The 57,671-nt window shown below is 38.7% G+C and carries 56 protein-coding genes and 6 pseudogenes (2 of these 62 running past the window's edge); 9 read left to right on the top strand and 53 right to left on the bottom strand.

Going from position 1 to position 57,671, the window contains the following annotated elements; genetic code table 11:
* Both DSM106972_RS34115 and DSM106972_RS34110 read right to left on the bottom strand, forming a co-directional pair.
* A protein-coding gene (locus tag DSM106972_RS34115) for an Alr2735 family protein (RefSeq protein WP_127084856.1) crosses the window boundary here: on the bottom strand, nt 1–410 show its 5' portion. It extends 775 nt beyond the left edge of the window; 410 of the gene's 1,185 nt are visible here — the first part of the coding sequence; its start codon is at nt 408–410; the stop codon falls past the left edge of the window.
* Nucleotides 411–514: 104 nt separating this feature from the next.
* Nucleotides 515–1,111 (bottom strand): hypothetical protein, encoded by a 597-nt coding sequence (locus DSM106972_RS34110; protein WP_201800826.1) that lies wholly within the window; start codon nt 1,109–1,111, stop codon nt 515–517.
* A 238-nt stretch (nt 1,112–1,349) separates the two neighbouring features.
* On the opposite strand from DSM106972_RS34110, the gene DSM106972_RS34105 reads away from it, so the two are divergent.
* Both DSM106972_RS34105 and DSM106972_RS34100 read left to right on the top strand, forming a co-directional pair.
* Entirely contained in the window at nt 1,350–1,526 is a 177-nt protein-coding gene (locus tag DSM106972_RS34105) for a plasmid partition protein ParG (protein ID WP_127084854.1), read from the top strand.
* A gap of 404 nt (nt 1,527–1,930) precedes the next feature.
* Nucleotides 1,931–2,758, top strand: coding sequence for a hypothetical protein (locus DSM106972_RS34100; RefSeq protein WP_127084853.1), 828 nt, complete (start codon nt 1,931–1,933; stop codon nt 2,756–2,758).
* 160 nt (nt 2,759–2,918) lie between these two features.
* Here DSM106972_RS34100 and DSM106972_RS34095 read toward each other — a convergent pair whose 3' ends face one another.
* The 27 genes and pseudogenes from DSM106972_RS34095 to DSM106972_RS33970 all read right to left on the bottom strand — a co-directional run bounded on the left by DSM106972_RS34095 (nt 2,919) and on the right by DSM106972_RS33970 (nt 23,724).
* Nucleotides 2,919–3,125, bottom strand: coding sequence for a type II toxin-antitoxin system RelE/ParE family toxin (locus DSM106972_RS34095; protein WP_233787943.1), 207 nt, complete (start codon nt 3,123–3,125; stop codon nt 2,919–2,921).
* A 121-nt stretch (nt 3,126–3,246) separates the two neighbouring features.
* Complete coding sequence (locus tag DSM106972_RS34090) at nt 3,247–3,744, bottom strand: hypothetical protein (RefSeq protein ID WP_127084852.1); 498 nt, start codon at nt 3,742–3,744, stop codon at nt 3,247–3,249.
* A gap of 256 nt (nt 3,745–4,000) precedes the next feature.
* Nucleotides 4,001–4,243 carry a hypothetical protein gene (locus DSM106972_RS54100; RefSeq protein ID WP_233787942.1) on the bottom strand — a complete coding sequence of 81 codons (243 nt, stop codon included), beginning with the start codon at nt 4,241–4,243 and terminating at the stop codon, nt 4,001–4,003.
* Nucleotides 4,203–5,291 (bottom strand): hypothetical protein, encoded by a 1,089-nt coding sequence (locus DSM106972_RS34085; protein ID WP_233787941.1) that lies wholly within the window; start codon nt 5,289–5,291, stop codon nt 4,203–4,205. The genes DSM106972_RS54100 and DSM106972_RS34085 overlap by 41 nt, the downstream gene beginning before the upstream one ends.
* Before the next feature lie 265 nt (nt 5,292–5,556).
* Nucleotides 5,557–7,569 (bottom strand): DNA translocase FtsK, encoded by a 2,013-nt coding sequence (locus DSM106972_RS34080; RefSeq protein WP_127084851.1) that lies wholly within the window; start codon nt 7,567–7,569, stop codon nt 5,557–5,559.
* 1 nt (nt 7,570) lies between these two features.
* On the bottom strand, nt 7,571–8,641 hold the full coding sequence (locus tag DSM106972_RS34075) for a peptidoglycan DD-metalloendopeptidase family protein (protein WP_127084850.1): 1,071 nt from the start codon (nt 8,639–8,641) through the stop codon (nt 7,571–7,573).
* 29 nt (nt 8,642–8,670) lie between these two features.
* Entirely contained in the window at nt 8,671–9,498 is an 828-nt protein-coding gene (locus DSM106972_RS34070; protein WP_127084849.1) for a hypothetical protein, read from the bottom strand.
* A gap of 5 nt (nt 9,499–9,503) precedes the next feature.
* Nucleotides 9,504–9,773, bottom strand: a complete 270-nt coding sequence (locus DSM106972_RS34065) for a hypothetical protein (protein ID WP_127084848.1) — start codon at nt 9,771–9,773, stop codon at nt 9,504–9,506.
* A gap of 2 nt (nt 9,774–9,775) precedes the next feature.
* Entirely contained in the window at nt 9,776–10,243 is a 468-nt protein-coding gene (locus DSM106972_RS34060) for a hypothetical protein (protein ID WP_233787940.1), read from the bottom strand.
* A gap of 41 nt (nt 10,244–10,284) precedes the next feature.
* Nucleotides 10,285–10,737 carry a hypothetical protein gene (locus DSM106972_RS34055; protein ID WP_127084847.1) on the bottom strand — a complete coding sequence of 151 codons (453 nt, stop codon included), beginning with the start codon at nt 10,735–10,737 and terminating at the stop codon, nt 10,285–10,287.
* A gap of 11 nt (nt 10,738–10,748) precedes the next feature.
* Nucleotides 10,749–11,576, bottom strand: coding sequence for a phage terminase large subunit family protein (locus DSM106972_RS34050; protein ID WP_127084846.1), 828 nt, complete (start codon nt 11,574–11,576; stop codon nt 10,749–10,751).
* Between the two features lie 8 nt (nt 11,577–11,584).
* Nucleotides 11,585–11,803, bottom strand: coding sequence for a hypothetical protein (locus DSM106972_RS34045; RefSeq protein WP_127084845.1), 219 nt, complete (start codon nt 11,801–11,803; stop codon nt 11,585–11,587).
* Nucleotides 11,787–12,050: a hypothetical protein gene (locus DSM106972_RS34040; protein WP_127084844.1), complete on the bottom strand. Its 264-nt coding sequence runs from the start codon at nt 12,048–12,050 to the stop codon at nt 11,787–11,789. The genes DSM106972_RS34045 and DSM106972_RS34040 overlap by 17 nt, the downstream gene beginning before the upstream one ends.
* 8 nt (nt 12,051–12,058) lie before the next feature.
* Nucleotides 12,059–12,676 (bottom strand): hypothetical protein, encoded by a 618-nt coding sequence (locus DSM106972_RS34035; RefSeq protein ID WP_233787939.1) that lies wholly within the window; start codon nt 12,674–12,676, stop codon nt 12,059–12,061.
* The gene (locus DSM106972_RS34030) at nt 12,630–13,028 is read right to left on the bottom strand and encodes a hypothetical protein (RefSeq protein WP_127084843.1); all 399 of its coding nucleotides are present in this window, start codon (nt 13,026–13,028) and stop codon (nt 12,630–12,632) included. The genes DSM106972_RS34035 and DSM106972_RS34030 overlap by 47 nt, the downstream gene beginning before the upstream one ends.
* Nucleotides 13,029–13,398: 370 nt before the next feature.
* Nucleotides 13,399–13,686: pseudogene (locus tag DSM106972_RS34025) on the bottom strand (methyltransferase domain-containing protein); the annotation flags it as partial.
* A gap of 20 nt (nt 13,687–13,706) precedes the next feature.
* A complete protein-coding gene (gene rppB / locus DSM106972_RS34020) occupies nt 13,707–15,119 on the bottom strand; it encodes a two-component system sensor histidine kinase RppB (RefSeq protein WP_127084841.1) in 1,413 nt (470 codons plus the stop codon).
* Nucleotides 15,106–15,858: a two-component system response regulator RppA gene (gene rppA, locus DSM106972_RS34015; RefSeq protein WP_127084840.1), complete on the bottom strand. Its 753-nt coding sequence runs from the start codon at nt 15,856–15,858 to the stop codon at nt 15,106–15,108. The genes rppB and rppA overlap by 14 nt, the downstream gene beginning before the upstream one ends.
* A gap of 435 nt (nt 15,859–16,293) precedes the next feature.
* A complete protein-coding gene (locus DSM106972_RS34010; protein ID WP_127084839.1) occupies nt 16,294–17,202 on the bottom strand; it encodes a DMT family transporter in 909 nt (302 codons plus the stop codon).
* 115 nt (nt 17,203–17,317) lie between these two features.
* Nucleotides 17,318–18,307 (bottom strand): 2,3-diaminopropionate biosynthesis protein SbnA, encoded by a 990-nt coding sequence (gene sbnA / locus DSM106972_RS34005; RefSeq protein WP_127084838.1) that lies wholly within the window; start codon nt 18,305–18,307, stop codon nt 17,318–17,320.
* Between the two features lie 436 nt (nt 18,308–18,743).
* The gene (locus DSM106972_RS34000) at nt 18,744–19,112 is read right to left on the bottom strand and encodes a hypothetical protein (protein WP_127084837.1); all 369 of its coding nucleotides are present in this window, start codon (nt 19,110–19,112) and stop codon (nt 18,744–18,746) included.
* A gap of 125 nt (nt 19,113–19,237) precedes the next feature.
* Complete coding sequence (locus DSM106972_RS33995) at nt 19,238–19,717, bottom strand: DUF2808 domain-containing protein (protein ID WP_127084836.1); 480 nt, start codon at nt 19,715–19,717, stop codon at nt 19,238–19,240.
* A 231-nt stretch (nt 19,718–19,948) separates the two neighbouring features.
* Nucleotides 19,949–20,434: a DUF2808 domain-containing protein gene (locus DSM106972_RS33990; RefSeq protein WP_127084835.1), complete on the bottom strand. Its 486-nt coding sequence runs from the start codon at nt 20,432–20,434 to the stop codon at nt 19,949–19,951.
* A 266-nt stretch (nt 20,435–20,700) separates the two neighbouring features.
* Nucleotides 20,701–21,180 (bottom strand): hypothetical protein, encoded by a 480-nt coding sequence (locus DSM106972_RS33985; RefSeq protein ID WP_233787938.1) that lies wholly within the window; start codon nt 21,178–21,180, stop codon nt 20,701–20,703.
* A gap of 417 nt (nt 21,181–21,597) precedes the next feature.
* Nucleotides 21,598–21,981, bottom strand: a complete 384-nt coding sequence (locus tag DSM106972_RS33980; RefSeq protein WP_127084834.1) for a hypothetical protein — start codon at nt 21,979–21,981, stop codon at nt 21,598–21,600.
* Nucleotides 21,982–22,321: 340 nt separating this feature from the next.
* A pseudogene (locus DSM106972_RS33975) lies at nt 22,322–22,567 on the bottom strand (CemA family protein); the annotation flags it as partial.
* 236 nt (nt 22,568–22,803) lie between these two features.
* A complete protein-coding gene (locus DSM106972_RS33970; RefSeq protein WP_127084833.1) occupies nt 22,804–23,724 on the bottom strand; it encodes a DUF8832 domain-containing protein in 921 nt (306 codons plus the stop codon).
* A gap of 419 nt (nt 23,725–24,143) precedes the next feature.
* Between DSM106972_RS33970 and DSM106972_RS33965 the strand changes: the two genes are divergently transcribed.
* On the top strand, nt 24,144–24,338 hold the full coding sequence (locus DSM106972_RS33965; RefSeq protein ID WP_127084832.1) for a heavy-metal-associated domain-containing protein: 195 nt from the start codon (nt 24,144–24,146) through the stop codon (nt 24,336–24,338).
* Between the two features lie 160 nt (nt 24,339–24,498).
* Nucleotides 24,499–24,912: a heavy metal-responsive transcriptional regulator gene (locus DSM106972_RS33960; protein ID WP_127084831.1), complete on the top strand. Its 414-nt coding sequence runs from the start codon at nt 24,499–24,501 to the stop codon at nt 24,910–24,912.
* 401 nt (nt 24,913–25,313) lie between these two features.
* Here DSM106972_RS33960 and DSM106972_RS33955 read toward each other — a convergent pair whose 3' ends face one another.
* The 8 genes and pseudogenes from DSM106972_RS33955 to DSM106972_RS54095 form a co-directional block, all read right to left on the bottom strand.
* A complete protein-coding gene (locus tag DSM106972_RS33955) occupies nt 25,314–25,952 on the bottom strand; it encodes a glutathione S-transferase family protein (protein ID WP_127084830.1) in 639 nt (212 codons plus the stop codon).
* Between the two features lie 244 nt (nt 25,953–26,196).
* Complete coding sequence (locus DSM106972_RS33950) at nt 26,197–26,778, bottom strand: DUF924 family protein (RefSeq protein WP_127084829.1); 582 nt, start codon at nt 26,776–26,778, stop codon at nt 26,197–26,199.
* 306 nt (nt 26,779–27,084) lie between these two features.
* Entirely contained in the window at nt 27,085–27,867 is a 783-nt protein-coding gene (locus tag DSM106972_RS33945) for a class I SAM-dependent methyltransferase (protein WP_127084828.1), read from the bottom strand.
* A 137-nt stretch (nt 27,868–28,004) separates the two neighbouring features.
* Nucleotides 28,005–28,862: a heme oxygenase-like domain-containing protein gene (locus tag DSM106972_RS33940; RefSeq protein WP_127084827.1), complete on the bottom strand. Its 858-nt coding sequence runs from the start codon at nt 28,860–28,862 to the stop codon at nt 28,005–28,007.
* A gap of 174 nt (nt 28,863–29,036) precedes the next feature.
* Nucleotides 29,037–32,189 carry an efflux RND transporter permease subunit gene (locus DSM106972_RS33935; RefSeq protein ID WP_127084826.1) on the bottom strand — a complete coding sequence of 1,051 codons (3,153 nt, stop codon included), beginning with the start codon at nt 32,187–32,189 and terminating at the stop codon, nt 29,037–29,039.
* A 29-nt stretch (nt 32,190–32,218) separates the two neighbouring features.
* On the bottom strand, nt 32,219–33,610 hold the full coding sequence (locus DSM106972_RS33930) for an efflux RND transporter periplasmic adaptor subunit (protein ID WP_127084825.1): 1,392 nt from the start codon (nt 33,608–33,610) through the stop codon (nt 32,219–32,221).
* Nucleotides 33,611–33,665: 55 nt separating this feature from the next.
* Nucleotides 33,666–34,544 carry a DUF8832 domain-containing protein gene (locus DSM106972_RS33925; protein ID WP_170213622.1) on the bottom strand — a complete coding sequence of 293 codons (879 nt, stop codon included), beginning with the start codon at nt 34,542–34,544 and terminating at the stop codon, nt 33,666–33,668.
* A gap of 11 nt (nt 34,545–34,555) precedes the next feature.
* A pseudogene (locus tag DSM106972_RS54095) lies at nt 34,556–34,651 on the bottom strand (flavodoxin FldA); the annotation flags it as partial.
* A gap of 545 nt (nt 34,652–35,196) precedes the next feature.
* On the opposite strand from DSM106972_RS54095, the gene DSM106972_RS33915 reads away from it, so the two are divergent.
* The 5 genes from DSM106972_RS33915 to DSM106972_RS33895 all read left to right on the top strand — a co-directional run bounded on the left by DSM106972_RS33915 (nt 35,197) and on the right by DSM106972_RS33895 (nt 39,615).
* Nucleotides 35,197–35,391 (top strand): heavy-metal-associated domain-containing protein, encoded by a 195-nt coding sequence (locus DSM106972_RS33915; protein ID WP_127084824.1) that lies wholly within the window; start codon nt 35,197–35,199, stop codon nt 35,389–35,391.
* 65 nt (nt 35,392–35,456) lie between these two features.
* A complete protein-coding gene (locus tag DSM106972_RS33910; protein WP_127084823.1) occupies nt 35,457–37,718 on the top strand; it encodes a heavy metal translocating P-type ATPase in 2,262 nt (753 codons plus the stop codon).
* A 15-nt stretch (nt 37,719–37,733) separates the two neighbouring features.
* Nucleotides 37,734–38,252, top strand: coding sequence for a cupredoxin domain-containing protein (locus DSM106972_RS33905; RefSeq protein WP_127084903.1), 519 nt, complete (start codon nt 37,734–37,736; stop codon nt 38,250–38,252).
* A gap of 103 nt (nt 38,253–38,355) precedes the next feature.
* Nucleotides 38,356–38,769 carry a heavy metal-responsive transcriptional regulator gene (locus tag DSM106972_RS33900; RefSeq protein ID WP_127084822.1) on the top strand — a complete coding sequence of 138 codons (414 nt, stop codon included), beginning with the start codon at nt 38,356–38,358 and terminating at the stop codon, nt 38,767–38,769.
* A gap of 564 nt (nt 38,770–39,333) precedes the next feature.
* Nucleotides 39,334–39,615 (top strand): hypothetical protein, encoded by a 282-nt coding sequence (locus DSM106972_RS33895; RefSeq protein ID WP_127084821.1) that lies wholly within the window; start codon nt 39,334–39,336, stop codon nt 39,613–39,615.
* 346 nt (nt 39,616–39,961) lie between these two features.
* Here DSM106972_RS33895 and DSM106972_RS33885 read toward each other — a convergent pair whose 3' ends face one another.
* From DSM106972_RS33885 to DSM106972_RS33820, 16 genes and pseudogenes are all read right to left on the bottom strand, one after another.
* Nucleotides 39,962–40,438, bottom strand: coding sequence for a hypothetical protein (locus DSM106972_RS33885; protein WP_127084820.1), 477 nt, complete (start codon nt 40,436–40,438; stop codon nt 39,962–39,964).
* A 75-nt stretch (nt 40,439–40,513) separates the two neighbouring features.
* Nucleotides 40,514–40,906 (bottom strand): heavy metal-responsive transcriptional regulator, encoded by a 393-nt coding sequence (locus tag DSM106972_RS33880; RefSeq protein WP_127084819.1) that lies wholly within the window; start codon nt 40,904–40,906, stop codon nt 40,514–40,516.
* Between the two features lie 280 nt (nt 40,907–41,186).
* On the bottom strand, nt 41,187–41,435 hold the full coding sequence (locus tag DSM106972_RS33875) for a thioredoxin family protein (protein ID WP_127084818.1): 249 nt from the start codon (nt 41,433–41,435) through the stop codon (nt 41,187–41,189).
* Nucleotides 41,436–42,342: 907 nt separating this feature from the next.
* Entirely contained in the window at nt 42,343–44,055 is a 1,713-nt protein-coding gene (locus tag DSM106972_RS33870) for an iron uptake porin (RefSeq protein ID WP_127084817.1), read from the bottom strand.
* 330 nt (nt 44,056–44,385) lie between these two features.
* Nucleotides 44,386–44,646, bottom strand: a pseudogene (locus DSM106972_RS33865) (DUF305 domain-containing protein); the annotation flags it as partial.
* 274 nt (nt 44,647–44,920) lie between these two features.
* Nucleotides 44,921–45,400 (bottom strand): DUF2808 domain-containing protein, encoded by a 480-nt coding sequence (locus DSM106972_RS33860; RefSeq protein WP_127084816.1) that lies wholly within the window; start codon nt 45,398–45,400, stop codon nt 44,921–44,923.
* Nucleotides 45,401–45,797: 397 nt separating this feature from the next.
* Nucleotides 45,798–47,120 (bottom strand): annotated as a pseudogene (locus DSM106972_RS33855) (TolC family protein); the annotation flags it as partial.
* A gap of 400 nt (nt 47,121–47,520) precedes the next feature.
* A complete protein-coding gene (locus DSM106972_RS33850; RefSeq protein WP_411675362.1) occupies nt 47,521–48,114 on the bottom strand; it encodes a SanA/YdcF family protein in 594 nt (197 codons plus the stop codon).
* Between the two features lie 81 nt (nt 48,115–48,195).
* Nucleotides 48,196–48,596: pseudogene (locus tag DSM106972_RS54090) on the bottom strand (L-histidine N(alpha)-methyltransferase); the annotation flags it as partial.
* 168 nt (nt 48,597–48,764) lie between these two features.
* Nucleotides 48,765–49,268 (bottom strand): hypothetical protein, encoded by a 504-nt coding sequence (locus DSM106972_RS33845; protein WP_127084814.1) that lies wholly within the window; start codon nt 49,266–49,268, stop codon nt 48,765–48,767.
* A gap of 113 nt (nt 49,269–49,381) precedes the next feature.
* A complete protein-coding gene (locus DSM106972_RS33840) occupies nt 49,382–52,501 on the bottom strand; it encodes an efflux RND transporter permease subunit (RefSeq protein ID WP_127084813.1) in 3,120 nt (1,039 codons plus the stop codon).
* Between the two features lie 450 nt (nt 52,502–52,951).
* Nucleotides 52,952–53,119, bottom strand: a complete 168-nt coding sequence (locus DSM106972_RS51700) for a hypothetical protein (protein ID WP_158632927.1) — start codon at nt 53,117–53,119, stop codon at nt 52,952–52,954.
* Nucleotides 53,120–53,478: 359 nt separating this feature from the next.
* Entirely contained in the window at nt 53,479–54,228 is a 750-nt protein-coding gene (locus tag DSM106972_RS55950; RefSeq protein WP_127084812.1) for an acyltransferase family protein, read from the bottom strand.
* Between the two features lie 61 nt (nt 54,229–54,289).
* A complete protein-coding gene (locus tag DSM106972_RS55945) occupies nt 54,290–54,751 on the bottom strand; it encodes an acyltransferase family protein (protein WP_127084811.1) in 462 nt (153 codons plus the stop codon).
* An 82-nt stretch (nt 54,752–54,833) separates the two neighbouring features.
* On the bottom strand, nt 54,834–55,799 hold the full coding sequence (locus tag DSM106972_RS33825; protein WP_127084810.1) for an RpoD/SigA family RNA polymerase sigma factor: 966 nt from the start codon (nt 55,797–55,799) through the stop codon (nt 54,834–54,836).
* Between the two features lie 300 nt (nt 55,800–56,099).
* On the bottom strand, nt 56,100–57,671 hold the final stretch of the coding sequence (locus DSM106972_RS33820; protein WP_127084809.1) for an efflux RND transporter permease subunit. Its footprint extends 1,593 nt past the window's final position; only the last 1,572 of its 3,165 coding nucleotides appear in the window; the start codon falls outside the window, past its right edge — the gene reads right to left on this strand; its stop codon occupies nt 56,100–56,102.

The raw sequence follows: 57,671 nt of genomic DNA, 5'->3' as shown, positions 1-57,671 counted from the left end.
TTTTGTGCTTTGATTAGTGCTTTTCTCTCTTCAATCAAATTAAGCACTATTTCACAGGTTAATCCACCTGGAGGATAATTTGTGATCAAATCGAGAATGGGTCTGTATTCCTTAGAACACAGCTTTAGCAGGATTGTTACTGGTATAGGCGCCAGTTGTTGTGGGCAGCTGACGAAATCTTGAAAGTATTGACCAATTTTGAGCGCACGCTTCTCTTCAAAGCTGCCTTTATTCCAGCCACAAATCTCTAACTGAATTTTATAATCACGCTTACTGTAGTTGGTCTTATACTCGTATAACAAGAAAGCCGTGTGAAGGTACTCAAGAGTACTGGTTTCTATGTGCGCGGTAGGATTTGGGTTTAATTGATGCTGCTGCGCGTAAGTGGCGGATGCAAGAGTAATAGTCATGTTAAGATACCTCTGGTTTTTATTGTTTGGTCTTTGTAGACCTCGTTTCTTGGTCTACTAAAGACTCTTTCTTTATTGGCGCCCTTATTGAATACAGCTATGAGTCAAGCTGCTCTTTGATTCCAATTGTTCGATTGGTGCTGGGATTTTGAAATGGCAGCCAGCGCGTAACCCAACGTGTGTTTGTGGATGCGGGGCATTTTGCTGAAAGTGATGTCTTGACCCCACTTTTGGACAGACCTGGCGCCGACGTGCAAGACTTGTGTAAGGGTTCTGATACAGCTTGCGTGAAATCCAGTATGAGATATGGTTTGTACTCTTTGCTGCTCGCTTAAGCCATCAAGCAAAATCTTCTCTAAAAAAATTTGAGGTTCTATTATTGGTGGTACATATTCACCATTAAGAATTGTTTCAACAATTTTTGAATTAATTTGTGCCGACTGTATGTAAGCAAGTCCAATCTTGCAGTAGTTAGGCATTCCATCAAAATTAAGGTCAGTCCCCCATTTACGAACCGTCGCTTTCTCAATGTTAAAGACGTGACTCAGCACAGTGATGCACTTTTTGCGGTACTGGGAGTCAGTTTCTTCTTCTAGGAGACTTTCGGCGCCGAGAGTCGCTATACCAAAGCAATAGCGTAGAAACTGCCGAGGCTCTAAACCTTGTGTTGGGAGGATTTTGAGTGTGTTGTAGTTGTTCATGATTATTCCTACGTGTCAAGGGTGGCTTAATTTTTACCTGACGGAAAATCCTTTTATGGCGGGTCTTTGATAACTAGACAAATTTTTCATTTTTACTTGCATATGGAATTTGCGGAAGTTTTTGACCAACAATGTTATTGTAGAACACATGGGTCACATATATCAATAAGGTCACATGGGTTATTTGCAAACTGAGTTGCCTAGCGGAAAATGAGCGTGTGGTATATGTGACCCATTTATGTCAGATGAAAATAAAAAGGACGACCCTACTGTTAGCTTTAGAGTTTTTCTACCTGAATCTAAAAGAACAGAGTTTAAAGTCTGGTGTGCTAAAGAAGGTACAAATATGAGTGAAAAATCTAGAGAGCTTATAGAGGAATGGCTTAAAAGTAAAACTAATCAAGGCGGCAAATGAATATAGCAACCATAGACCCATTTGAGTTACCAACAATCTCATTATCACAACGCTACGGATTATCCATTCGATTACTGCCATCGTTTACTAGCCTCACAAATAAAATCAGCTTTGCCGTTAGTTTTCCATGCCTAAATGACCATAATGGTATATATGCATCAAAAAACTATTGATTTTCCCATCTAATGAATGAGACTGAAAAAAGTAATCTTCTTCAATCTCGAATTTCTGTACATTTGGTTCAACATTACCAAACCCAACAATTTTATATTCACTTTCTTTACATTTCTTTATTTTTTGGCAGTGTTTAAATTTTGAGACACTGCCACATCATTACGTTTTTTAACAATTTTGATGATAAAAGCTTCAAATATGCTTTGTGGTTTCGGTAAACTAAAGTAACGATGAGCAAACACCAACAACAGTCCGAGCCAAACCCAAAGCTACCTTCAAAACGCGGTCGCCCAGTCAATCAGGAAAAAGACCGTGTGACGTTTCATATAAATATTGAGATACGTAATCAAATTGAAAATTTGATACCAGACATGGGTAAGAGCTTGTCGATGGTAGTCAGGAACCTAGTAAATCTGGGTTTAGAGGTTGTTGGTTTATCTAAAAAAGGGCTTACAACTCCTAGAGTGGGTAATGTAAAGGAATGGCTTGCAAATTACACATCTTTGGGAACCGAGTTGGCTATTGCATGTGAAACTCTAAATTTGTCTGCTCCAAAACCAGGACAAGTAGCCATTTGGCTTTTGGATAAAATGGCTTTCGGGTCAAATAACCCCCAAGTTATTCATGAAGATGAAGATAACGCTGTAAGCCTTTTAGAAGGAATTCGCCTGGGTAAAAAACTACAAGCGTTTAGCTTGAAGCAAGCAATAAAATTACCGACTAATGAAGAATTTGATACTTGGTTGGGGCAATTACACGGTAATGCGGTTATTGGGCAAGAACTTGTAGCAACTTGCAAAACTCTTGGTTTACAAAGACCAGAGAAAGGAAAGCTACAGGATTGGCTAGAGGATATGGTAGCCCAGAAAGAAGCATCAAATTATACAGAATTAGATTCAGCTTCAGGGAATTTGCAGCCGTTTTTAGATTATTTATTTACTCTTAAGGCGCTACCTACAGAAGATGAGGAACAGAAAATAGCCCATCAGTTTGGTGTAGAACCAGTCTATGTTAAACGATTAATATCTCGCATGAGGTTTGATGAACATTTAAATTAGCTTTGACTAGCAATTTTAGTATTAAAGTTTACACGATTACCAAGATGGCGCCTGCATAGGCATCTTTAATTTCTCGTTTAGACACGTCCGTGGCACTCTTCGCTGTTTTAGCTAACTTTCTTCTCCCAAATCTTCGTCTAAAAGAGGTTCGATGTCTCTCCTACCATGCAGAACTCTCAAAATTTCCACATCCGCAATCTATTGTTCGGTAAAAGACTAAGTAATTTTTAAATCCTTTAACTGCCTGTTGACGTACATCCACTAAATTCGGATTATTAAATTCCCGCACCCTGCCCATATTTGGTGTTTGAGCTAACTGCTTAAAAGTCTGATCAGCAGCGGTCAAAAATTTATCTGAAACATCCATATTATCCTGAGCAATATAAGTTGCCAAGCCGCAAAATTGGAAACCGTAAAGGTAGATTTTCCTACTAAGTAGTTAACCCAATGGAGGCGCCAGGGCTTTTCATCAATGTCCGCGTGCCAATTTACTCTACATGCTTAAACTGTTGCTCAATTTGATAAGCGTGAATTTGTTTTGCGAACAAAAACTCCACTAAACCATCAAGTCCACGTTGGCGATATGCAGCCGCGTATCCTTTGATTTCGCGATTTCGGCAGAAATCTCGAAGTTTACGGATGCCCAACGCTTTCAAGTTTTGGCGCCCATTATCAACATCAGATAACTCGGTTTTCGTTTTATACTCATCAATGGTTGTTGCCATATCGGCAAGTAAGTTTTCGAGAGTATGGTCATTTTCAGCTTTTTGGGAAATATTATCTTTATCAATTTGAGCTTGGACAATACTATGGGTAAACTCTTCATTCACCACAGGTAAATTGTCTTCAACAGCAATATCGATTAAGAAAACCTGACACATTAGCCAAAAAATAACTACAAACAGAACAACCGGAAATAAAATATCGTTGATAGCTTGGACTGAAGCAGAAGTTTCAAACGCAGAAAAATCAAACAGGTTAAACATAATAGTTCCTCCGTTATTGTTGATGGGTGAGTGTAAATAATCCACCCAGTAGTGGGGGAAATTCCCCCGTGCTGAATGAATTATTTACAAACCACTAACAAGCAGAAGAAATATTGGTGCTACTACGATGAAGCAGGAGATAAACCAAATTGGATTATTTGAGGTTGTTTCAAAGGAATATGTAGGTTAAGATAACTCTTTACATCTGATATTCAACTCTGAGTATTTTTAGTAGAAATGCGCGAGAAAAACTAATTCATTTTCCGACCTTAGCCTTATTAACTTTCAACCACCCAATAAAGGTAACTAAATTGTAATTATGCTTTAATTCCACAGGAACAATTGATTCATAAGGATACAGCGGAACACCATCGAAACGAAAACGGTAGGTACGAGTAATTTTAGTATTTAAACGCGGACAGTAATTAGTCCGAATGCCAATACCCTCGTCTCCAATCTCAATAGTAGCAATATCCTTTAACTGTTTTGCTTTCGTCATCAATTTTAGCAGAGTAATCAAACTCAATTACCGCGCGTGCCGCAAAATATTGGATGTAAGAAAGTAAGCGAGCATGTTCGCCTAACTCTAAAAGCTTGTCTGAATCGTTTGAGTCTTCAAGAAGAATTCCCGCCCACGAAAAATGAAATCTACGTAAGGTGTGATTGTCCCATAAAGTTAGAGTACCATCATCGTTTTTACTCAAATATGCCCTATTTGGCTCAATATCTTGATTCAAACGCTGTAGTATTTCTGACCGCTCGTATGGAAAATAAGCTCGTTGATTGTTTTTATCAGGCTGCCAATCAGGACAGATACAACTAGAATCCCAGCCATAGGGATGGTAGCCGCAGACCACTTTGTCGGCGCCGTGAAAATTACGACATCCAAGGCATTTTTCAATGTCAGTCCCAAAATCAGCTTTAAACTGTAATTGTGGACGATGAAAATCAATAAAATCACGAGCAGCATCACGAGGTCTTGAAAGGGTTGAAGAAAAAGCTTTACCTATCAGCTTATCTTCATCACAATCAGTGTCAAATATTTCCATGAGCATGTTAGTATCGAACGAATCCAACTTATCGTAGATAATAACTTTTCTGTTTAGTTCATCTTCTATTCTCCCGACAATCAACTTACCATCAAGCGTGCGACAACCATTAAGGTTCATCAACTGATATAAATAAAGAGAATCAGTTGGTTCTTGTTGCACGCTATCACTTGGCTTAAATACCACACAATTATTATTACCAGAAGTTCGAGATTCCTCCTCATCCTTATCAACAGCATCTAAGAAGTTTGCAGCACTAGCTGCAGCTACAACGGCGCCAGCAAATCCAACTCCACCGCATAAGCAAAAACCCATACCAAAAGTAGTTAGGCTTTCTATACGTTCTTCTGGAATGGTTTTAACTCCTGCTTTTGTAATTAAGTGGAGTCCCAAACCAGTAAAAGTTGAAAAGGCGCCGATAGCAATCGCAGTTAGAGAAATAAATCCCAGTGCCACATTAACAGTCTCAAACACTTGACCATAAACTTTTCTCAACATGGTTTATCCCTCTTTAAATACAGGTTTACAAGAACAAAAATTACTCTTGCCCCGGCATCTTCTTAATTGGGATTTGGAGAGAAACAATTAGCCTACACCTTACTCTGTTAAATCTTCCAGAACCGTAAAATTGTCCTGTACTACTTAATTTTCAGTATCGGTCAACTGTTTCATCCCCAATTGTGATAGTAAGAATCGAAACTTACTTTATTGCCTAAAACAATAATCCACCAACTGGAATATCACTTCAATCAAGCATAGTAGCTTAATTCTCATCGCTATCATCTGCCTCTACAGTCGCGATAAAGTTATATACCACATCACGCACTCGTTTATATTTCCTCCCATCCGCGCGCGACAACTTAAATATTTCTTGAACTATTTGATGCAACTCGTAACCTCTACTATATAAAGACAGAATTTGAGACTTGCTTAAATCATCAAGGTCAATATTCAAAGAATCTACTTCTGTTTCTTGATGAAGCAACGATTTAGTGATAGCTTTATTTAAGCGATTACGTATTTGCCTATTACTGGCGCCGCTATTACTATTGACTGGAACTCCAAAACTAGAAAAATTTAACCCTGAATTCCAGCAAGGCATATCAGTGTGGACATTCATACAGGTGTCGAGGAATGCCTGGAAGTCAGCTTTGGCGCCTAAATACAGACCTTGAAGACGCACAACTCCTTTTGGAGATTTGTAAAGCATATCCCCACCTCCTAATAAACTAGCCGCGCGGTCATCATCAGGATTGCCCAAAATAATGCCGCTATCTTCAGGACGGGACACCACAAAAGCAATCTTACCCGAACAGTTTGACCGAATTAGGGGTTTGATTACATCCTTATCGGGACGCTGGGTAAAAAGGAAAATATTAATTCCTGCTGCACCCGCTTTTGCTAGCAATTTCATTAATGCCATCTCCATAGAGTCTTTGTAAGTAGTATCCGAGAGCAAGTCAAAACATTCGTCAGTCACAGAAACAATTCGAGGTATGGGGCAATTAGAAAATAGTTGGTTATACTCGTTGATATTTTCAACCCCTACCCGTTTAAACTCTTGGTAGCGGAGTTCCTGTTCTGCCACCAGGTAATTGAAAATTTGCAACGTGCTAGCTGCATCTTCGGCAACAGGCGCCACTAAATGAGGAAGTCCGTTAAAGCAAGTAAGCGAAACTAGCTTTACATCACTAAGCGCTAATTTGACCAAACTGGGAGGATAACGCAGGGCAAGATATAAAACCATTGCTTTTTCGTACTGACTTTTACCGCCACCTGTCATACCACCACCTAGGGTGTGGTAAACATTTGAGTCACACAAAGAGATTTCAATGTACTTCCCGTTAACATCCACCCCACCAGGGATAACTATCCGGTTAATATCAATCTCGCTTGTTAGGTCAACATAGTCTGCAAAACAAGCTGTCTGCCTGTCAAGTCTGGGAATATCAAATACAACTGCCCCTGGCACAACAGATATCATAGGCGGGTTTTCTAAACCTAGTTCTTCGCCAAGCTGCTGCACCAAGTCATTACCTAAACCCTGGACTTTTTTAAAACTAACTCCCTTTCCTAACTTAATTTTTACTCGTTTAAAGGTCGGACCAGTCTTGGTATCAATATAATTACAGGTAATGCCAAAATCATTTAAGGCGCCGACCAATACATCACCAACTTTATTTTCAAAATTTTCTTGAATAATCGCGATATCTTGATTATCATCTCCTGTTAAAGAATTTGTATTAACATTTTTTTGTGATAACGATAGAGTTTCCCCTGTTCGAGTAGCAACTAACTCTACCGTTTTATATACCAAATGTTTTAAATAAATATTTTTAGTTGAATCAGCTACCTTAATTAACTCTTTGTGAGATGTAACTTCTTGATAAAGTTTGTACAGGTCAAGTATAAAAGCATTACGCTCGTACTTGCTAATGTATCTATTAGTTAAAATGTATTCCAAGGCTAGTTTAGAAAAAGCCAAATCTTCTAGGCTTAATTCTGACTCACAAACTTCAAGTATCTGATGAACACAAGTACCGCTAATTACTGCTTGGTAAAGCATCTCAAATAAATAGTCATAGTCATAGCTTTTAATAGGGCGAATAATTTTACTACCAAAGTCAGACTCTTGCAGAATATTCAAAACATATAGCTGCTGGCTAAAATCAAATAAATTTTCAGCTTCGGTCAAAATATCTTGATTTGATAATCCTGCTTGTTTGAGACACATAATTGCTTGATATATCTCCTCATTTGAGTAGTTTACCTGCATATCATTGACCTCTATAAGCTAATAATTGCTGCTGATAATAACTTCTCCATTGTTCTAAAGTTTTTGCATTTTGATTATAGTTGTTGTAAGGCATACTCGCCCAAACTCTTCCTAATTTTTGAAGAGCAGCATCTAAATTACCTGCTTCAACATCAGCTATAGCTTGATTGCGACGAATATATTCAACTGCCATTTTGTCTTGAGAAGTAGGAGAAAAATTAGTCAACTTTAGTTTTGGTTGAAGGTCATACCAAGATTTGTCTAGCATCTGATAAGCACCAGCAGCAGTAGAACAAACGCTCTTTCCATTAATTGGGGCACATTGTTTAATTAACGGATGGGTTGAAAAATCGTTAAAAGTGCCATTAAAAACTAACTTACGATAACTCAGAGAACCCGAAGTACCAGTTTCAGCCCAACGAATTGTTGCTAAAAAAGCACGCATTCTTTGGGAGTAAGAATTTGCGAACTGAGAAAGCAAATAAGGGCGTGGATTTTGAGGTTTACCATTAACCCGAACTTCAAAATGTAGATGTGGACCTGTGGACATTCCTGTACTACCAACTGCTGCAATCATTTGCCCGCGCGCTACTTTCTGACCAGTCGCAACATAAAGCTTACTAGCATGACCGTAGAGAGTAGATACCGAGGTGTGCTTAACAATAACTGTATTTCCGTAACCCCCCTTCTCTCCAGCAAATTCAACGATTCCAGCATCAGTTGCATAAATCGGCGCCCCCAAAGAAACAGCAAAATCAATACCAGTATGAAACTTCCGCTCTCCTGTAATGGGATGCTGGCGCCAACCAAACCCACTTGTGACAGGAGCATTTGCAACAGTAGGAAAAGCAATTCGACTAATTGAGGCGCCTGTAGTAGGTAAGCTACCAACTCTTGTTTGGAGAGATTTGACGAACTGTTGAGATTCAACCCATTCAGAAAATTGGGGAACTATCATCGCTGCAACTAAAATTCCTGTTGCAATAGCATATTTCCAATCAGGGTTAGAAGCTTTATTAAGTACATTTTTACTCTGATGCTTGCTACCCTGAAAATCAATAACAAGTCTCACGTACTAATTCCTTGAATTACCTGAGCTATCTACAAATCATCCGCATCCAAAATGGTTGTGGTAAAAACAAAAGCTCGATTTCGACGGTAGCGAGGGTCAGCTTTCACCAATTGCATAAACTTATACAAATGACCACTTTGTGATTGAGCAGCAAGACAAGCGTATGAAGCACGGTCAACCTTAAGTTGGTCACTTCCCGAATGTTGATTAAGCCCAATCATTCCTGACTGAATGGGTTCACTGTCAACTTTGCCATTACGGTTAACATCGCGACGAAAGTTAACTGGCGCCACTTGAACCAAACCTTCTTCTGAACGCCCAAATATACCGTTGTGAATACCTACTCGCCAAGCTTTATATTGTCCTGACTCAATAAATGCGGCGCCTGCTTTACCTAAAGGATTACGGATAGCAGGCAAACCAGGTTTTACTGTCGCAGCCCAATTACCAGCAATAGTTGGCTGACCATTACGAAACATTAAAACCAAGCGACGGTCATACCATTCATTAATGGCGTTACTGTTGGGTTTACCATTTTTATCGGCGCCGCGCAGATAAACAATATTAATCTCTCCTTCGTTGGTAAATACTTGGTAGCCTTTACGACGCATCGCTTGGTATACACGGCTAGCTAAACTATTACTAACAGGCTGCCCAAACTGAGGATAGACGACGGAACGAACTTGCTGAATTACAACTAAAGAATCTAGCCAATTGGAAATAGGAGCAACTACAATCGACCCAACTAAAACAGTAGTTGCAAGCACATACTTCCAACTTCCTCCCTGCTCATCAACAACATCCGTACTTGTAACATCTGTTTGGGAATCATTATCAGTCTCGAATGTGATTCGCATAGCTATTAGTTTTTTGAATCATTGTTCGCCCAGCAACCAATCGAAGCTGAACTTAATACCTTCTCAAAATCATTATTTGGCTCGCGACATTCTTGAATACTGGATGTGTCAGTTCGTGTAGTGAGACTAGAAGTAGGAACAGCCGCAGAAGAAGATTGCAATTTTTGAGCTAGAGTTACAACATGGCGCCAACCGTAAAACTGTAAATAACCTGGTTGCAGAATCTTTAATATCCACAGTGCCAACACTAACCAGAAAGTAAGTTTTACTGACATGGCTATTCCAACTGTCGAACCACTGGCATAGAAATAGTAGGAACTTTCTCTGGTACTACTTCAATCTTTTTACCGTTAACATAACCAGGTCCTTGATATGACCCGTTCAGTAAAAAATTGACCAACAAAAACAATAACCACGAACCTACGGCGCCTACTCCTACTGGGGATTTTATACAGTCTCCAAGGAAGTAAGCAGGATACCAAATGAACCTCCAGGGATTCTGAGGATGCAAGCGATGAGCTTTCCAGATTTCAACGTAAGGTATCTCGATTCGTGGAACTACTGCTTTGTTTGCTCCAGGTGAGGTAATATGTTTTACCTCAATTGGTTGAACTACCTGGGTATCAATTACATTAGGATAACCAGATTGTGATGTAATACCACCCTGTTGCTGTACTTGCCAACCGCATATTCTGCAACCTGTTTGTAGGCATAATTGCTCCCCCTTCAGAATAATCCACATCAAAAGTACGACGGTTCTTAGTCATATCAACGTGTCCTCAAAATTTAATGAGAATGGTTATCTTTAGGCTGGTTGTCATCAGCCCAATAGTCTTCAGTATCTTGAAGTTGAGCAAAAAACTCTTCAGGAGAAAGCACTCCTGGTTGATTCTCCTTTTGTGGAGAAATCACGCGCGGTGAAAACTGCACTACATTTTTGGGAAGGTTTGTTGCAGACGGTATATTTGTATCGGGTTGCTGCTTAGAAGATTCATGTTCACCGAAATCTAAAGATTTGTTGTAATCAGATAAACCCCAACCTAAAAAACAAGCAAATCCTGCCGCAAATATTACTGCACTACTCCAATGCACACCAACTCCAGGTGATTGCATTTGAACCACAGTCGTTCGTGATGACTCGGACAACACAGTACGCACGGGTGTACGACGCACGGCTGCTACAACATTAAATGTAGAAAGCACTATACAAATAGCTGCAGCAGCGAATTTAGCGTACATAACATCACCCCCTATTCAGGTTTTTTATCAGGGTAAACAGGCTTAACCGTTTCTTTCATACCTTGTAAATACAGGCGCCGTTCTTCCGATAGTTGTTTTATCTTGGCTCGAATATCTCCCAACTGTGCCATCTGCTTTACTGGGTCAGAATATCCGCGCGCTCGTAGTAACTGAGCTTGAGCAAGAGAGTATGGCTCAGTGCCAGAGCGGATTTGAATTAGCATCTGGTTTAAATCAACCGCTGGTTGTGATTCTAAATTTTGTGCGTAGTCAATAGCTTCTAACTTTCCTAACAGGAAAACAGCGGCGGCGCCTGTTGGTATTTTTTCCTCGACCTTAGTACCATCGGTTCGACGATAGCCCCAGTAAAATGTATTATTACCAGATGCAGCTTCTAACAAAACATCCAAGGCGTTAAATTTAACTATCTCCAAAGCTGGCATATAGTGCAGGCGGTAAAACCCTGAATTAGAGTCACTCTGCATCTTGGATATCTCACTTTTAAGTTGCTGTGACCATAAAGCTGCTGCCAACTGGCGCCATCCTGTCAATGTGGGTACGCCTTCAGATGAAGAATAATTAGAAAGATTGTCGATGTTGTAATCAGTTCGAGATAGCTTCTCAAGATACACTTCCCTAACTTGTTTGACTTGCGCCTTTGCTTGCTGTACCTCGGATGGCTGGTTGTTTGGTAACTGCTGCCGCCAACCTATCATTAAAGCAACCGAACCAATCACACATAAGGCGCCGACAGTAGAACAACCAGTCCATAAACCAATATTTACCTTTTTCTTTTTACGGCTTGGCTTACTATCTCGAACCTGAGTCGGTGTAAACATACCGCACCTCAACTATTATCAACAACCAATCTCAATTCGGGGCGCCTGTTTAGTTCGCGAGCAATTGCAATTGAGGCGCCACCCACAACTATCCCCGTTAGCAGTAATAATGGATGCAAAGCAAGAGTGGCGCCGACCCCAATGACATGACCTACCATCCCAGAAACTCCTAGATTCATTAATAGCCCACCAGCTGTATTTATCAAAAAATCAAACGCTGCGCTCATGTCCACCCCGTGTCCAAATTATTAAAAGTGCTAAAACTAACCCAATTAATTCGCCGATACTGGCGCCAATCAAAATTGGTTCAATTGACGAAATTTCTTGTCTTTCCTGAGTTGGAGGAATCGCTATCCAAGTTCCAATTACCGTACCTGCAATAACTGAAAGGCAATTGATACCAAGCGCTAAGGTAGATGTTTTTCTTAAAGAAAGTAAACTCTCGTCGCGCAGTTGATAACAAACCGGGAGCATTTGCTCAATTATTTCTTCTGAGATTGCGCGGTTTTCGGCTGCGACGACTTCAACTGTTTGTGAGAAGGCGTCGATGAACTGGCTAGCAGTGGGTGACTCCCTTCTCCCCAATTCACCTTGGCAAAAAAATCGTTATCGATTCGAGACTGAACTCGCTCTTGGGCTTGGTTGTAATCAGTATTATCTCCGTTAGTTAGTGAGGTGTTGCCATTAAAAACAAATTCTTCTAAAGCAAGCGTGGAAGTTTCTAGCACCACTTTATGCCGTAATTCCCCAAGCTGGATTCCTCTATCAGCATCCAGATAAAGCATCCCTACAAAACTATCAGGTGCCGCAAGTTCTGGGTCAGTTCCAAAACGCTGCTGAATGTACTCGCGCTTGTCGAATTTGTGGGCGCCTTTTTCTGTTTCCACTTTACGGTCACGCATCTCAACTAAATGTCGAGCAGCTTCATCTAAAGAAATAGCCTCGCGTGCAGCAACCTCTTTTAGGTGAACTAGCTGCTGCTCGACTGTTTCATCAACTGTATCGTTCGATTTCAAAGGCAAACCTAACAAGTTACAAATTTCCCGTAACTTGTCAGGCGACACTTGCAACTGTTGTGCTAGCTGATTTATATGCTTCATTGCGCTCCAACCTCTTAATTACCGACTGGACAATATAGTTCTCTCGCTCTTCATCAGAAATATGTTTAGTCAAAAAGTCGTAAAGACTAATACCGTTTACCTTTTGCATGAAAGCATCCAACCCACCCGCAGGAATTACTTGTTGTAAATACTCCTCACAAGTTAATCGCCGAATTTTGATAGCTACGTAGAAGGTGTCAGCTATCTCAACAGTGGCAGCATCAAAATATCCACCACGTTTTTTGGGTTTAACTATTCCTGCAAAAGGATACCAGCGCTGCAAAGCTGCAATTGATATCTCATACCTCTGGGCAAGAGTTTTCTGGGTGTACATAACATCATCACATACCATCTCAAATTAAACTAAATAAGACTTTGTATTGAAAAAAAGGCAGACTAAAAATTCACCAAAAATAATGTGAATTAAAAAATAATTTACATTTTTTGTTGTTTTAGTTTGGGTTTAGTTCAACTGAAGCAGAACTCAAAGTTACTTAACAATGAGTTCAAATTAATAATAGTCAGCTTATGCATTACTTTTAGGTATTGCAACCTCTTTTATCTATTGTGTTCGCAAAAAATAAAACTTTTTTTTTAAAATAAAATACTTGAGATGTAAATTGCGTATTAAAGAAAAAATATTCGCAGTTTCACAGTTATATTCATACCTGTATATGGCTACCGCACAGCACTATTTTGCAGATCAATATCACAATCTATTTTTATTCGCTTTTAATTCCCACACATACAATACTTGTGTAACGGGACAATCCGAAAGTAAACGGACACAAATAAATGTCTGTTAGTCCAACGGTTTCCATCATCTTTGCTAAAGTATTCGGAGCAAGACAACTGTTACCCCAACGCGATTCTAGCCAAAAACCGAGTAGTCCCGGACGTGTTACCGCAATAATTAATGGCGCCCCTGGACGTAACACCCTTACCATTTCCTGTAGTCCGGCAGTTGAGTTTGGTAAATGTTCTAGCATGTGGGCACTTATAACCAAGTCAAAAGTATTGTCAAGTCAGCTTACTTTGGCTTGCTCACGCGACGATACAATTTTTTTAGTAAAAACATAGAACTTTTATCGTTCATAGCAGTGATATCCAAAGGTAATTGAACTGTAAAAATACTACCGAGACCCAATTCGCTCTCTACATTTAACTTACCTTTATGTACACTTACTATCGCGCTTACAATCGCTAAACCCAATCCTGAACCACCAGTACTGCGAGAACGGTCGCTTGAAACACGGTAAAAGCGGTCAAAAATGTGAGTAAGTTCCTTCTGTGGAATACCAATACCTGTATCCTGAACTTTAATTACAGCATAATGGTCGCTTCTATTTAAAAATACTGTTACCTCTCCTCCTTGGGGCGTGTAGTGAATTGCATTTACGATTAAATTAGATATCAAACGATAAAGCTGGTCGGTATTACCAATAATATTTAAGGGTGTTGGCGCCCTCTTTACAGATGTTAACTTGACTCCTGCTGCGGCTGCCATTGCTTCAAATTCTTCTATCAAATCGTCAATAATTTCCTCTAGACAACATAGTTCCCGTTGTTTAATAGGTTGTTTTTCTAAACGCACTAACATTAGCAAATCAGCTACTAAAGTCGTAAGTCGCAGATTTTGACGATGTATAGTTTGTAAAATATCTCGTGTCTCTTCCTCTTCTAATTTTGGTGCCAAAAGCGCTGATTCAACTGTGGCGCCTGTTGCAGCTAAAGGTGTTCGCAATTCATGCGCTGCATCGGCTGTAAACTGTTGAATTTGCCGATAGGATTGATATATTGGCTGCATCGCTAATCCAGCTAGCCACCATGATGCAATTGCAATCATTACCATTGCAATTGGCAACCCCAATACTAAAGTTAATTTTACACTATCAAGATAACCATTAAACTCTTCCAAACTTCGCCCGACTTGCATATAGCCCCAATCTTGATGACTCTGGGTATGTAAAGCTACAGTAATTTGATGATAATCTTCACCCTTACTATCTCTGAGAAATTGCCAAATTTTTTTATTAAAAACAGTAGGTAAACCGGAAGGGTAAGAACCAGCAGTAGCAATCAATTTTCCCGAAGTATCAAAAAAACGCACGTAGTAGCTACTTTTAGTGACAATACCTAAAAGATGACGTTTAGAATCTAGTGGTTGTTGAATACAACTTGCCCCAGTGCTACAATTATCTATATTGGGAAATAGTAGATGTGCAATTGGTTCTAAACGTCCAGGTTGCTCTAGTTTTAGTTCGAGACTATCGTGGAGTGTTCCTGCTACTGACTCAATTTCACTGTCTAAAGCTACCACATGAGCATGGAACACTGCTCTGTAAAAACCGAAGGCACATAGGCTTAAAATTAAACCCATGACAATGGCATAGTACAGAGCTAAACGAACGCGAGTTAGTCGAAAAAGTTTATTCTGATTCATCAGTAGAGTTAAGTCGATATCCCAAACCGTGTAAAGTTTCAATTAGGTTAATGCAACCACTGCTGGTTAGCTTGCGACGCAACAAGCGTATTTGTGCTGCTACTACGTTGCTACCTGTTTCTGCATTCACTTCCCATATTTGATTACGAATTTGTTCGGTAGTAACAATTTGGTTGGAATGCTTCATAAAATATTCCAGCAGTTGAAATTCTTTATTAGTAAGAGAAATTACTTGTTTTTCTCCGGATGCATTTTGGCTTACAACTGCACTGCGACTATAATCTAGACTAAGATTACCAACAGTAAGTTGTCGGGTTTGGAACTGTGGCGAACGACGCTGCAAAGCTCGTAACCTTGCCAGTAATTCTCCCATTCCAAAAGGTTTTACCAAGTAATCATCGGCGCCTGCATCTAAACCAGCAATTTTATCTTCCATTCTATCCTTAGCCGTAAGCATTAAAATCGGCAAAGAATTTCCTTTTCGACGTATTCTTTTGCACAATTCTAAGCCAGTGATACTTGGAAGCATCCAATCAATAATAGCTACAGTATATTCTGCCGAGCTTTGTTCTAAATATGCCCACGCTTCTGTACCATCCATTACCCAATCAACTAAGTACATCTGCTGTTTGAGAGTACGTTTGATTGCAGCTCCTAAATCCGGTTCATCTTCGACTAGCAACACCCGCATATCTAATTGAGTAGTTAAAGTTTCGTTGTTGGTTTGTGTAATAAGCATAATTACTAACTGGGTTATCCCCCTAAAAAATAGCTTGACAGGGTTTGATGAAATTAGAATGAAATTTTTAGATTTTAAAAAGGTATTTGTATACAAAACTACATAAATTTACATTTTTCTTAAAAAACGTTGTTTAAGGAAAACTCCATAGACTCTTTTGCCTAATTGGTGTTAGAGGAGTTGTCAAAGCCAATTTTTTAAACAAAGAGTCTACAGGGCTATTACTCATCTTTGCAGGTAAAAATGAAATCAGGATGAAATATTAGCTATTATGAGCAGAAAATTACAGTACTAATGTTCGCGACGGTGGTAAACTTTTTGTGGTACATATAGCGCGACTTGTTTCTAGTTTGCCATTAGGGTTAATTTATATAAAGCACTTGTATAAAAATGGAGTTGCAGCCCTGGTAATATTATGTCTAAATAAATTTTAAATCAGCGGTAGATAAACAATAACCCTACCCCCGCAACAGCAACAAGTACACCAAGAATTGCCCGTGTAGAAACGACATCACCCAAAAAGAAAGTAATTGGGATTACAAACAGTGGACTTGTAGCACCTAAAGATTTAGCAACACCAGCAGTAGTAAATTTGAGGGAAATCTGTTGTAGCCAAAATCCTAAATAAGTGCTAAGAAATGCACATAAAGCAATAATACCCAATAGCTTCCCAGAACGTAATTCTTTTACTGGTATGCCAACTGGTTTCCGTTCTAGCATTAGCCAAAATAATAGTATTAATGCTCCTCCTATCAGTCGCACCATTGCGCTCCATAAGGGAGTAACGTTTGTGTCAGTGAGCGCAGCACGAGAAAAAACGGCACCTAATGCATCTGTAAAGGCAGAAAGAAGGGCAAAACCGATACCAGGATAGAGTTGTTTATTTGTACTCGTGGCACTTGTAGCTCGTTCGCTAATTACCCAAGCAATACCTAAAACAGTTAACAAAATGCCTATCCAAGCCGTATATGAAAGTTGCTCTTTTAAAAATACTACAGATACAATTGCAGCGAAAGGTGGTCCCAACGTTTTCAGTAGTAGTGTGCGGCGTGCCCCTAAGCGGTTCAATGCAGAAAAATAAGCAGTATCACCAATACCAATTCCAACTGCACCGCTGAGAACTAAGAGTATAAAAGGGATTACGTTTATGCTTGGTAGTAACTGCTGACCACTGAGTAGAATTGTAAAGATAATCAAAGCAATCGCAATCCCTCCTTTACTTAAATTCATCAATAAAGGAGGAATTTTTTTACCCAGTTTACTGTAAACTATTGAAGTAAGCGCCCATAAAAACGCTACTCCTAACGCTGCTAATTCTCCTTGAAAATTTGTTAGAAAAAACATTCACAATCCTTAAGGTGGTTTTTTAGAAATATCCGAAGAAAAAGTTATGAGCTAAGAATTTGGAAAGAGCATTCATAACTCATAACTTAATGACTTAATTAGCGAGGAGACTTTTTTAAGCAAGCACTGGCGGTATTTGAATCTGAGCTTCCATTGTACGACGTTGAATTTTTGCTACCCAAGCATCGTCATAAACTAAATCAAGATAGCGTTCACCCCGGTCTGGAAATAGTGTCAGGACGCGATAATATTTTGGAAAAGTAGGAAGAAGTTTTTGGATAGCGGCAACTACAGAACCAGATGAACCACCAGCAAAAATACCTTCTTTTGTCACTAATTCACGGCATCCTCGCATCGATTCTAAATCATCGACATAGACGACTTCATCTATTTCCGCCTTATTTAAGAGTTCAGGAACACGACTCGAACCAATACCAGGTAATTCACGAGGTGCAGGATTAGCTCCAAAAATTACAGAACCAGCAGCGTCAACAGCAATAACTCGTAATTTGGGAAACTTTTCACGTAGGCGCCGAGCTACTCCTAAAATTGTTCCTGTAGTACTAACAGCAATGACAAGGCAATCAAGATTACCATCTAAATTCTCAATTATTTCGCCACCAATCCCATTGTAATGTGCTTGCCAATTCAGTTGGTTAGCATACTGATTAACCCATAAACTGTGAGGAATAATCCTGCGTAATTCATGCACTCTCTGAATTCGCGTTTTCAGATATCCTCCTTGGTCATCTGGCTCTTGTACCATATCAATATTGGCGCCTAATTGCCTCAGAATTTGCAAGTTAGTCGGTGATATTTTTGGGTCTACTACGCAGGTGAAGGAAAGCTTATAAAGCCTTGCCATCATTGCTAGTGCAATACCTAAATTACCAGATGTGCTTTCAATCAAATGAGTTTTGTTTGTAATAGTACCGTCTTGCAGCCCCTTTTCTACAATAAATCTAGCGGGACGGTCTTTAACGCTACCACCCGGGTTTAAAAACTCTAGTTTTGCAATTACATCAAGACCTTCTTGAGGAAATAATCGGCGCAGACGAACTAGCGGTGTTTCGCCAATACAGCTTACTATTGAATCATGAATCATTTCATTACTCTCTTACTGAAAATTAGAACAGATCAATTCTTATTTGGTTAAAATGTAGCAGGATAACCAAATTTGTACTCACAAATAATTTTTGAACAATTAGCTTTACACCCATTTATTATCTTTACAGCTAAATATGAAATTAGGATGAAAAGTATTGTTTTAAATTAAATTCAGTATAATATCACTAATTGTTAGTTAAATAACATTCAATTCAGAAAAATAAAAGAAATAATCAATATCACTATTAATATAAGAAAAACTCAGTATACTCCCTGCGTAACTTAGCTTAAGTAAGTGTGGTGTAGTGTAGAAAAGCCAATTAATGAAAAAGGCTTGCAGGGAGTATACTGAGTGGCTAATATTAGATGATGACACCTAATTATGAAATCAAGATGAAATACTAGTGATTTTGATAAAATTGATAAATCGGTAGTTATTTACTGCCTTGCAACATTTTTCTGTTGCATTCTTGCAGCATTTGCATTCTTGTTACAGTCGCTCCACCAGTCGGTCTTGCGGCAGGTAACTCGCAACCTCCTGCGGCTGATTGTATGGCGCCTCGTGGAGTATTTTTGTAACACTGTTGTAAAACTTGGAGTCTTAGAGAGGTTGCTCCACCAGTCGGTTGAGCTGGGGGAACAGAGTCACATGCACTCCTGCTGAAACTACTTTGCTGTTGTGTACTGGTGTTGGGTAATTCTTGTGACTGTGCGTAAACAGCAGTACTAAAAACAGCATTAAACAAAGCCAATCCTAAAGGAATTGTAAAAATAGATGCACTACGGATGATTATTGTCTTCATAGCTAAAATCACAAAACAGAATTTAAAGGTAAATTACTTGGTTACTTCAGATGAAACCGGGAAGTTAACAAGGGTAGGTTAAATTCACATCCTACCCTACGATTACTAACTCACTTATTTGCAACTTAGTCGCGATAAGTTTGAACTCTAGCTAAACCTAGGGGTATATCTCCATTCATACCGACCATTTTAGTAGATACCCGATAATGCAAAGTCCGACTATAGTCATAAGTGTTAGTAGCATTCACGCCATTCATAAAGATTGTTAATGAGTTTCCAGGTGCTACAGGTTCTGAAAATGCTACTGTTGCTTTTTTATCATTTACTGAAACTGTCGCAGGAATTTTTTGACCTGATTTATTTTTAACTGTAATTCCTTTAAAACTTACATCTTCTGGTATATCAATCGTTAGTTCTGAAAGAGCTTTGCCTTGAACATGAACATCAAACTTATGAGTAGCATCTGGAACTAAAGCATCTAGAGGAACAGCAGCACTTTTCCCTAAATGAGTTATGTTCGCATCATTTGGACTTTTTGCCCAAGCAGAAGGAACTGTAGATGCAATAACTAATGTAAAAGCTGTAGCATAAATTAATTTATTCATCTCTACTCTCCTGGTTTAATCTAGTTAATTGATAGCCTCTATATTTATTATTATGATAGGTGTTTATGAACTAAGCATGAAATTTCAAGTATCAATTTTATTTTTTTTCAATATACATTTTGATTATTACTTGTAAAAATTTCTAATAAAATTACTAAAAAATTATCCTAAATTATCTTGTTAAAACAAAATAATTTAGGATAATAATTACTTTTTGAAAAAATGGGAAAATTAATTTATACGAAATCTTGCTGTACCTATAAACATTTCTGTAGAACTGCCAGCCAGTTTAGCTTTGATATTATAGATAGGCCCATTACCACGAAATGGTTGCTTGACATTCTTAATATCAATTTCTAACTTAGTGTCAGAAGCAACTGGTTCCGCAAATGCAATTAGTATACTCTTGCCAGTAGTAGAAATACTCACGTTAACTTTCTTTCCGTTCTCATTCGTTACTACAATATCATTAGCATTATTACTCCAAGTTAAAGTATTTGGAACTTCAATATCTAACTGAGAAACACTTGAACTATTTTTTGGGATATGCACACGAAAAGTATGCCTAACAGTTGAAAAGCGAGTTGGAGGAAATTGTGAATTACCATCAATATGGGGAAACGTACCATTATTATTTTTAGCACTTGCGTAACTTATCGGAATAAAAAACGTAGCAGTAATGGCGCCTATAGCAGTGTAAATTAGTGATTTTTTCATATCCGCTCCTTATTGAATCAATAAAATTAGCAATGTTTCAGACTCATTCTTAATGATAAACCTGTTATCAATTAATACTTAAAAATATGGTCAGACCAAAATCAATCACCTTATACTAAAACTTTCATAAAAGCAGGTGAAGTTAATAACTGGCTTACAGTTGACTAATTTTCATATTTAAAGGCGTTTAACCAAAAAGGTTTTCTACCTCTATTTATTAGTCTGACACGTAAAAATGAAATCAACGTGAAATTTATACGAGTTCTCTAAAATTTTTGAAATCGAACTTGACCTATAGGGATTTCTACATCGCTTCCAATGACTTTAGCTAATAAATTGTAAACAGTCCCGGATGCATCGGTTGGTTGTTGCACTCTATTCAGTGAGACTAAAATCTTACTAGTACTAGAAGTAACCGCTTCTGGAAAAGTAATGATGATTTTTTTATTATCAACAGAAATATCTATGTTAACTTTTTGAGCTTTATCATCAAATACGCTGATATCATTACTTACAGCTACATTAGAGGGAGTTTCGACTATTAGCTGCTTTAAAGGTTTGCCATGCTTAGGTACACGTATTTGAAAAGTTTGTTTAACAAGCTGCCACCGAGTTGGAAATAATTGCGTATTATTCTCAGTATTATTAGACTTAGTATCATTTGTCTTAGCGGTTGCATAACCTGTAGAGATAATAGCTACAGCACTTATAGTCAATACACCAACATTAATTAACTTTCGCATCATCTTGACTGCTATAATCAAAAATACTTTCAACTAGAATAGCGATTCACCCTTGATGAATGAATCCTTCTTTAACTAGCTTGGCACCTTATGATGAAATCAAGATGAAATTTTGGCTTGTGCGCGAAAATGTTTTTGTTCGAGCTAGAGCAAAACGTCAGTGTTGATAGTGTAACGTGTCGGTGCTTATAAGAAACTTGGAAAATAAAGACAATAAAATACTGCTTTGCAAAATAAGATACTTTCAAACAAGCAAAGCAGCTTTACATCTGTAAAAAATTATCGACGGTTAAATGACCTCTTTGATTGTGGGCTAACCCATATTCACAATCACTAACATGGAGGTTTTGACTTCAATAACTAGCTCTTTGTTCTTCCCATGAAAAGTTAAGATGCAAGATGAGTTTCAGTTGAAAATATTTAATGCATGAGTAAGGCAGAGCTAATATTGTTTTCTATAGAAAACCAGTAAATGATAGTTGATAAGACGATTATCCCCATAAATGCAGTTAAAACAAGCATCAGGGATAAATCACGCTGTTTCCATACCCGATTTAGAACAAACCAACTAATAAGCCAAATTACTAATCCTATAATTTCTATACCAGGATACGAACTAATCTCGATTGAATCAGGTATCCAAACTGCCAAATTACTAATAAGTGCTTCTAAAGCTTTAGATTGAGTAGCAGCTTGATGGGCAATTGACATTGCTAAACATCCCATAGCCGCAGAGATTAATGCGGCAGCTGTTGAACCTAAAGGAATAGGTTGTATGTCATTCATTTTTGATTTATCGGTCACAAGTTATCTCCTATAAGCATAGTAAAGCTTGTTTTATGCTCGCTTTCCTAATAAATATTCTCAATTGTTTATCAAAAAGGCAATAAAGGGTAAGTTAATGAAATCAGGATGAAATTTGTAATAAAAGTTACAACACGTAATACTATACCAATCCTAAATGATTTATGAAAAAACACCATATTCGTACAACGCGCGCAAAGTTAGAATTTTGACCATGTATTGATAGCTCAAAGCTTTTTCAGTATTTGCTCACAAATGGCGCCGGATTGCTATATATTTTCAGTTTCTATTTATCTTGTCTAGCTTTAAAAAGGTTATGTAGCCCAGAATACAACAAAATTTATTCATTCATGTTGCGATAGGTAGCAACTGCTGAAGGGGAACTGCGGTTGAGGTAGCGAAAAATCCAATATTTGAAAATAGTATCCATGATAACTGGGACAGTAGCTATAAAAAGTGAAATAAAGCGTTTATTTTCTGGTAAACCATAATGGCTTAAAATATTCCCCAAGATTATTTCCCAACCATAGGGAGAATGATAACCAATAAATATATCTGTAAAAAGAATAATTGCAAAAGCTTTGGCGAATAAACCCTTAACTAATTAGTTTGACAGACCATTATTACATCAAGATGAAATCTATAATGTAATTTTAACTTTAATAAAAAATAGCTTTATAGTTGTAAGCAGACGAAAATAATGTCTACACCTATAAAGCTATGGGGATTTGCAAAACATGAGGAACATGAAAAACATGTTTTTATATTCTATTTTAGAAAATCAAAATGAAATTAAGATGAAATACAGCATAAATAGTAGAACTATTGGACATCAACCCAGAAATCTGCAGTAATAATTTTGCCGTTGCGATTGAACTGTCCCCACATCTTGTATTTACCTGGTTGAGGAAAGCTAGTGATAAAATGAATTTCACCTGGAGGAGTATCTTTCATCGCATGAGCGTGGATATAGTCTGCTTCGGTTAGCGGGGATGATTGTTTGAGGATGACTAAATGTCCTTTTTCACCTAAGTAATTTTGTAAATCTTTAGGTGGTTGGTTGCTTGCAGCATCTAATAAGTTAAAAATTAAGTGTACTTCTTGTCCAGCTTTGATACTTGGTTGAGACAGTTTTAGGTTGGCTTTAGTATTACCGAAAGTTTTAGTAGTAGCTAAATCAATTTTTGGCGGATTTGGGTTTGTACCGGGAACTTTAACTTGTAACGTTGAAACTTGTTCGGCTTTCCCAGCTACTTTGTAATCGCTAAACAGTGTATAACCACCTGGTTGTGGAAAATTGGCTTGAACTTCAAAGCGTCCGTTTCCTTTATATGTAGGATGAATGTGATTAAAAGACTGAAGGTCGTCACTGACAACAATTAAATGCATTAATTTTTCTTGGAATTTATCGAAGTTGGCAATTGGCTTTCCTTCTTTGTCCTTTATATCAATCGCCAAATTTACAGGCGCCAATTCAGTTATTTTTGTTGGAACAGTCAGTTTAGCGATTGCATTTGCAGGCGCCAATTTAGAGTTACCAGAATGACCCCCATGACCAGAGTGAGAATTTTCCTCTGTCCCAGAAGTTTTGGAATCACCCATGTTATGACCTTCGTGAGGATTCGCATCCGCGACAGCAGTTGCACTGCTATTTGGTGTCTGGCTACTGTTTACTTCGCTTGCACAACCAGCAGTAATAACGAGAGTAGAGGTGATGGCAAGTGCAGTCAGAATACGCTTCATTTTTTCTCCAATTAACAAATTTAATTTAAAAAACGTACAATAACAAGCATATTCCAGAAGTAACAAAGGCGCCCTTCATGACAGCCAACTAGTACGTAAGCAGTAGACAATTATCAACAGTGCTTACGTACTGGTAAACCATCATAGCTAAAGTGAATTGAACTCTGAGTCTCCAATAGGGAAGCCTATACTCAGTTTCTCATCCAAAAATGAAATCAGGATGAAATTTCTGCTTTGCTTTAACTCTTTGCACTAATAATTGCAATCTGCTGTAAAGCCTGAAATGATTAACTGGCTTCAAGTCCACGTAATTTCTGGATTATTCGGATTATAAAGTCAAAAATAATTTCCCAAACCCCTTGACTCTCCTGTCCACTGGAGAATTCAAAATAGGATTAGTTCTAACTCGTGTGATTAACATGACACTTCAACTCAAAGTTCCAAACATGGCTTGTTCTGCTTGCGGTGCCACTATTACAGAGGCAATAAAAGCTATTGACCCAACTGCTGCGGTTCAAACTGACCCGAAAAAAAAGTTAGTTAACGTTGAAACCCAAGCATCCAAAGTTGCAATTAAACAAGCAATTACAACTGCTGGTTATTCGGTTGCGTGAGATTGGATTTTTCTGTCTTGCTAATTAATTTATTCCTCCACTGCTTAACCCCGGAGGAATAAAACCAGGCGAAAAATGAATAACATAAAAAGCAAATAATTGGCTCTTTTATTGACCATCAGTTAACTAGACGGTTTAAAATATTGTAGAGGTGTGCGTTATGTTACTTCAAGAAAAAACAAAACAAATAGGCACCGTTGCCAAAGAAAGTGGCGTTCCAATCAAAACTATCCGTTATTACGAGGAAGTAGGCTTGCTAAAAGCATCAGGGAGAACTGAAGGTGGATTTAGATTATTTGACTCTGATGTTTTATCTCGCCTACATTTTATTAAACGCGCTCAAAGTCTTGGGTTAAGTTTATTAGAAATTAAATATTTTTTGGAAGTTCACGATCAAGGTAATTTACCTTGCGACCATATAAAAGAAAAACTGCAATATCAACTAGTAGTAATTGATAAGCGAATTCAAGAACTCCTGATTTTGAAGCAGGAGTTACAAGGTCTTCTTTCAGGATGGGAAGCGGTAACTAAAAATACAGAAACAATAATTTGCCCGATTATTCAAAAAGATTAATGCTATGGCACAAAGTGATGTAACTATACCCAAAAGTTTTCAGGGTATAGTTACAAAACTAATAGTATAGATGTATTTATTTTGCTAATTAGTGGTAAGATTTAATTTGTCAAAAATTATGGTTTACCACTTTTTGATTAAGCTGATATGTACCAACAATAATTGCTTATCCGACAGTCCAAATCGCCGCACCGCTCGCTATAAGCTAATAAACCAATACATTCACCCTGTCTGGAACGCTCTTCGTAAGTGCCATTCTACCCTACATACCTAATTTTGTAAATGTAAAGCGCAGGCTACGCCAACAAAGATTAAATAGTAGCCCTATATGTCTGGCATGGGCTTTCTATAATACTTAAGTTATTGTTATGATAAAGCAACTTTACTACAGAAAGCCCTCCTCATAAATTAGCACCTCTTGATTTTGGCGAAGGTATTGTCACCACCGACACTGGTATGCCAACGTAACCTTTAAGCTTCTTTATTCTGTCAATCCAAGCAACTACATTTGGATAAGCTTCCAAAGAGATACCTCCCTCCGGTGCTAGCTTAACGTATGGGTAACAAGCAACATCTGCAATTGTTGGGCGATCAAGTTCAAGCCAGTTCCGCTCTTGCAAATGTTCGTCCAAAACTTTGAGTATCATATCTGCTCTTTGTTGCGCCAACTCTAGGTCTATCTTCAGGTTAAAAACGAAGTGTAGTCTAGCTGTAGCAAGACCATGTTGGATCTCGTTAGCAGTGATAGATAACCACTGCATAACTTTACCCATAGACTCAGGCTTTATCGGTAGCCAGTTTTCACAACCATAGCGTCGTGCGAGATATACCAGAATTGCCTGGGAATCATGAATGACTAAATCATCATCAATTAGAACTGGTACTTGACCAAGCGGGTTTAGTTTTAAAAAAAGTGGAGACTTATGCTCACCTTCAATGAAATTGACAGGTACAATCTCATGCTCTAGCCCAAGCAGTGACAACATAAGCCGTACCTTATAGCAATTCCCCGATAACTCATAATCGAATAGTTTGATCATTCATTCCTCCGTTTTTATCAAATATGGATATTACAACTTGCATTTGAAGAATATTTACTCCCAACTTTTATCCAGTTAAGGGGTTGTGAAAAATTAATTATATATTCCTGAATTCTGAATTATTTATTCAGTAAAGTAAACAGCAAAAAGAAATATAAATAATTTGGCGTACCTACTTAGCTTATAGATAGGTTGTGATTTAAAGAGAAATTATCCTTCCACTGAATAGATAATTTGGCGAGCATTAAAACGATGAATTTGGCCCCTCCAAAAATTTTGCCTCTTCTGGGGTTGTGGCTCGACAAAAAATAGCGTTGCGATGAGGAAAACGTCCAAAGCATTCAATTACCTCTAAGTGTTGGACAGCGGATGAGGTCATATATACGCTGTCTGGATCGTTACCAAGTTGACGGAACAGTTCAACCGCCTGTCGCTGATGTTCGAGATTCTCGCTGTGTTCAAAAGGTAAATAGATAAACCAGCGCTGAATTTTTAGTAGCTCACGATCAAAGCCTTTGGAGATCGCATACTGAGCCAAAAAAAGCGCTTGTGGATCTGTTGCAAAAGCTTGGGGATTACCGCGAAACATATTCCGTGGAAACTGATCGAGTAGGAGAATCAACGCCAGACAGCCATGAGGAGTTTCTTTCCATTGGTCAAGTTTACCCGCCGCTGCCTTATTATAGTCTTCCATAAAGCGGACTTGAATCTCCCGATCAAAATTTATATCTGGATATTTAGTGAACCAAATCGCGCGACCTTTTTCGTAATCCTCTTCATCTTTTTTTCCAAACCAAAAGTCCAAAATATTATCAACTTGTGACATTAATTCCTCCTGTACATTTAGTGTAAGGTAATATCAAATCCGGCGCCGCGAAATGCTTACCTAATAAGACTTAAACTATACGAGGCGGGCTTTTTAAGACTGGTGTGTACACCGTAGCTTATTAAGGGGGGTTGGGGGATTTGATTTGTTGCAGCTTCATATTAAATCGGTATTAGCTCTTAATTTATGGGAGAAGTGGAGTTTCAAGCCCCCTAAATTTAGGTATTTAAGGGGCTAGAAGAGTTGAAACCTAGTTACTGTTTTGGCTGAGAAATTACTAATTCAGTGGTACGCACTTTTCATCTCTTATTGCTCTTGCTTGAGCAAACGCCACCGAGTTACCATAACATGTGGAATTCGAGAATAGCGCTTCCATTTGTCTGGTTGGTCATTTTGCAACCACTCTGGGGGAACTGGCTCTAGGAGACCATCAAGAATAAAACCTGCGTGAAAGCAAGTCCCAAACAAGTGCCACAATGGTCGATGAAAGAAGGGATGACGTATAGGTTGACCTGGCTTGGCGTTTTCATCCCCTATTGCTGGTTCTATGTAATCTTTTACTAGAACACCTTCCGTACCAAGCCATTGAGTTTGGGTTCCTAGCGAGTTAAAGCACGGATGAGTAACTGAGAATACAAACCGTCCCTCGGTAACAAGCAGGCGACTAAAAGCTCGTATGAGAGGCTCAATGTTTGCCATATCCATAAGTGCCATTGACACTACTGCAGCATTAAATGAGTGTTCTCCCAAAGAAGCGAGTTGATCTGGAACAGTCGCATCTAGGAGTCTATACTCAATGCTACCGTGTGTATCTATAGTCCGAGCTTTGGCACGTTTCAAAAGTTCCTCTGAAAAGTCGCAAGCTAGAACCGATGCTCCTAACTGAGCCAGACTGCGTGCGAAGGTACCGTTGCCACAAGCAATTTCAAGCACCCGCTCACCAGGTTTAATTGCAAGAAGTGTTTCCATTGCAGGGTTAACGACGTATTGATGGGCGATGTCTATATCACCAACTTGATTGTCCCACCATTCTGCATTTGCATTCCAAACATCACGTACACGCTGGTTTATTTCCTTGATTTCAATCATGAGGTACACCTAAATTTTACGTAATCTAGAAGAAGTCTTTTTGCTTATAATCCCGCCCTTTGAAGAAGGGAAGGGTGGGATGAATTGCTTAATTTTCGTATTACCAAATCTCTTGGCAATTTTAATCAGTATCACTATCATGCTAGCATTGTTGTTTTATGCCTACTGGAAGATCCAATCAAAAGATTCATTTGAGCATCCCAAAATTCGACCCACAAGTCACAGTATTTCTGACATAATTTAGTAATGTCATCGTATTGCGCGGGAGAGATCGCCTGCATAAGGACGTACCAAAGGTCATCTTCATGGGTGTCGTCGTTGGCTTCAGCCTGCATATCATCACTAGTGCCATGACAGACATAATACCCTGTAGTAACATTTATTCCTATCGCTTTGATGTTTTCACGCAGAGGCGCACTAAACAGAACTACTTCCTGTTCTGCAACTGCAAGCAAACTGGTGATTGAGCTTAAATCATGGTAGGAATCCTCAAGACACTTTCGCACCTGACTGGCAATTTTGCTAGGAATATACCTCTGTCGTTCCTCAAGACTAATTCCTAGTTCATCAAGTACACGCTCAAACAGAGGATAATGGGCTTTATGGGGATTGCCTTGGTAGTAGCCATACTGATCGAAACCAGGCTGAAAGCCAAACTCGTCCAGATTATTTAGGGTGAGAAGGAATCGGGCATACATTTTGCTACCAGGTTTAAGTTGCTGTTCCAACTTATGGGTTTGATATTGTGCTATCAGAAGGGCATCTGTAAATATCTGCACAATTGCATGACGGTACTCAAGGTGAATGCGTTTCATCTGTTCCCGATCAAAGGCTCCCTGATTTAGGGTCGCAATGATTGGATGAGTTGCAACTGGATGATACTTCAAACTAGAGCGTAAGTTAGTAATAAAGCTCTCATTATCCGACCACAAAGAAGTAGGTACTGAATCTTTCATCGCCAATCTAGCTTTTTGACGTGGATTATTCATTTCCATCAATGTATCCTCCATGTGTCTGTGACTTTCACAGCAATTTAAAATCCAAATTAAATGTAAAACATTCCCCCTACTGGAGAGTCAAGTCAGAGCGATAAGATTTTTTCTAGGTTTTTTGGGTTTTAATAGAGTTAAGTTAATACTCCCTCATATCTTAGGGTGCTGCATATCCCACTAGTGAGCATCCACTTTTGGCGGATAGACTTTTTTCGACAACCCATACTGTTGGCGAATCTGAATAATAATGATATAAAGTACTGGCACAACAAACAAGCTCAAGAATGTAGAAACAAACATTCCACCGAAAACTGCTGTACCTAATGACAGTCGGCTAGCAGATCCCGCTCCTGTTGCAATAAGCAGTGGATAGCTACCGATTAAGGTTGAAACTGTTGTCATGAGAATAGGGCGTAATCGTGCTTGTGCAGATTGTACCACTGCTGCCGTAATTGAAAGTCCCTGTTCTCGTAGCTGGTTGGCAAATTCTACAATCAAAATCGAATTCTTGCTAGCTAACCCGATTAGCATGACCAAGCCAACTTGGCAGTAAACATCATTGTACAAACCTCGTAGAGATTGAGCAGACAAAGCTCCCAAGACTGCTAAGGGAACCGCGAGCATAATGATTAAAGGATCGACAAAATTATTATATTGCGCTGCTAACACCAGGAAAACAAAAAATACTCCTAAGCCAAAAATAATTGGAGCAATACCACCAGACTCCACTTCTTCCAAGGAGATACCCGACCATTCAAAACCAAAATTCGCGGGTAAAACCTCAGCCGCTAATTTTTCCATTTTCTGTATTGCTTGCCCAGAACTAAAACCAGGAGCTGCTGCTCCGTTAATTTCAATCGAGCGATAAAGGTTGTAGTGGTTAATTGTTTGTGCCCCAGTTGTTGATTTTATCGTTACAACGTTGCTGAGGGGTATCATGTTTCCTTGTCTTGAGCGCACATACAAACGACCAACATCTTCTGGATTCGAGCGAAATTGTGAGTCAGCTTGAACGTAAACACGATAAGTACGCCCAAATTCGTTGAAGTCATTTACGTAGCGCGAACCAATGAACGTTTGTAGGGTGTTGAAAATTTCATCAATTGGAATCTGTAGAGCTTCTGCTTTACTTCTCTGTACTTCAACCATTAACTGGGGTGCGTTGGCAGTATAGGTACTAAAGACTCCTTGTAATCCAGGGGTTTGATTCGCGCGGCTAATTAGCTCGTTTTTGGCTTTATCTAATGCATTAATATCTCGATTGCTTTGATCTCCTCGGTCTTGTAATTGAAACACAAAGCCACCTACACTGCCGAGACTCTGAATAGTTGGAGGGTTGACGGCTAGAACAGGTGCTTCAGGAATTCCCATTAACGGCGCCCGTACCCGGTTGAGAATTGCTGATACAGATTGCTCAGGTTTTTTTCGCTCTGACCAAGATTTGAGAGGAGTCATAATTAACCCACGATTAGGAGTGTTCCCGCTAAAACTAACGCCACCCATTGCAAACACCCCCTCAATTTCAGGAACATTGAGCAATTCCTTTTCGGCTTTCATCACGACCGAGCGAGTGTAGTCTAACGAAACGCCATCAGGTCCTTGAATCAAGTTTACAAAATAGCCTTGGTCTTCCTCTGGTAAAAATGCTTGAGGAACACGCATATACAACCAGCCGGTTAATACCAACGACACAGTAAATAACAGTAACACAACTATTTTAAAGCGGGTAACGGCGCCGAGAATGCTTTGATAGCCTCGGCGCATCCAGTCTAAAAGGTCATTTACCCTTGCAAAAAACCAGCCAAGCAAACCGCGCGGTTGTTGTCCCCGACGTAGTAACATTGCGGATACCGCAGGAGTAAATGTAATAGCGTTAAATGTGGAAATTGTGGTTGAAAATGCAATTGTTAGCGCAAATTGCTTATATAGTTGTCCTGTTGTTCCTGGAAAGAAAGCAACTGGAACAAAAACAGCCATGAGAACTAGTGAGGTTGCAATCACTGCTCCAAACAGTTCGTGCATTGCTTCAGAAGCCGCTTGACGTGGAGTGATATTTTTTTCCTCAAGCAAACGAACTACGTCTTCAACAATAATAATGGCATCATCGACAACCATCCCAGTTGCCAAGGTTAAACCAAATAAAGTCAAGCTATTAAGCGAAAAATCAAATACTTTGACAAATGCAAAAGTACCAATTAACGAAACCGGAATTACAATTGCAGGAACAATAGTAGTGCGCCAATCTTGTAAGAAAAGGAAAATGATTCCCACAACTAGTACAATAGACTCAATTAACGTTTTGACAACTTCCCAGAAAGATGCTTCAACAAATAGCGAAGAATCATAAGGGATTTCATATGTTAATCCTGGGGGAAAATTCTTTGCTAGCCTTACCATTTCTGCCTTGACCGCTTTTGCTATTTCCAAAGCGTTACTACCAGGAATTTGAATAATTTGATAGCCTACAGAGATGTGACCATCATACCGAGCAAATGTACTGTAATTTTCTGCACCTAGTTCTGCGCGCCCTACATCTTTAAGTTTAATAAGCGTTCCATCATTTCCAGCTTTGAGAATAATATTCTCGAATTCCTCGGGTTCTCGTAATCTTCCAACAGCTTGCAAATCGATTTGAAACTTTTGCCCTTCGGGAGCGGGTGGTTGTCCAATTGCACCAATGCCTAATTGTAAGTTTTGTTGATTCAGCGCATTCACTACATCTTGAGCCGTTAAATTACGACTAGCAAGACGATTTGGGTCAAGCCAAATTCGCATAGCATAACGACGTTCTCCAAAGGATAGAACATTCCCTACACCATTTATACGTCTAAGAGAGTCTAACACATATAAATCAGTATAGTTACTAATAAAAGTATCATCGTAGCGGTCGTCAGAACTGTATAACGCCATCGCTAAAACAATTCCGCTTGATTGTTTTGTTACCGCAACTCCTGTTTGTTGTACCACTTCTGGCAGTTTAGGTTGTGCCAACAAAACACGATTCTGTACATCAGAAGCTGCAACATTAATATCATAACCCTGCTCAAAAGTAACCGTAATTGTACTAGTACCATCATTGCTACTGGTCGAACTCATGTATCTCATACCTTCGACCCCATTTATTTGTCGCTCTAAAACCGATGTTACGGTTTCCTCGACAATTTGGGCACTGGCGCCAACATAGTTAGCAGTGACGCTAATTTGAACTGGGCTAATGTCTGGATACTGCTCTATAGGTAACGTTGGTATGCTAATTAGTCCTGACACTAAAACTATCAAGGAGCAGACGATTGCAAAAACGGGTCGCTTAATAAAAAAATCTGCGAACATAGTTAAACAGCACAAAGAAACATCAGTAATTAATTGCTTTTTTCTGGTTCAGGAATAATTGGCGCGCCATCTCTTAAACCGAGTAAACCAGAGGTAATAATTCGTTCTCCAGGTCGCAATCCTTTAATGACCTGGTATTGGTTATTTTCAATACCGCCTAATTCAACAGGTTTTTGCCGAGCTATAAATTGAGGTTGGGCAGACTGCGATGAGCGTTCCTCAACTACAAACACAAACGCTTCTTTGGCTAAACGAGTTATGGCGCTTGTGGGAATCAGGACTCCAGGGCGCCGAGCCAAAACTACCCGCGCTCGAACAAACTGGTCGGTTCGCAGTTTTAGTTGAGAATTATCCAACAAAGCTTTAACAAGTACAGATTGCGTTTGATTTGCTGTATTGGGTGCAATGAAAAATATACGACTAGTGCCAATATTACGCCCTTGACCGTCTACTAGCTCTATATCGCTTCCTAACCGCAATTGAGCCACCTGTTCCACAGGAACCGAAATATTAACCTCCAATAAACCGTTTTCAGAAACGCTTATTAACTGAGTAGACGTATCAACAAAATCACCTACCTTAACAGGAATATCACCTACGATTCCTGCAAACGGTGCGGTAATTGTATAAAACTGAAGTTCCGCTGCCTGCTCCTTAATATTTGCCCTAGCTTGATTAACTAACCTCTGGTTCTTAACAATTGTAGCCTTTGCCCTAGAAACTACTGCCTGTGCCCTAGTAATCATCGCTTCTTGCGCTGCAATGTCAGCATCCGTTTGAGCAAGCTTGGCTTTTGCCGTCTCTAAGCTGTTTCGTCTTTGTTCTAAAATTTGTAAACTGCTGGCGCCTTCTTTATACAGTTGATTGAACCGCTCGTACTCGCTTTGATTAAGTCTTAAATCAGACTGTTCAGAAGCTCGACGAGCTTTTAAGGCTCTAAGTGCTGCTGTTGCATTTTTTGCATCTGCTTGGGCGCTTTTTAGTTCTGCTTGAGCAGTTTCTAAATCAGCTTGACTTGATTGATAAGCTGCAATTCGACTGTCAACAGAAGCTTGCTGCTGCTTGGCATCAACTTTCAGAATAGGAGTATCCCTTTTAACTCTCTCTCCTGCCCGAACAAATATTTGAGAAACCTGACCCTGAATTCTTGGTCGCAAAGTTACAGAGCGACGAGACTCCAGATTTGCAACAAATTCTGCACTTTCCTCTATAGTGCTAGATTGCAATGTTGTAACTTGTACCTTTGTTGCTGGGTGTTGCCCAGCTACTGTTGGGGGTGATTCTTTGCCCGGAGCCATAAACCACCAAAACCCAACACCCCCACCAAGTAGAACTAAGGCTAACATTGCCCAGAAGCCCGGTTTTAACTTTGGTGTCAACGAACGATCATTATTTGAATGTTGAGACTCAAAAGATTCCATAACTAAACAGTTAGAGCGATGTAAAATTTATAGAAATTTGAAGCTAAGGCTTTTTTTAGGTTGCCTTTACCCAAAAATCAGCCGTGATAATTTCGCCATTGCGATTAAACTGTCCCCAAAGCTTGTATAGTCCAGGTTCTGGAAAGCTGGTCATAAATTTAACCTGTCCGGGAGTTTGATTTTTGACTGCGTGAGCATGGATATAATCAGCAGAGGTAAGTGAGGTTCCTTGACGTACTATTACCAAATGTCCTAATTCACCCATATAAGGCTGCAAATTTGTGACAGGTTGATTATTGGCACCAACAAGATTGAATGTGACAGCAACTTCCTCACCCGCTTTAACCGTCTCGGAAGGTAACTGTAAATCGACCTTAGTATTGTTAAATATTTGACTGCGTTTGAAGTTTACGTTTGGGGAAGATGAACTTTCACCGCTTACTTGAGCTTTGAGAGTCGAGACTTGCGTCGATTTTCCAGTGGGTTTATAGTCGCTAAATAGCGTGTAATTTCCCGGTAATGGTAATTTAGCTTCGACAGTAAAACGACCATTGCCTTCATAACGTGGGTGGAGGTGAGCAAAAAACTGAAGGTCATCGCTAACTATGATTAAATGCATTAGTTCTTCATGGGAAACATCAAACTTATTAATTGGCTTTCCTGTTGCATCTGTAATATCAATTACTAACGGAACAGAGGTATTGACTGTAACCGTTTCTGGAAGTGTAAGTTTTGCCTGAGTCGTTGGTGTTTTTGTGTGATCTGAATTGTACGTAGAATGTCCTTGATGATTTCCTGATTGTGTTGAATGCATATGGTTTTGCTCTCCTGCTGAAACTGCTTTTATCGGTTCTTGACTATTGGGTGATGTTGAGCAACTTTGTGCAAATAATAAAGTTGCAGTAGTAACAAGCGCGCTCATTAATATCTTCATAAGACTTACCTCATATCAACAATACTGTCGCTACCAAACTCTTTCTGAATAAGTTCGGCTTCTGTTTGAGTATTCCCTGTTTGATCTCCGTAAAACAAGCCAAACAAGAGCCATCTTTCCTCCTTGCTAAGTAGCGTGATAAAGGTAGAGTTAGGTGTATGATTCAATAACTAAATCTCGTTTCAAACTACCTTAAATGCTCCACCTAACTGGAGAGTCAAGAGGGACACAAAAAATTTTTCAAAAGGCTAAGGATGCCAGTTTTACCCTCTTACAGGCTGTGTTGGAAGTTATCATTTAATTTCAAGCGGATAAATCAATATAAATAAAGGCTTCTAGCCCTAACATATTAGTAGAGCTAAAAGCCTAAAAACAGTATCTCTAAGAATCTAGTCAGATGTTTTCAACTTTTAGTATATTATATGAAAATGAAATAATGATGAAATTTTTGAAATGAAATTAGGATGAAATTTTTAGTTTGTTTTGGCTTTTGACACAAATAACTGCAACCTGCTCTTGAAGCTGAAATCATTGGCAGGCTTACTTTACGTAAGTTTTTAGAGAATTTCGGCAAAAAATTTTCTCAAACCCCTTGACTCTCCAGTAGACAGGAGAATTCAAAATAAGATTAGTTATTGAGAGGGTAATCGACATGACACTTGAACTCAAAGTTCCAAATATGGCTTGTTCTGCTTGCGGCACCACGATTACAGAGGCAATAAAAGCTATTGACCCAACTGCTGCGGTTCAAACTGACCCGAAAACAAAGTTAGTTAACGTTGAAACTCAAGCATCCGAAGTGGCAATTAAACAAGCGATTACAACTGCTGGTTACTCGGTTGCGTGATAGCTGTACTATATGAGGGCGGGCGATCTGAAGCCCACCCCACAATATTTTGAGTGGAGGAAAATATGGAGAACACGACTTTAAAGCTACGCGGTATGAGTTGTGCTTCTTGCGCGCGGAGCATAGAAGAAGCAATTAGTTCTGTAAACGGTGTCAACGAGTGTATTGTTAATTTTGGCGCCGAACTAGCAACTGTAGAATACGACCCAAGAAAAACTGATGTCACAGTTATCCAACAAGCTGTGGATGAAGCTGGTTATTCTGCATACCCATTGCAAGAACAAAACCCAGCCGCACAACAGGATGAAGCCGAAAAACGTAGACAATCAAGAGAAACTAATGAATTAACGCGCAAAGTAGTTGTATCAAGTATTCTCAGTGGAATTATTGTTATTGGCTCTATACCAATGATGACAGGACTACACGTACCTTTCATTCCCATGTGGTTGCATGACCCTTGGCTACAACTAGTGCTAACAATTCCCATCCAATTTTGGTGCGGCTTATCTTTCTATAGTAATGCGTGGAAAGCTTTTAAACGCCATGCGGCAACTATGGATACTCTTGTTGTATTAGGAACCAGTGCGGCATTCATTTATTCGCTGTTTCCTACCTTCTTTCCTAGTTTCTTCATCTCTCAAGGTCTAAGACCGGATGTATATTATGAAGCGGCGGCAGTTATTATTGCTTTAATTTTAGTTGGAAAGCTTCTAGAAAGTCGTGCGAAAAAACAAACTGGAGAAGCGATTCGTAAACTCATTGGTTTACAAGCCAAAACCGCACGTTTAATTCGTAACGGTCAAGAAATAGATATTCCAATTGAAGAGGTGCAAATTGGAGATGTGATATTAGTTCGTCCTGGTGAGAAAATTCCAGTTGATGGTGAAGTAGTTGATGGCACATCGACTATTGATGAATCTATGGTGACAGGAGAAAGTGTACCTGTAAAAAAACAGCCGGGAGACGAAGTAATTGGCGCCACTATTAACAAAACTGGTAGCTTTAAATTTCAAACAACGCGAGTAGGTAAAGATACAGTGTTGGCACAAATTGTCCAGCTTGTACAGCAAGCTCAAGGTAGTAGGGCGCCTATCCAAAGATTAGCAGACTCTGTAACAGGATGGTTTGTACCTGCGGTAATTGCAATTGCACTGCTTACTTTTATGATTTGGTTTAATATCATGGGTAATCTGACTCTGGCTTTGATTACCACAGTCGGAGTTTTAATTATCGCTTGTCCTTGTGCATTGGGTTTGGCAACTCCAACATCAGTAATGGTAGGAACGGGTAAAGGCGCAGAAAATGGTATTTTGATTAAAGGCGCCGATAGTTTGGAATTAGCACATAAAATCAAAACAATAGTACTAGATAAAACTGGCACTATCACCCAAGGCAAACCCACGGTTACAGATTTTGTTACTGCTGACGGTACTGCAAACGGTAATGAAATTAAATTATTGCAATTAGCAGCATCACTTGAACGCAATTCAGAACACCCACTAGCAGAAGCGGTTGTGAGATATGCCCAAAACCAAGAAGTAGGGTTAGTTTCGGTGAGTAATTTTGAAGCAATTGCAGGCAGTGGCGTACAGGGTGTAGTTGATAACCACCTGATACAAATTGGTACACAACGCTGGATGTCAGAATTAAATATAAACACCCAACCATTACAACAACAAAAAGAACATCTAGAATATCTGGGTAAAACCGCTATTTATATCGCAGTAGACAGTAAAATTGCGGGGTTGATGGGTATTTCTGATGCAGTCAAACCCACCTCCACCCAAGCAATAAAAGCATTACAAAAACTTGGCTTAGAAGTAGTAATGCTGACAGGAGACAATCGCCGTACTGCAGAAACTATTGCCCGTGAAGTTGGTATAAAGCGTGTTTTGGCAGAAGTTAGACCCGACCAAAAAGCTGAGACTGTAAGGAAATTACAAAGCGAAGGAAAAATTGTTGCGATGGTTGGTGATGGTATCAATGATGCTCCTGCTTTAGCTCAAGCCGATGTAGGTATTGCTATTGGTACAGGAACAGATGTAGCAATTGCTGCAAGTGATATTACACTTATCTCCGGTGACTTACAAGGTGTAGTAACAGCAATTCAACTTAGCCATGCAACAATTCGCAACATTCGCCAAAATTTATTCTTCGCTTTTATTTACAATGTTGCAGGAATTCCAATTGCCGCTGGTATTCTCTTTCCTATTTTTGGCTGGTTGCTAAACCCAATTATCGCAGGCGCCGCGATGGCATTCAGTTCAGTTTCAGTATTAACAAATGCATTGCGTTTGCGTAACTTCCGACCCAAAGTAGTTGTATAAAAAGGGACAAATATGTTGATTAAAAACGTAATTATTAGCAGTTTTGCTTCTTTGGGATTATTGTTAGGTGTTGCTACCACCAAAACAGTAGCACAAATGCCTCACGAAACCCATAGTTCTACGACATCGCAAACAAGTGAGTTTCAACGTATTGAACAACCGCTATGGGTAAAAGCAGCAGTTACAGCTTCTGGTTTAGGGTTAATTGGTTTGGAAATATGGTGGTTTTTGTTGAGTAAATCAAAATCCAGAAAGGCAGAAGCTCATGACGGCATTCAAGAAGTTACAATTACAGTAGACGGGGGTTACGAGCCAAGTCGAGTAGTTGTAAACGCAGGTCAACCAGTTCGCTTAAACTTCCTACGTCGTGACAAAAGTAGCTGCTTGGAACAAGTTGTATTTCCCGACTTTCACATCGCCCAAGACTTGGACTTAAATCAAGTCACCCCAATTGAGTTTACACCTCAAAAACCAGGTCAATACACTTTTGCCTGTGGCATGAATATGTTTCGCGGTGTCGTCGAGGTAAGGTAGTGCGCTTCCATAGGGGGTTTCCCCTACTCACGTTTCTCTTGACTCTCTAGTTAGCTGGAGAGTTTAAGATCAAGATTAGGAAATGATCATAGAGGTATGTGTTATGTTACTCCAAGAAAAAACAAAACAAATAGGCGCCGTTGCCAAGCAAACTGGTGTACCAATCAAAACTATTCGTTATTACGAAGAGCTAGGGTTGCTCAAAGCATCGGGTAGAACTGAAGGTGGGTTTAGATTGTTCGACTCTGATGTTTATGAACGCTTACACTTTATTAAACGCGCGCAGAGTCTTGGATTAAGTTTGTTAGAAATTAAGGAGCTTTTAGAAGTCCACGACCAAGGCGATTTACCTTGCGACCATATAAAAGAAAAATTGCAAGATAAAGTAGCTGTAATTGATAAGCAAATTCAAGAACTGATAATTTTTAAGCAGGAGATACAAGGTCTTCTTTCAGGATGGGAAAAGGTGACTAATAATATCGAACCAACAATTTGCCCAATTATTCAAAGGTATTAATTCGATGTAGTAAGAGCAATATGTCCACTAAGCCGTCTTCGCTATTTTTAGTATTACAGAATAATCTTCACCAAATTTGTATATTGCGTCAGAATGCTGCCGTAAATCTTCAAACAAAATATACTGTGTTATAAATTGATTCGGAATCATTTTTATAGCTTTGAATAATAGTCTGTAGATCAGTTGTCATATAATTATATTCTTTTAATGTTCTAGTTTTTAGAAAATAAATTTATGTGTCATTACTTAAATATATTAACAATACTGTATTAAAAATCACTATACCACTAAATCAGCTGTATTACTGGCTTTCAGCTACTTATTTTCGCCGCGAATCTTGTGGTGCATTCCGGTGAACCTCCAAGGGCGCCGCAAACCTCCCATAAAATACGAAAGCATACATTTCTTGTAAACCTTACTGTATATGGTTTATATAATGCGTTTCTTGAGATAAGCAAAATATATCGATTTATCTCTTGACTCTCTAGGTGACTTGAGAGTTTAACATAGCTTTCAGTCAGTTCAAAATAGCTGACAGAAAACAAGGTAGAGAGTAAAAAACATATGACTACACACATGAAAACCTTATTTGTTGGTGCCTTAGCAAGTTTTGCACTTCTGACATTAGTTGCTAGTCCCAGCCGAGCAGAGAGTCGCGCTACGAATGCGAATACAGCTACAAGCTCTAAGACTGAACAGCAGATTAGCCAAACACCATCTTCCCCAACTAAACAGCAGTTAGAAGACAAAGGATGCGCTTGTTGTAAAAAAATGATGGGTAATACACAGCAGATGGACAACAAAATGCATCAAATGATGAACAATCAACAAAACCCTTCCAGATAGACTTCTAGAAGACTAGCGGCAAGGATGACTTAAAATATCCTTGTCGCCATAATGTATAATTGGTAACAAAATTTCAAGATTACTGTAATTACATATAGATACCGTTTTCTAAAGTCAGCGCCTGGTCTTTATCGCAGTAATGATGGTGGAAAAACTTGGAATAAGCTTTGGACTGAAACTAGTGGAGTGATTGTGAAACTAGCTTCTTCTGCTAACAGTCCACAGATACTTTATGCAGTTAATGACAAGAATGCTGTATTTCAATTGCAAGATGGGGGCCAAAACTGGAAACAAATAAGCTAAATATTTCTACATATTTTTTTTAGTAAATTAGTTCCAAACTTTTTCATTGTTCCTTTCGATAGCCCAACATCTGACGGTGACTTAAATAAAGTACCAACGGTGGCAAAATTATCCACTGAAATACAGCTAGCCAACTCATACCAAGAACAGGTACAGCAAATACCGGAACTCCATAGGTTTTAGTGACATTTACTCGGTATGTTTCAATTACTAAGGTGATGATTAAACCTACACTAGTAAAAAGTAAAGTAAATTTCAAGGTTGGATTAATCATCCAACGACGAGAACGAGCTAGCATACTTACAATCCAAGCACTAATAAGAGTAATAACGCCATCACCGAATGAACAGTGAGTTAAGTCTTTAATTTTGTCTAACAAAGTCGGCTTACCATAGAATTCGTAGTAAGGCGCCTGCCAAACTTCATAAACAAAATTTATGAGAAAAGCAAAAAGGAATAAGTTTACTTCCGGTGTAGCTAAAACCCAAATTATCCAAGACTTGGTTGGCTTGTTTTTCATTGTTATTTTTTCCAATTACAACGTTTTATTGCAAAAGTAGTTCAAAATTGGAAAGTAGAACTATCAACCAGTAGGTTAATTTTTCTGAATGATTGGGCAAATTTTGTCCTCTGGCTTGTCTGGTAAATTTTTCCAACCAGAAAGTAATTCTCTTAACTCATTGCGTAGAGTTAACAGTTCGTTAATTTTACTATCAATTTGTATTAGCTTGTTTTCTAACTTTTCTTTAATATCACTACATGGAGGCTTTCCATTGTCATAAACATTAAGAATATCTCTAATTTCCTCTAGACTAAGACCAAGATTTTGTGCCCGTTTAATAAAAGCTAAACGGGTAAGGACATCTTCTGAAAACTGCCGATATCCTCCCTCTGTACGTCCATAAGATTTGAGGAGACCTGAACTCTCATAATAGCGAATAGTTCCAATCGGAACTCCGCTTAAAACTGTGACTTGACCAATTAACATACATTTTCTTGATTGTGACTCAACATTTACACATCTATATATTTATAATTAATACCAAAATTTTCTGTATACTATTGTCGCAGATATTTATAATTTTGATAAGAGCAAAGTATACAAAGCTTAATGCTGTGTAGCAGTTCGTTCAGGAATTGTAAAAAATTGCAAGCAGGTAGAGACGCGCTTACGTTTACGTGAAAGCGTCTCTACGAATGCACGATTTTCACTTAGGCTATCACACCCTGGACTCCACACCTCTAACTTTTCACGGTATGTGTAAACGTCAGATACTTTGACCCACCCCAGCAGCTAGAAGTTGCTCTCGATTAGGTTTGCCAGTCAGAACTAGTTTTCCATTAACGATGATCGCTGGCACTGCATTTACTCCATACCGTTTGGCTTTTTCCTGTTCTTGCCGCAGCTTATAAATCGATACTTCACAATGAGAGCAAGCCAATTCTTGCACCATTTGCACTGTTTCATCACAGAGAGGGCAGTCAGCCGTAAAAATTTCTATTTGACGTTTTGTCATAATGTCCACCTAAAATTTTTCTTACTTATTTTATTTTTAACCCTCTAGTGGGCTAGAGAGTCAAGCCCTTTCTAGTTTCTAAATTTTTTTCTTGGACTGGCGCCTAATTGTAATTAAGATGACAGTTCAGATAACAGTTCAGTTTATAGGTATTGCAATCACATCTGGAAATAAATCTTTATACATATTTACTTAACTCTACAGTAAACTATAAAAGGATGCGTTTGTTGTAAAAAACGATATCAAAGCCGGGTAAATGTACGTAGTTAAAACAAGCCAAAATCGTTGTCTTGTAAGGATTAAGTTATGCTGGAACAGTCTTAAATCAAGCGAATTTGATATTCTGGATAAGATGCAATAGGTGGACAATAAAATTCATCAAATTATGAACAGTCAACAAAACTTTGAAAATAGACTACAAGAAAGATAGCGTCAAGAGACGACTTAAAAGATTTTTGTAGCTATAATGTATAATTGGTTATTAAGAAAATCGCAATATTACTGTAAACAAATTAAGAAACACTCAGCAAGTCCAATTGCCAAGTAGGTGTAAGTGAGACTTAGTTAAAGTAGTAATAAAATTTAACTAAGTGCAATGGACCTGATTGAGCTATTTTAATTCTGACAGGTCAAGATGAAATCAATATGAAATATAAAGCAATATAAGAAATTTAGGCTTGCGTTTAAAACTACAAAAACTTATTAAATGTTATGCATCTAAAACGGCTCAAGTACTATTAACAAACTATTAGTATCTATGTATACAGAGAAAAACTATGTAGCATTTCTAATTTATTCGTGTTCACGAACTGCGTGCTACTCAAATCAAGATTATAGAGACGCGACATATCGCGTCTCTAAATTTGCACCTGAGTGAGATGCTCCCTAAACAACAGCTAATTGCACTCTAAAACGAAAAGTTAGTACGGAGTGTACCTACGTAGATAGTGTCATTGTTGTTGTTATGTTCGGGATTGAAGATTACTAATAAACCTGGAGTAACAGAAATATTCTTATTTACTTGCATACGGTACAAAGCTTCCAGGTGGTAAGAAGTGTCGTTATCTTCGCGTCTAATAGTTCTTGTGGCAGAAGTGAAAGCATCGTTACTGCTGACTTTAGGTGGTTGACCAAAGATAAAGCCAAGCAAGTTACCTTCTTTCACAAAGTCTTTGATGCTAAGGGTTGCAGCCCAATAATTGATTGATGCATTATCTCCTTTATTTACTCCTGCACCATTTACCAATGCTTCTGCATCGGCATAACCGTACCAGCCACCAATGGTCAAGCTTGAGCTAGGTATGAAATTTGCTTGTATGCCATAGTGGTTGGCGGTAGTGGCAACACCATTAAAAGGATTACCCGCGTAGATACTCCCAGTACCTTCAAACATGTTGATACCAGACAAACTATTTTGATAGTTACGAGCATAAGTCAAACCAACATTTAATGCTTTACTAGGTTGGAAAACTAGTTGACCAAGAGCAGTGTAGGCGCCATTTGTCAGACCTGCACCTAAACCAGGATTATTTGCTGTACGAGCTACATAAGATGCTGATGCAGAGAAAGGAGAACCTTTCGGATTTATATTTATAGTTGCGCCTGCACCACCAAAGCCTGTGCGGTAAATGGGGCTAAAACGACCATAACGAGATAAAGCGCCCTTATTATCACTAGCTAAGTCAGGGTTGAAGTTGTTGATATTGTCGTATATATTACCACCTGCTGCATCTACTTTGACTCGTATTGAATCACTGAGGTCAAAAGAGTAGTTGACTTTATCAACACCCATGTTATTATCTTGATTCCCATCGAAACCAAAGCGGGTCATGTTAGTGCCTGTTACATTTGTGTCATAGGGAGTTACATTTCGGGCTTGCAAACGTATTTGCAACAAGTCTTTAGCATCAAAGCTCGTATTCAAGATTAAACGAACTCGGTCAGTGAAAATAGTGTTGGAATCTAATTCTCTAGCGGTATTTGGGTTGGCACCAGAAGGCACCGCCCTTTTATCACCACCAAAAACATTAGATATGTTAAAGATGATTTCTCCATTCAGCTTTGTTGTAGTGGAAAATTGATTGGCTTCTATTTCAGAAGTACGAGCTTCAAGAGCATCTACACGACCCCGTACAGTTGCTAGTTCATTAGAGAATTCTTCTTGCAACCGTTGCACAGTTGCTAAGTCTTCTTTAGTAACCAAGTTAGTAGTAGCTGTGGCAATTAGTTCGTTGACTCGCTCTAAGCAAGCATTTAAACCAGCGGCAAATTCATAACGGGTCATAGCACGGTTTCCCCGAAAAGTTCCATTCGGATAACCAGCAATACAACCATAGCGCTCAACAAGCGACTGCAAGGCCTGAAAAGCCCAGTCTGTAGGTTGCACGTCAGAAAACTGGGAAACAGATGTGACTTGGGCAGTGTCACTACTGTATTGTTGGATTTGGTTTAAAGAAGAGTTACCGGAAGTCGGGTCTACTTGAGCTAGGGCATCAATTTGATTTACTTCAGACTTTACTGGATTCTCGGCAGCTATGGTTGATATTGAAAAAGCAAGGCTACTTACTAGAGCAACAGGACTAAACAGTAGATATTTCCACAAAAATTTAGCTTGGGACATGATTTTTATTCCTCATACAAAGTAATATTTGTTACAGCGGGTTTGACCCTATAAATAAGATTCTCATAATCGGATGAAATCAAGATGAAATTTAACTCAATTTTTTTAAATAGGAGCAACTACTCAGAGAAGCACCTGCTCGGCGCCTGCACCGCACTCCCAGAGCAGTTACAAACCCAGATTACTTATGGCAAAAGTTACGCAGATGTTTCTGCATCGTCAAAATTAAAACTATTAAACAAGCCAATATTAATTTCTCCTGCTGCACGGTTTTTGAAAACACGTAAAAAGTTAACTTCACTAGTTATTAGTAGTGTATCGGCGCCAAATCATTTCTGGTTTCATGCCTTGATGCATTTGCATCATTGTTCCCTGATTCATCGCAACAACAGGCAAATTTTTACCGTACCATGCTTTGTACCAAGTTCGCATTTGTTGAATTTCGCGGTTTTGATCTCTTTTAATCGCTTCCGCTAATTTTTTAATTTCAGGACGTTTAGAGCGAGTTAAAGCCAAATCCGCCATCTGCACTGCTTGTTCATGATGTGGAACCATCATTTCGATAAAATGCTGGTCAACTTGGGTTATCATTCCTCATAAATAATTCCAGTGGCAATCAAATAAGCCGTTATAAAAAGGATAAACCAGCGATACATTCTGCGTTAAATATCTTAAGCAATATAGTATAAATTAAAACAATATAGTTAGGTCAATAACTTAGTTCATGTTGAAAATCAAATTTCTTATAAAAAATTAGCGAGGTAGATAGAGTAGCCTATTTTGAAAGCTACTCTATAAATACTGCTTAATTCTTTTGAAAGCAGTTTATCTAATTATTGACAGGTAATTTGTTTAATTTCGCTGTTTAACTTAGGTAAGTTGTTATCTGAACCAAACCGAGTGAAATAGCTTCTTTCATTCCTTCATTTTTAGCAGATACTTGATAATGCAAAAATTGATTAGAATCGTAACTCGAAGCGTTAACTCCTTTCATAGAAACCGATAGCGAGTTACCAGGAGCTACAGGTTCAGCAAAAGCTACTGTAGCTATTTTTCCATCAATTGAAACTGTCGCAGGAATTTTTTGACCTGATTTGTTTTTAACCTCAATTCCTCTATTAACTTTGACTCCTTCTGGCAAATTAATAGCTAACTCAGATACAGCTTTTCCTTGAACGTGTACTTCAAATTTATGAGTAGCATCTGAAACAGCAGAATCGTTAGGAAATGCAGCACTATTACCAAGATGAGTGACCTTAGCATCATTAGGGTTTTTTGCCAAAGCTACAGGAACTGAAGATGCAATAACTAAGGTAAATGCAACTGCATAAATCAACTTTTTCATGGTCATGTCCTCTTTAATTTAGTAAATTAATTGTCTCTATATTTATAAGTATGAATGTTAATTATGAAATTAAGATGAAATTTGGCATAATAACATATAATTAAAAGTATTTTCTTTATTGCAATAAATTGATATTATCAATGCTTTTTATTTTACTCAAATTCAAATATTAAAAAAAACTCATTATCTCTACAAATAGAGAATAATGAGTTTTAATTTATTGATATATAAAAGATAAAATTTAAACAGTTGGAGCTAGTAAATATTGTCAAACTTTTAAACTTAAACAGTTGAAAATTGACAAAATATTTTCCAACTACTTAATATTTTGGAATAATCGAACAAATTTTATCCTACAGATGTTTTTTCTCGTGATTCAACATTTGCACACCTACATTTAAGGATTTCCCAGATTACTAACAGCCCTTTGCAAACCAGCCAAAGCACGATTGTAGTCTAATATAGCTCTAACCCGATTACCCTCAGCCCTAGTAAGCTCGGTTTCAGAAGCGATAACATCTGTTTGAGTGCCTACGCCTGCTTGAAATCTTAACCTTGCTAAAGTTAAAGCCTCTCGAGCTTGATTTAAAGCAACAGTCGCGGTCTGAACATTACTTAAATTCGATTGCAAATTACTGTAAGACTGTTCGACTTGATAACGAATCTGGTTGCGTTGGCTAGTAAAACGAGTTTCGGCAATATTAATATTAGCTTTCGATTGAGCAGATCTTGCTCTAGCGGCGCCTCCATCAAATAAATTCCAGTTTGCTCTAACTCCAAGCGAGTAACCATCGGTAATGCCAACACGGTCACTAAACACGTCTAACAAGTTATAACTAGCAACCAAACTAACTTGTGGTCGAACCTCAGCAAGTGCCAAGCGTCGTTGCTGCTCGTTAATATTACGTTGTACCAATTGCTGTTGCAATTCAGGACGACTTTGAAATGCCAGCACAATACTATCTTCGAGTGTTTGATTCCATAAACCAGCTATTTTCACTGAATCTGCGGCACTGACATTTGTAGATTGCGCTAAACTCAACGTGACTGCCAGCAGTCTTGCGGCTACTAGTTGCTGACTAAGACTATTAGTCAGTTCTTGTTGAGCATTTGCTAAATTTACCTGAAAACGCAGAACATCAAATCTAGTACCAACTCCCGCACTTTCTAATGCTTGAGCGTCCTTTAAACTGCGTTGCGCGTTCTCAACGGCAGCACGATTAATTCTAACTTGTTCATCGGCTTGTTGTAAATCGTAGTATTGAGTGGCAACTTGCAGCCCAATTTCTGCTGACAAACGTTGCACATCTAATTCATCAAAACGTAATTGTTCCTCTGCCGCTCGAATGCGGGCTGACCTTGAACCAGAAGTATAAATGTTATAACTTAACTGCGCGGCGCCGGAGAAAGTTGTACTTGCCGCTTCTTGGCTTGTCGGTATTCCACTTCGAGAGCGCAATTCGGCAGAAAGTTGATCGTTTGCAGATTGTCCACGGGAGACATCCGTACTTAAACCGAGATTGGGATATAAAGCCGCTTGTGCTTCGCGTAACCCCGCGCGACTACGCTCCAGAGTTAATATTCCTACTTGTAAGTCTCGATTATTACGGCGTGCTAGTTCCAAAGCTTGCTCTAAGGTGATAGGCTGAGTTACGAGAATTTTGACTTCCTCTGATTTGGTAGGAAACTGTAGAAGATTTGAATTCGGATTGAGGTTATCAAGTGAAGTTGAAGTAGGGGATGTAGACTGAGATTGTGATTGTGTTAACTGAAATATTGTTTGGGCTGAACTAGTAGCAATATTACTTAATATAAGTATATAACCAATACCTGCAACAATTAAGTAACGGTACTTCAACATATATTTTCACTCCAACAGATAAAATTACACCACACGGTAAAAAGCTACTCCTGTTATCAGGGGTAGTAAAACAAAAAAGATGGAAAATCTGTAAGTCAAGATAAGAATCAAAATAAGTTAATGGAAGATGACATATAGTTTAGCCCTGCACTGAGTTATCTATGTTATTAATTTACCTCTATACTTAGATTGACATGACCTGATGAAATTAGGATGAAATTTTGCAATTTTTCAAATTTGGCGCCAATTCGACAGTTCGCTATATTTTTTCAAAGCGTCCTAAAAAAGTTGGTTGAGGACGGGTAATATGAACCTCCCACAATGCTTTAACGTTTGCGAACATTTCTCGCCTTAAATAAGGAATCATTCCCCAGAGTCCGTAAATTTCGATATCTGGAGTTCCTAAACCTACGGTATCTAATCCAAATTGGCGACAGGTGTAAATTGCACGAGGTAAATGATAATTTTGGGTGACAACAACAGCTTCATGTAGTCCAAAAATCTGATGAGCGCGATAACAACTCTCATAGGTGCTAAAACCAGCGTAATCTAGAGCAATATCTTTCATGGGTACTCCCAAACCATGAGCGTACTGCTGCATCGACCTAACCTCATTGTAGGAAACTCTACTGTTATCCCCTGTCATTAGTAACTTTTTAACTCGCCCAATCTGGTAAAGTTTAACCGCAGCTTTTACACGGTCTGCAAGCATCGGTGTCGGTTGACCATTAGCTAAGATTCCTGCACCGAATATCATTGCTAGCCGTTCTTGTGGAACTTCTTCTGGTTTGATATAGCGGATACCATTCGTCATCAAACTGATATAAGCGGTTGCGGTCAATGGTATTACCAACAAACTAATTAGTAAACCTAGCAATACCAAACGTAACCAACGGAACAAGCTCAAATATTTTTTCTCTCTCTTTTGTCTCAAGAATATCCTTTTAGGTAATAACTTGATTGTCGCAATATCAAACTTACGTGAAATCTCGGTCATAATAGTTTCGCCGCCAGCAAAATTAATACTTAAATTTAGGCGCCTAATTTCATAGTTTACTGTTGCTTTGAACGCAAATGCATCTCAATTTGATTTTCAGTCTCGTTGTAAAATGCCCAATGCTCAAACTGCATTGTATTAAAGTTACCGTTATACAACCAGTTAATATGGTCTAACATGTTTAAGTTAAAAGTAGCCGTCACTCCTTGACTATCATTATATGCAGCTTCCAAGATAGGTTTGGGTTTTTGCAAATCGATACCTAATAAGAAAAACTCTCCTGAATCCAAGGCTTGAGTGATTTGCGAAAATAATACTTCACACTCTTGCGGATTTACTGGTGTCTTTATTCAAAAAGTGAATATAAAGATTATGTTTTTAGATTATTTGTTTATAGAGAAAATAAAGTAGTTGGCAAAAATAATGAAGTTGAAACAAAATTTACTTTTTGCAATACGCTTCTTTTTTATGCCAAACTACATTCTTGATAATGTTAATCAGTTAGATTACTGATTAAAATTAAACCGCCCGTTTACTGTTTCACTGCCAACAGCCGCAGTAATTTTTACTTGGTATTGACCTGCTGCACCACCATCCAACTTAGCAGTATAGTGCTTACCACTAGCATCATAAGTAAGGGGAACTGTCTTTTGTTTTCCATCAGGTGACTGAATATCAGCCGTAACTTTTGCATTTGGTACTGCTTCGTGTTTATCACCTGTTTGCAAGTAAAAATCTAAATGTGTTGCATTACCTTCTTTTTCAGGCACCATTTCTAAGTGATACTTTCCAGATTCAACAACTTGAGCATTTTTACCATGCGAGTCGCCATGCGCGGATTTTTCACCAGATGTTTCAGTTTTGCTTGCAGTGTCAGTTTTGGCTGCGGTTTCTGTTGTACCACTATTTGTATTGCTGCTGCTAGGCTCTGATGCTTGGTTACTACAGGCGCCTAAGAAAAATAATCCTACACTAGCTAAAAGCACAAAATTTAATTTGAGTGATCTCATTGATTTACTCCTCATCAATTGTTAATTAGATAAAACTACGGTAATTTCATGCAAAGGGCATGAGTATCTATGTATCCCAGGTTGACCTCTGGGAAGATTTAATAAATTGAACATCATATAACTGAACCTTGAGTAGCATTAATATCTTGAATATCTTCTTTTGTTTCTTTAGGAACCAAAAACCTACCAAACATCGAATACAAAGCTGGCAAAACTAATAGTGTCAAGGCTGTAGAAGTAACTAATCCCCCTAAAACAACCACCGCCAAAGGTTGTAAAATTTCCTTACCTGCGCCAGAGCCAATTACTAACGGAACCATGCCAAGTGCTGATGCGAGGGCTGTGAGTAGAATCGCTACCAAGCGTTCCATTGAACCCTCAACAATTACTTCTTTGAGCGGTATCCCCTCAGCTAGACGATTGTTATAATTATCTACTAGTAATAATCCATTTCGCGTTGCGACTCCAAATAAAGTAATGAAACCAACCATCGAAGCAACGGAAATAATACCACCACCAAGAGCGACAGAAATTACACCACCAATTAACGCTAGTGGCAAGTTAATCATAATCATTAGTGTGGCAGGAATTGAGTGGACGGCGAAGTAAATCAAAACTGCAATTACTGCAAAGGCACCAGCCCCTGAAATAAGCAAGGTTTGGGTTGCTTGCTCCTGTGCTTGAAACTGTCCGCCAAATTGCACGTAGTATCCTCCCGGAAGTTGGATTTGCTTGACCCGATCTCGCACGTCTTTAATTACAGAACCTAAATCTTTTCCTGAAACGTTTGCAGCAACTACAATCAATCGAGAAACGTTTTCACGGTTGATAGTCGAAGGTCCGCTGCCATAATCAACTTTAGCAACTTGAGAAAGCGGTATTTTTTGCCCGTTCGGGGTGTCAATTAACAAATTACCAAGTATGTCTAAATTATGACGATAACGTTCTTGCAGCCAAACAACCATATTAAAAGTTTGTTGTTTGTCTAAGATTTGGGAAACAGCTTTTCCATTCAATCCTGTCTCAATTGTATCTGCAAGTTCGCCAATACTTAAGCCGTAACGAGCGGCTGCATCGCGGTCAAACTGAATTTGCACCTGCTTTACAGGAACCTGCGGTTCGAGTTGCAAATCCACAATTCCAGGGATACCACTCATCGCCGTTTGTACTTGTTGACCTATAGTACGGAGTTGTTCAAGTTCGGGACCATAAATTTTGACAGCTATAGCACTTCTTACACCCGATAAAATTTCATCCATACGGTGGGAAATAAAACCACCAATATTAGTTGCAACACCTGGAAGTTTTTCATACTCAGAACGCAAAACTTCAATTGTTTTTTCTCGGTTTTTGGCTCCTTCTTCGCTAATTTGCACATCCATTTCCCCAAAATTAACCCCCGCTACATCAGGATCGCCTTGAGCGAAGCCAGATCGAAACTGAATAGTATCAAGCAGCTTGTTATTTTTGAGTGCATCCATCACTGTTAAAGCAGACTGATTTGTCGCATCCAAAGATTCTCCAGGTAGAAGGATTATGGCATTTACTAACTGACGGTCTTGGAACTCTGGTAAAAAAACTTTTCCTAAACCAGGTAAAATTACCATCACAGCGACAAATCCCGCCAAAGCTATCCCCAAAACTATCTTGGGGCGCCGAATTGCAAATTTCAAAGCGGGACGATAAACTTGATGTGCTTTACGTTCCACCCAAGTTTCTGCACTGGGTAGGCGCCGATTCGCAAGTAATAAAGCGCACAATGCTGGAGTCAGTGTTAATGCAACCAGAGTAGAAGCCAAAATTGATAATAGATAAGCAATCCCCATCGGCGTAAAAATGCGACCTTCCACCCCTGTTAGTGCAAAAATTGGCGCAAAGACAACAGCAATAATTACTGTAGAAAATAGCACGCTGACACGTACTTCAACTGAACCATCAAAAACTACTTGCAAAGGTTTTTTGGGGTGAGGAGACACTTGATTTTCGCGCAGGCGCCGATAAACGTTCTCCATATCCACGATTGCGTCATCCACCACAGAACCAATTGCTACTACCAGCCCTCCCAAAGTCATGGTATTAATACCTAGACCTGTCCAGTTCAGGATAATCATCCCCAAAAGTAACGACACAGGTAAAGCACTAAGGCTAATAACTACCGTCCGCCAGTTCATTAGGAATAGAATCAGGATAACGGAAACAATAATTGTACCGTCGCGCAGCGCTTCTTCAACGTTTTTGACCGAACCTTCAATAAATAAATTTTGGTCAAAGGTTTTGGCGAACGCTACATCTTTTGGCAGTCCTGGCTTAATTTCCGCCATTGCTTCTTCCACGGCTCTCACGACCGTTGGAGTATCTGCTGCAGGTTGCTTAGTAACAGTTAAGATTACCGCACGCTTACCTTTAAATAATCCGTCTCCCCGCCGCAGTGCTGGACCAATTTGTACATCTGCTACTTGTTCTAATAATACGGGCGTGCCTTTTGTCGCTTTAATAACCGAGCGTTTAAGTTGATCAATTGAATCAATCCGCCCAATCCCGCGTACTAACATTTCTTGGTCAGGAGTAATTAAAAATCCTCCTGGTACGTTTTTGTTCGACTCTTGTGCAGCTTTCGTTACATCTATTAAAGAAATGTTATATTGTTTAAGTTTATCTGGGTCAACCAATACTTGATACTGAATTTCATCGCCACCATAGATAAATACGTTACTAACCCCAGGCACAGCAAGCAGGCGGTTTTTGATGTCCCAATTAACAATACGCCATACTTCCATCATCGAGGTTGTATTTGAAGTAAAGGCATATTTTACCGTCCAGCCTAGCGGTGAGTTAACGGGGAGAATTTCGGGTTGGTCTACCCCTTGTGGTAGTAAACTTTGCGCGCGTTGCAGACGTTCTTGTACTAGTTGGCGCGCACGGTAAATATCGGTATCCCAGCTAAAAACAGCTTTAATTGAAGCAATACCCACCGCTGAAGCCGACCGTAAAGATACTAGTCCCGGTGTCCCGTTAATTGAACTTTCTATCGGTCGAGTAACCAAAGATTCAATTTCCTCTGGCGCCAAACCCGAAGCTTCAACTTGGATTTCGACCTGTGGAGGAGCAAATGCAGGAAAAACATCAAGGGGCATTTGTGTAATAACACGAAATCCCCATAAGCTGATTAGTATCGAGGCTAGAACTATCAGCCACCGTTGAGCTATCGACCATTTGACAATAGTATTAAGCATTAGTATTAAGCATTATTTTTTCAACTCTTGCTGGATAGTAGCTTGGTATATAACAATATTCGTTCCGTAGGTACTGTATATAATGTCCCAGACCAAAATGAAATCAAGATGAAATTTGTTGAGTTTCTGCGGCTAAATAAAAAAGCTTAAGGAAAATTTTATATTTACGATAGATATAGTGCAATAGAGGCTGCACTTAAAAGTAAGATTGTAGCTCTCCTCTTCTTCTAACATCCAAAGTCGCGCAATGAAAAGAGCCGCCAAAGGGAACAAAGTCCATAAATGAACGGGGTATTGGCTCAAATCCCCAATTTTTTAGTGATTTAATCATTGATTCTTGCGTGCTGTCCATAATGATTCGTTTTTCATCTAGCATTAACATATTCAAGCTAATCCATTTACTGCACATTGCTCCTGTGATTCCGGAAACTGGATCAGGTTGGGGTGCTTCTAATATATCCCAAGATTTGAGAATGCTGGGTAAACGTGATATGGAGGAATGTTAGCTCCGTTTAATCGACCGACAATCACTTCTTCAAGTGGATCCCATTCATGGTAAGAGTTGACGGGGCAAATCTTATTTTCATTATTGATAGATGCTTGCACAAATTCGGTCATAGCTTAATAAATTATAATTCAGGGGAAAAAGGTTGAAGGATAAAGATAAAATCCTGATTTGAGAAGGTTTTTGTCCTTTTAACTTCCTCCTTTTTCCTTTGAAAGAACAGCACCAAGCAGGTATTTTATATACCTTAATTATAAGTTTTTCATATCAAGATGAAATCAGGATGAAATTTAGGTATATTTTAGATATACTAATTTAGTACTACTTTAGTACCTGTATATCAGAGATATTTTGTTATTTTCTTTGGCTAGATAAAATTTTATGATAAATCTTGGGTTATTAAGTTTATAACCTGCGTTGTTTTTGCGAAACGTATCAAGCCAATATTTGAAAATAAGTTAATCTTTAAGTTTTACCTGCTACTACTGGAACTAGATATAAATGGTTTCTCAAAAATCAAATAAAACCAGTAAGCGAAAACTAAGGATGCTAGTATGCCTATCAAATAAGATGCTGCTGCAAACATGAAGGGAGTTATATTTAAACCAAAAAGCAGGTAACGTGTGATTGTGATAACTAGTCCGTGAGTTAGATACAGACTGTAAGAAAATGCTCCAAGCGCAACAGCCCAAGGATGTTCTAATATGCTCAGAACATGAGGCAACTTTTTGCCCTCAATTACAAACCGAGTGCAGTAAATAAATAGACAAGCTGAGACTATACCAAAAAAACTTTGACCAATCCATATCGGTAGTCCTAACTTCTTCCATTCAGTGACAAAAGCAATAGGAGTTAAAATTATTGCTAGATTACCCCAAGGTAAGGAATTTCTCAGAGAGATTAATTTAGGTTTTTGAGAGAATCCGATTTCTGCTGCTGCCATCCCCAAGGTAAATAAGCCAATAAACCAAGAACTGGATGCCATTGAAAAATCATTCAGTATGTAAAAGGGTAATATTCCTACAATAAAAGCGGCAAATACTACCGATAATAAGCCAAAGCGGCGCCAAATTGGTAGTAAAAACGGAAATAAAAAGTATAGCTGCCACTCTGTCGCAACACTCCACATCGGTGGATTAATAGTTAAATATGTACTGCTGCTAAAATTGTGAATAAGAAGTAGATGCAATACTGCTCGGTTAAGAAAATTCGATAAAACCATAAACCTTGTAGAGACGCGATTAATCGCGTCTCTACGTGCCCGAAATCAACGTAAAAAATCCTTAACCGAGCAGTATTGGAAGTAGATGAGATAACACATCAATAAAATTAAAGTAGGGGGAAAATGGGCCTTCTCCTGCAACTTTATCCCATTTAAAACTGGTAAACTCCTCCAGTAAAAATATTATAAACGCAAGTAGCAGGCATCCAATCAAAGCCGCGTAGTAAGGTGGCAAGATTCGGCGTGCGCGGCGTTTAATATATTTAAGAAAGCCACCTGAGATTAAACCATGTTGTGATTTAACAACTGGCAACATTAACACGTAACCAGAAAGCACAAGAAAGATAACAACACTAAATGCACCATATCTGAGTGTCTTTTCAAAAATTAACCAAAATGCAGGTAATGCTTCTCTTGTAGACGGCTCAATATGTACAGCGACTACGTACAAAGCAGCAATTCCTCGCAAGCCATCTAAGTAATGAAGATGAAGGCGTTGAGGAGGAGATTTTTCTAAATTCATTTTAGGAAAAGCAATATAAATAATTAAAGTTTTTCAGTAGGTGAACCTTTTATCTGGCACTAATTTTTGGACGTGCGAGAAATTAGTTAGTTAAATAATTGCGTACCTTATATTTATATTTTCTTAGAGTGCTTATTGCTTGTTTTTCAAGTTGGCGTACTCGTTCTCTAGAAAGACCCATACGCTCGCCAACTTGTGCTAATGTAAGTCTATATCCGCCTGTTAAAGCAAAACGTAGCGTTAACACTTCTTTTTGTTGTGGAGTCAGCTTTTTCAGTAAATTATGAATATTTTGACGAAGTAATTCTTGCTCTGTATAATGCTCAGGAGATACTCCGTTGTCTTGCAACATATCCTGTAATTGGGTATCTTGTTCTAGTCCAACCCGTTTGTCTAACGAGATAGGTTGACGAGAAAACTGTAAACACTCTCGAATTAGGCTGGGTTCCAAATTGAGCGCTTCAGAAATATCAGTAACGGTAGGCATATGGCCCAGCTTTTGAGATAATTCTTGTTGAATACGCTTAATTTTATTTAACTTCTCAGCAATATGGATAGGTACGCGGATAGTACGTGACTGTTGGGCTATTGCCCGTGTAATTCCCTGACGAATCCACCAATAAGCGTAAGTTGAAAACTTGTATCCTAAACTAGGGTCAAATTTTTCAACTCCCCGTTCCAGCCCTAATGTACCCTCTTGAATTAAATCCAACAGTTCTAAGTTACGTTTTTGATATTTCTTCGCAATCGATACCACGAGCCGAAGATTGGCTGAAATCATTTTTTGCTTGGCAATTTGCCCAGAATTTAGCTGTTCCAGTAGTATCTCTTCAGTTAAATTTACGCTTTCAGCCCATTCTCGTAGTGTAGGTTCGTTCTGTAATTTTTTGGAAAGTTCTTCTTTTTGAGCCAGTGCTGTCATCATCAGTTGAACTTGCTTGGCAAAATAAATTTCTTGCTCGTGACTCAACAAAGGGATGCGTCCAATTTCATGGAGATAGGTACGCACCATATCATTTGTAGTTAAAGGTTCATTTCTCATTTTCATGACTCCGAAAGGAACTTTCTTAAATAAATTTTGTATTAGCATTAATAGTCCACTTTGTTGGAAGTATAAACTATTAAATCAGCTTATTCCCTATACTTAATTAGTATTACATCTGAATATGAAATCATGATGAAATTTCCTGTTGATAGATTAAGAGATTTTCAAAAATTAAATTAACTCTGTCGTGGGGTGGCTATTCTTGCTCGCTCTAATAAATATGAGATGGGCTTTGACACCCATCCCATAAAAAGATTTTGGAGATTTTTTTATTTAGAAATCTCTAATATCCAGTTTAGATAATTACATGTGCATGAAGAACTGCTCCTCTTTAGCTTCATCTGCTTTCTTAGGAAATAAATATTTACCAAACTTCGCATATAAAGCAGGTAAAACGACCAAAGTTATTCCTGTCGAAGTAAACAACCCACCAAAAACGACTATAGAAAGTGGTTGTAATAGTTCTTGTCCTGGTCCACCTTGCAGTACCATCGGCGCCAAACCCAAAGCGGAAGTTAAAGCCGTCATTATAATCGCATTTAGTCGTTCCATCGACCCTTTGACAATAATATCTTTCAACGGCATCCCTTCAGCATATTTACTATTGTAATTATCCACCAATAATAAACCGTTGCGAGTCGCTACCCCAAACAGAGAAACAAATCCAACTAAAGACGCAACCGATATAACTCCTCCAGTTAACGCTACTGCAATTACACCTCCTACCAAACCAATTGGTAAGTTAATCATAATCATAATAGTAGAAGGGATAGATTTAACTGAAAGGTACATTAGTACCGTAATTGCAACAAACGCGATAAGACTGAAAACAAGAATATTCTGGGTAGCGCGTTCTTCTGCTTCAAATTGACCAGCATATTGAATAAAATAACCAGCAGGAACTTGCACATTGCTTTTGACTTTGGCTTCAATTTCATTGACAATCGAGCGTAAGTCTCGTCCCTTTGCATTTGCGGCAACTACAATTAAACGGGAAACATTTTCACGATTAATTGTATTTGGTCCAGTACCGTCGTTAATTCTTGCAACATTCCCTAAAGGAATTTTCTGTCCATTCGGAGTGTCAATTAATAAATTGCGAATCGTTTCTAAGCTTTGCCGTGCTTCTGGTTTTAACCAAACTAAAAGGTCAAAAGATTGTTGATTTTCTAAAACCTGAGAAACAACTTGTCCGTTGAGTGCAGTCTCAATGATGTTAGAAAGGTCTCCGACTGTATGACCGTATCTACTTGCAGCATCTCTATCAAATTTGATTTGAATTTGCGGTACGGGAATTTGAGGTTCAAGCAGTAAATCTACAACCCCATTAACAGTTTTCATTTGTGCTTCTACTTGTTCTCCGATTTTTCGGAGTTCTGCTAAGTCAGAACCAAAAATTTTTACAGCTATAGCACTGCGAACCCCAGATAAAACCTCATCCATCCGGTGAGAAATAAAACCGCCAACGTTCGGCGCCGCTCCTGGTATTTTACCAAACTCAGAGCGCATTTTTTCTAAAGTTTTTTCTCGATTTCTCATCCCTTCTTGAGTGAGTTCAATATCAACGTGGGCAATGTTAACACCTGCTGCATCTGCATCTCCCGCCGCACGTCCCGAACGTGTTTGAATAAATTCAAATCTACGGTCATTTTTCAGTGCTTCTTCTACTACATACCCAGCTTTGGTTGTTGCTTCTAAAGATACGCCAGGATACAAACTTAAGGTATTTACCATTGTTTGTTCTTGGAACTCTGGTAAAAATGCCCTACCAAAAGAAGGAATAATTGCGATTGAAGCTACTGTTAAAGCTAATGCTACACCAATGATTAATAATGAATTTCGGAACGAAAAGTTTAGACAGGAAACATAAATTCC

It is taken from the genome of Dulcicalothrix desertica PCC 7102 (assembly GCF_003991905.1).
In the GTDB taxonomy this organism is placed as follows: domain Bacteria; phylum Cyanobacteriota; class Cyanobacteriia; order Cyanobacteriales; family Nostocaceae; genus Dulcicalothrix; species Dulcicalothrix desertica.
This window is presented reverse-complemented; position numbering and strand designations above follow the sequence as displayed.

Excerpts from the sequence above, each read along its gene's own strand:
- sbnA (WP_127084838.1), bottom strand. The coding sequence starts at position 18,307 with ATGATTCATGATTCAATAGTAAGCTGTATTGGCGAAACACCGCTAGTT.
- DSM106972_RS33935 (WP_127084826.1), bottom strand. The coding sequence starts at position 32,189 with ATGTTCGCAGATTTTTTTATTAAGCGACCCGTTTTTGCAATCGTCTGC.
- DSM106972_RS33870 (WP_127084817.1), bottom strand. The coding sequence starts at position 44,055 with ATGTCCCAAGCTAAATTTTTGTGGAAATATCTACTGTTTAGTCCTGTT.
- DSM106972_RS33995 (WP_127084836.1), bottom strand. The coding sequence starts at position 19,717 with ATGAATAAATTAATTTATGCTACAGCTTTTACATTAGTTATTGCATCT.
- DSM106972_RS55950 (WP_127084812.1), bottom strand. The coding sequence starts at position 54,228 with ATGGTTTTATCGAATTTTCTTAACCGAGCAGTATTGCATCTACTTCTT.
- rppA (WP_127084840.1), bottom strand. The coding sequence starts at position 15,858 with ATGCTTATTACACAAACCAACAACGAAACTTTAACTACTCAATTAGAT.
- DSM106972_RS33940 (WP_127084827.1), bottom strand. The coding sequence starts at position 28,862 with ATGGAAATGAATAATCCACGTCAAAAAGCTAGATTGGCGATGAAAGAT.
- DSM106972_RS34100 (WP_127084853.1), top strand. The coding sequence starts at position 1,931 with ATGAGCAAACACCAACAACAGTCCGAGCCAAACCCAAAGCTACCTTCA.
- DSM106972_RS34065 (WP_127084848.1), bottom strand. The coding sequence starts at position 9,773 with ATGTCAGTAAAACTTACTTTCTGGTTAGTGTTGGCACTGTGGATATTA.
- DSM106972_RS33930 (WP_127084825.1), bottom strand. The coding sequence starts at position 33,610 with ATGGAATCTTTTGAGTCTCAACATTCAAATAATGATCGTTCGTTGACA.
- DSM106972_RS34045 (WP_127084845.1), bottom strand. The coding sequence starts at position 11,803 with ATGAGCGCAGCGTTTGATTTTTTGATAAATACAGCTGGTGGGCTATTA.
- DSM106972_RS51700 (WP_158632927.1), bottom strand. The coding sequence starts at position 53,119 with ATGACCGAATTTGTGCAAGCATCTATCAATAATGAAAATAAGATTTGC.
- DSM106972_RS34070 (WP_127084849.1), bottom strand. The coding sequence starts at position 9,498 with ATGCGAATCACATTCGAGACTGATAATGATTCCCAAACAGATGTTACA.
- DSM106972_RS33925 (WP_170213622.1), bottom strand. The coding sequence starts at position 34,544 with ATGAAGATATTAATGAGCGCGCTTGTTACTACTGCAACTTTATTATTT.
- DSM106972_RS34010 (WP_127084839.1), bottom strand. The coding sequence starts at position 17,202 with ATGTTTTTTCTAACAAATTTTCAAGGAGAATTAGCAGCGTTAGGAGTA.
- DSM106972_RS33825 (WP_127084810.1), bottom strand. The coding sequence starts at position 55,799 with ATGAAAATGAGAAATGAACCTTTAACTACAAATGATATGGTGCGTACC.
- DSM106972_RS55945 (WP_127084811.1), bottom strand. The coding sequence starts at position 54,751 with ATGAATTTAGAAAAATCTCCTCCTCAACGCCTTCATCTTCATTACTTA.
- DSM106972_RS33955 (WP_127084830.1), bottom strand. The coding sequence starts at position 25,952 with ATGATCAAACTATTCGATTATGAGTTATCGGGGAATTGCTATAAGGTA.
- DSM106972_RS33990 (WP_127084835.1), bottom strand. The coding sequence starts at position 20,434 with ATGAAAAAATCACTAATTTACACTGCTATAGGCGCCATTACTGCTACG.
- DSM106972_RS33910 (WP_127084823.1), top strand. The coding sequence starts at position 35,457 with ATGGAGAACACGACTTTAAAGCTACGCGGTATGAGTTGTGCTTCTTGC.
- DSM106972_RS33945 (WP_127084828.1), bottom strand. The coding sequence starts at position 27,867 with ATGATTGAAATCAAGGAAATAAACCAGCGTGTACGTGATGTTTGGAAT.
- DSM106972_RS34050 (WP_127084846.1), bottom strand. The coding sequence starts at position 11,576 with ATGTTTACACCGACTCAGGTTCGAGATAGTAAGCCAAGCCGTAAAAAG.
- DSM106972_RS33970 (WP_127084833.1), bottom strand. The coding sequence starts at position 23,724 with ATGAAGCGTATTCTGACTGCACTTGCCATCACCTCTACTCTCGTTATT.
- DSM106972_RS34080 (WP_127084851.1), bottom strand. The coding sequence starts at position 7,569 with ATGCAGGTAAACTACTCAAATGAGGAGATATATCAAGCAATTATGTGT.
- DSM106972_RS33900 (WP_127084822.1), top strand. The coding sequence starts at position 38,356 with ATGTTACTCCAAGAAAAAACAAAACAAATAGGCGCCGTTGCCAAGCAA.
- DSM106972_RS34095 (WP_233787943.1), bottom strand. The coding sequence starts at position 3,125 with ATGGATGTTTCAGATAAATTTTTGACCGCTGCTGATCAGACTTTTAAG.
- DSM106972_RS34035 (WP_233787939.1), bottom strand. The coding sequence starts at position 12,676 with ATGAAGCATATAAATCAGCTAGCACAACAGTTGCAAGTGTCGCCTGAC.
- DSM106972_RS34085 (WP_233787941.1), bottom strand. The coding sequence starts at position 5,291 with ATGTTGAGAAAAGTTTATGGTCAAGTGTTTGAGACTGTTAATGTGGCA.
- DSM106972_RS33960 (WP_127084831.1), top strand. The coding sequence starts at position 24,499 with ATGTTACTTCAAGAAAAAACAAAACAAATAGGCACCGTTGCCAAAGAA.
- DSM106972_RS33950 (WP_127084829.1), bottom strand. The coding sequence starts at position 26,778 with ATGTCACAAGTTGATAATATTTTGGACTTTTGGTTTGGAAAAAAAGAT.
- DSM106972_RS33860 (WP_127084816.1), bottom strand. The coding sequence starts at position 45,400 with ATGAAAAAGTTGATTTATGCAGTTGCATTTACCTTAGTTATTGCATCT.
- DSM106972_RS33985 (WP_233787938.1), bottom strand. The coding sequence starts at position 21,180 with ATGATGCGAAAGTTAATTAATGTTGGTGTATTGACTATAAGTGCTGTA.
- DSM106972_RS33875 (WP_127084818.1), bottom strand. The coding sequence starts at position 41,435 with ATGACAAAACGTCAAATAGAAATTTTTACGGCTGACTGCCCTCTCTGT.
- DSM106972_RS54100 (WP_233787942.1), bottom strand. The coding sequence starts at position 4,243 with ATGACGAAAGCAAAACAGTTAAAGGATATTGCTACTATTGAGATTGGA.
- DSM106972_RS33880 (WP_127084819.1), bottom strand. The coding sequence starts at position 40,906 with ATGTTAATTGGTCAAGTCACAGTTTTAAGCGGAGTTCCGATTGGAACT.
- DSM106972_RS33885 (WP_127084820.1), bottom strand. The coding sequence starts at position 40,438 with ATGAAAAACAAGCCAACCAAGTCTTGGATAATTTGGGTTTTAGCTACA.
- rppB (WP_127084841.1), bottom strand. The coding sequence starts at position 15,119 with ATGAATCAGAATAAACTTTTTCGACTAACTCGCGTTCGTTTAGCTCTG.
- DSM106972_RS33965 (WP_127084832.1), top strand. The coding sequence starts at position 24,144 with ATGACACTTCAACTCAAAGTTCCAAACATGGCTTGTTCTGCTTGCGGT.
- DSM106972_RS34110 (WP_201800826.1), bottom strand. The coding sequence starts at position 1,111 with ATGAACAACTACAACACACTCAAAATCCTCCCAACACAAGGTTTAGAG.
- DSM106972_RS34090 (WP_127084852.1), bottom strand. The coding sequence starts at position 3,744 with ATGTTTAACCTGTTTGATTTTTCTGCGTTTGAAACTTCTGCTTCAGTC.
- DSM106972_RS34040 (WP_127084844.1), bottom strand. The coding sequence starts at position 12,050 with ATGCTCCCGGTTTGTTATCAACTGCGCGACGAGAGTTTACTTTCTTTA.
- DSM106972_RS33840 (WP_127084813.1), bottom strand. The coding sequence starts at position 52,501 with ATGCTTAATACTATTGTCAAATGGTCGATAGCTCAACGGTGGCTGATA.
- DSM106972_RS34105 (WP_127084854.1), top strand. The coding sequence starts at position 1,350 with ATGTCAGATGAAAATAAAAAGGACGACCCTACTGTTAGCTTTAGAGTT.
- DSM106972_RS34055 (WP_127084847.1), bottom strand. The coding sequence starts at position 10,737 with ATGTACGCTAAATTCGCTGCTGCAGCTATTTGTATAGTGCTTTCTACA.
- DSM106972_RS33915 (WP_127084824.1), top strand. The coding sequence starts at position 35,197 with ATGACACTTGAACTCAAAGTTCCAAATATGGCTTGTTCTGCTTGCGGC.
- DSM106972_RS33845 (WP_127084814.1), bottom strand. The coding sequence starts at position 49,268 with ATGAGATCACTCAAATTAAATTTTGTGCTTTTAGCTAGTGTAGGATTA.
- DSM106972_RS34030 (WP_127084843.1), bottom strand. The coding sequence starts at position 13,028 with ATGGTATGTGATGATGTTATGTACACCCAGAAAACTCTTGCCCAGAGG.
- DSM106972_RS33895 (WP_127084821.1), top strand. The coding sequence starts at position 39,334 with ATGACTACACACATGAAAACCTTATTTGTTGGTGCCTTAGCAAGTTTT.
- DSM106972_RS34000 (WP_127084837.1), bottom strand. The coding sequence starts at position 19,112 with ATGAAGACAATAATCATCCGTAGTGCATCTATTTTTACAATTCCTTTA.